General features: G+C 40.5%; 48 protein-coding genes, 1 other RNA gene and 1 pseudogene (2 of these 50 cut by a window edge). 33 read left to right on the top strand and 17 right to left on the bottom strand.

The features are described from left to right. The 4 genes from CWC11_RS12220 to map form a co-directional block, all read right to left on the bottom strand. A protein-coding gene (locus tag CWC11_RS12220) for a BCCT family transporter (RefSeq protein WP_138682909.1) crosses the window boundary here: on the bottom strand, positions 1-562 show its 5' portion. 1,469 nt of this gene lie to the left of the window's left edge; only the first 562 of its 2,031 coding nucleotides appear in the window; the start codon lies at positions 560-562; its stop codon lies off the left edge, out of view. Between the two features lie 484 nt (positions 563-1,046). Beyond that, positions 1,047-1,874 carry a 2,3,4,5-tetrahydropyridine-2,6-dicarboxylate N-succinyltransferase gene (gene dapD, locus CWC11_RS12215; protein WP_010557180.1) on the bottom strand — a complete coding sequence of 276 codons (828 nt, stop codon included), beginning with the start codon at positions 1,872-1,874 and terminating at the stop codon, positions 1,047-1,049. A 9-nt stretch (positions 1,875-1,883) separates the two neighbouring features. After that, entirely contained in the window at positions 1,884-4,502 is a 2,619-nt protein-coding gene (glnD, locus tag CWC11_RS12210; RefSeq protein WP_058548385.1) for a [protein-PII] uridylyltransferase, read from the bottom strand. Between the two features lie 66 nt (positions 4,503-4,568). Next, a complete protein-coding gene (gene map, locus CWC11_RS12205) occupies positions 4,569-5,387 on the bottom strand; it encodes a type I methionyl aminopeptidase (protein ID WP_283241009.1) in 819 nt (272 codons plus the stop codon). Between the two features lie 239 nt (positions 5,388-5,626). Between map and rpsB the strand changes: the two genes are divergently transcribed. The 14 genes from rpsB to CWC11_RS12130 all read left to right on the top strand — a co-directional run bounded on the left by rpsB (position 5,627) and on the right by CWC11_RS12130 (position 18,988). Continuing rightward, positions 5,627-6,355 carry a 30S ribosomal protein S2 gene (gene rpsB, locus CWC11_RS12200; protein WP_058548383.1) on the top strand — a complete coding sequence of 243 codons (729 nt, stop codon included), beginning with the start codon at positions 5,627-5,629 and terminating at the stop codon, positions 6,353-6,355. Between the two features lie 103 nt (positions 6,356-6,458). Then, positions 6,459-7,310: a translation elongation factor Ts gene (tsf, locus tag CWC11_RS12195; RefSeq protein ID WP_058548382.1), complete on the top strand. Its 852-nt coding sequence runs from the start codon at positions 6,459-6,461 to the stop codon at positions 7,308-7,310. A 158-nt stretch (positions 7,311-7,468) separates the two neighbouring features. Further along, complete coding sequence (gene pyrH / locus CWC11_RS12185) at positions 7,469-8,218, top strand: UMP kinase (RefSeq protein ID WP_058548381.1); 750 nt, start codon at positions 7,469-7,471, stop codon at positions 8,216-8,218. A 49-nt stretch (positions 8,219-8,267) separates the two neighbouring features. Continuing rightward, positions 8,268-8,789 carry a ribosome recycling factor gene (gene frr / locus CWC11_RS12180; RefSeq protein ID WP_247655286.1) on the top strand — a complete coding sequence of 174 codons (522 nt, stop codon included), beginning with the start codon at positions 8,268-8,270 and terminating at the stop codon, positions 8,787-8,789. 76 nt (positions 8,790-8,865) lie between these two features. Continuing rightward, a complete protein-coding gene (uppS, locus tag CWC11_RS12175; protein WP_058548379.1) occupies positions 8,866-9,627 on the top strand; it encodes an undecaprenyl pyrophosphate synthase in 762 nt (253 codons plus the stop codon). A 20-nt stretch (positions 9,628-9,647) separates the two neighbouring features. Next, a complete protein-coding gene (locus CWC11_RS12170) occupies positions 9,648-10,514 on the top strand; it encodes a phosphatidate cytidylyltransferase (RefSeq protein WP_058548378.1) in 867 nt (288 codons plus the stop codon). Further along, entirely contained in the window at positions 10,511-11,716 is a 1,206-nt protein-coding gene (ispC, locus tag CWC11_RS12165) for a 1-deoxy-D-xylulose-5-phosphate reductoisomerase (RefSeq protein WP_138682907.1), read from the top strand. Before CWC11_RS12170 ends, ispC begins: the two co-directional genes overlap by 4 nt. A gap of 1 nt (position 11,717) precedes the next feature. Then, complete coding sequence (gene rseP, locus CWC11_RS12160; protein WP_138682906.1) at positions 11,718-13,070, top strand: sigma E protease regulator RseP; 1,353 nt, start codon at positions 11,718-11,720, stop codon at positions 13,068-13,070. A 95-nt stretch (positions 13,071-13,165) separates the two neighbouring features. Then, positions 13,166-15,637, top strand: coding sequence for an outer membrane protein assembly factor BamA (gene bamA / locus CWC11_RS12155; RefSeq protein ID WP_138682905.1), 2,472 nt, complete (start codon positions 13,166-13,168; stop codon positions 15,635-15,637). A gap of 11 nt (positions 15,638-15,648) precedes the next feature. Beyond that, positions 15,649-16,167, top strand: coding sequence for an OmpH/Skp family outer membrane protein (locus CWC11_RS12150; protein ID WP_138682904.1), 519 nt, complete (start codon positions 15,649-15,651; stop codon positions 16,165-16,167). A 7-nt stretch (positions 16,168-16,174) separates the two neighbouring features. Beyond that, entirely contained in the window at positions 16,175-17,197 is a 1,023-nt protein-coding gene (gene lpxD, locus CWC11_RS12145; RefSeq protein WP_138682903.1) for a UDP-3-O-(3-hydroxymyristoyl)glucosamine N-acyltransferase, read from the top strand. Between the two features lie 26 nt (positions 17,198-17,223). Then, positions 17,224-17,676 carry a 3-hydroxyacyl-ACP dehydratase FabZ gene (gene fabZ, locus CWC11_RS12140; RefSeq protein WP_058548373.1) on the top strand — a complete coding sequence of 151 codons (453 nt, stop codon included), beginning with the start codon at positions 17,224-17,226 and terminating at the stop codon, positions 17,674-17,676. Between the two features lie 2 nt (positions 17,677-17,678). Then, the gene (lpxA, locus tag CWC11_RS12135; RefSeq protein ID WP_058548372.1) at positions 17,679-18,449 is read left to right on the top strand and encodes an acyl-ACP--UDP-N-acetylglucosamine O-acyltransferase; all 771 of its coding nucleotides are present in this window, start codon (positions 17,679-17,681) and stop codon (positions 18,447-18,449) included. Between the two features lie 146 nt (positions 18,450-18,595). Next, positions 18,596-18,988, top strand: a complete 393-nt coding sequence (locus tag CWC11_RS12130; protein ID WP_104643012.1) for a septal ring lytic transglycosylase RlpA family protein — start codon at positions 18,596-18,598, stop codon at positions 18,986-18,988. Here the strand turns inward: CWC11_RS12130 and cydC are convergent. Genes cydC through CWC11_RS12105 form a run of 5 tightly spaced genes read right to left on the bottom strand, consistent with a single transcriptional unit; the run spans position 18,971 to position 25,361 of the window. Continuing rightward, on the bottom strand, positions 18,971-20,710 hold the full coding sequence (gene cydC / locus CWC11_RS12125) for a thiol reductant ABC exporter subunit CydC (RefSeq protein WP_138682902.1): 1,740 nt from the start codon (positions 20,708-20,710) through the stop codon (positions 18,971-18,973). The two genes, CWC11_RS12130 and cydC, sit on opposite strands and share 18 nt — an antisense overlap. Then, entirely contained in the window at positions 20,703-22,475 is a 1,773-nt protein-coding gene (gene cydD, locus CWC11_RS12120) for a thiol reductant ABC exporter subunit CydD (protein WP_138682901.1), read from the bottom strand. Before cydD ends, cydC begins: the two co-directional genes overlap by 8 nt. Then, positions 22,465-22,629 (bottom strand): cytochrome bd-I oxidase subunit CydX, encoded by a 165-nt coding sequence (gene cydX / locus CWC11_RS12115; RefSeq protein ID WP_058548368.1) that lies wholly within the window; start codon positions 22,627-22,629, stop codon positions 22,465-22,467. The genes cydD and cydX overlap by 11 nt, the downstream gene beginning before the upstream one ends. A 12-nt stretch (positions 22,630-22,641) precedes the next feature. After that, positions 22,642-23,781 (bottom strand): cytochrome d ubiquinol oxidase subunit II, encoded by a 1,140-nt coding sequence (gene cydB, locus CWC11_RS12110; protein ID WP_138682900.1) that lies wholly within the window; start codon positions 23,779-23,781, stop codon positions 22,642-22,644. Then, positions 23,778-25,361 carry a cytochrome ubiquinol oxidase subunit I gene (locus tag CWC11_RS12105; RefSeq protein WP_138682899.1) on the bottom strand — a complete coding sequence of 528 codons (1,584 nt, stop codon included), beginning with the start codon at positions 25,359-25,361 and terminating at the stop codon, positions 23,778-23,780. The genes cydB and CWC11_RS12105 overlap by 4 nt, the downstream gene beginning before the upstream one ends. A gap of 300 nt (positions 25,362-25,661) precedes the next feature. Between CWC11_RS12105 and lpxB the strand changes: the two genes are divergently transcribed. The 6 genes from lpxB (at position 25,662) to CWC11_RS12075 (ending at position 33,618) form a co-directional block, all read left to right on the top strand. Beyond that, positions 25,662-26,819 (top strand): lipid-A-disaccharide synthase, encoded by a 1,158-nt coding sequence (gene lpxB, locus CWC11_RS12100; RefSeq protein ID WP_138682898.1) that lies wholly within the window; start codon positions 25,662-25,664, stop codon positions 26,817-26,819. Next, entirely contained in the window at positions 26,809-27,411 is a 603-nt protein-coding gene (gene rnhB / locus CWC11_RS12095; protein ID WP_138682897.1) for a ribonuclease HII, read from the top strand. The genes lpxB and rnhB overlap by 11 nt, the downstream gene beginning before the upstream one ends. A 3-nt stretch (positions 27,412-27,414) precedes the next feature. Next, complete coding sequence (gene dnaE / locus CWC11_RS12090) at positions 27,415-30,906, top strand: DNA polymerase III subunit alpha (protein ID WP_138682896.1); 3,492 nt, start codon at positions 27,415-27,417, stop codon at positions 30,904-30,906. 16 nt (positions 30,907-30,922) lie between these two features. Beyond that, positions 30,923-31,879 (top strand): acetyl-CoA carboxylase carboxyl transferase subunit alpha, encoded by a 957-nt coding sequence (accA, locus tag CWC11_RS12085; protein ID WP_058548362.1) that lies wholly within the window; start codon positions 30,923-30,925, stop codon positions 31,877-31,879. 92 nt (positions 31,880-31,971) lie between these two features. Next, positions 31,972-33,276, top strand: a complete 1,305-nt coding sequence (gene tilS, locus CWC11_RS12080) for a tRNA lysidine(34) synthetase TilS (RefSeq protein ID WP_138682895.1) — start codon at positions 31,972-31,974, stop codon at positions 33,274-33,276. Further along, positions 33,277-33,618 carry a hypothetical protein gene (locus CWC11_RS12075; protein ID WP_138682894.1) on the top strand — a complete coding sequence of 114 codons (342 nt, stop codon included), beginning with the start codon at positions 33,277-33,279 and terminating at the stop codon, positions 33,616-33,618. Positions 33,619-33,691: 73 nt separating this feature from the next. Here CWC11_RS12075 and CWC11_RS12070 read toward each other — a convergent pair whose 3' ends face one another. Further along, positions 33,692-34,588, bottom strand: coding sequence for a GGDEF domain-containing protein (locus tag CWC11_RS12070; protein ID WP_138682893.1), 897 nt, complete (start codon positions 34,586-34,588; stop codon positions 33,692-33,694). Between the two features lie 131 nt (positions 34,589-34,719). Here CWC11_RS12070 and CWC11_RS12065 point away from each other — a divergent pair, with 131 nt between their 5' ends. Next, on the top strand, positions 34,720-36,693 hold the full coding sequence (locus CWC11_RS12065; protein ID WP_138682892.1) for a monovalent cation:proton antiporter family protein: 1,974 nt from the start codon (positions 34,720-34,722) through the stop codon (positions 36,691-36,693). A 15-nt stretch (positions 36,694-36,708) separates the two neighbouring features. On the opposite strand, the gene CWC11_RS12060 is transcribed toward CWC11_RS12065, so the two are convergent. Beyond that, the gene (locus CWC11_RS12060) at positions 36,709-37,854 is read right to left on the bottom strand and encodes a patatin-like phospholipase family protein (protein ID WP_058548357.1); all 1,146 of its coding nucleotides are present in this window, start codon (positions 37,852-37,854) and stop codon (positions 36,709-36,711) included. Positions 37,855-38,068: 214 nt separating this feature from the next. Here CWC11_RS12060 and CWC11_RS12055 point away from each other — a divergent pair, with 214 nt between their 5' ends. From CWC11_RS12055 to scpC, 10 genes and pseudogenes are all read left to right on the top strand, one after another. Next, positions 38,069-38,944 (top strand): DUF3014 domain-containing protein, encoded by an 876-nt coding sequence (locus tag CWC11_RS12055; protein ID WP_138682891.1) that lies wholly within the window; start codon positions 38,069-38,071, stop codon positions 38,942-38,944. 139 nt (positions 38,945-39,083) lie between these two features. Then, positions 39,084-39,180: signal recognition particle sRNA small type (ffs, locus tag CWC11_RS12050), an RNA gene on the top strand. A 101-nt stretch (positions 39,181-39,281) separates the two neighbouring features. Next, the gene (locus CWC11_RS23570; RefSeq protein WP_349304430.1) at positions 39,282-39,644 is read left to right on the top strand and encodes a TnsA endonuclease N-terminal domain-containing protein; all 363 of its coding nucleotides are present in this window, start codon (positions 39,282-39,284) and stop codon (positions 39,642-39,644) included. A 14-nt stretch (positions 39,645-39,658) separates the two neighbouring features. After that, positions 39,659-40,891: pseudogene (locus CWC11_RS23615) on the top strand (RHS repeat domain-containing protein); the annotation flags it as partial. Between the two features lie 346 nt (positions 40,892-41,237). Then, positions 41,238-41,759 (top strand): polymorphic toxin-type HINT domain-containing protein, encoded by a 522-nt coding sequence (locus CWC11_RS12035; RefSeq protein WP_171038422.1) that lies wholly within the window; start codon positions 41,238-41,240, stop codon positions 41,757-41,759. A 20-nt stretch (positions 41,760-41,779) separates the two neighbouring features. Then, positions 41,780-42,298, top strand: a complete 519-nt coding sequence (locus CWC11_RS12030) for a hypothetical protein (protein WP_138682888.1) — start codon at positions 41,780-41,782, stop codon at positions 42,296-42,298. Between the two features lie 101 nt (positions 42,299-42,399). Next, positions 42,400-43,368, top strand: a complete 969-nt coding sequence (locus CWC11_RS22990; RefSeq protein ID WP_212748088.1) for an RHS repeat-associated core domain-containing protein — start codon at positions 42,400-42,402, stop codon at positions 43,366-43,368. Position 43,369: 1 nt separating this feature from the next. Further along, a complete protein-coding gene (locus CWC11_RS12020) occupies positions 43,370-43,831 on the top strand; it encodes an ankyrin repeat domain-containing protein (RefSeq protein ID WP_138682886.1) in 462 nt (153 codons plus the stop codon). Positions 43,832-44,646: 815 nt separating this feature from the next. After that, on the top strand, positions 44,647-47,400 hold the full coding sequence (locus tag CWC11_RS12010; protein ID WP_138682884.1) for a response regulator: 2,754 nt from the start codon (positions 44,647-44,649) through the stop codon (positions 47,398-47,400). 290 nt (positions 47,401-47,690) lie between these two features. Further along, entirely contained in the window at positions 47,691-49,217 is a 1,527-nt protein-coding gene (gene scpC / locus CWC11_RS12005) for a succinyl-CoA:acetate CoA-transferase ScpC (protein ID WP_138682883.1), read from the top strand. A gap of 81 nt (positions 49,218-49,298) precedes the next feature. Here scpC and CWC11_RS12000 read toward each other — a convergent pair whose 3' ends face one another. Both CWC11_RS12000 and zigA read right to left on the bottom strand, forming a co-directional pair. Next, the gene (locus CWC11_RS12000; RefSeq protein WP_138682882.1) at positions 49,299-49,988 is read right to left on the bottom strand and encodes a DUF1826 domain-containing protein; all 690 of its coding nucleotides are present in this window, start codon (positions 49,986-49,988) and stop codon (positions 49,299-49,301) included. Further along, on the bottom strand, positions 49,988-51,187 hold the full coding sequence (gene zigA, locus CWC11_RS11995; protein WP_138682881.1) for a zinc metallochaperone GTPase ZigA: 1,200 nt from the start codon (positions 51,185-51,187) through the stop codon (positions 49,988-49,990). Before zigA ends, CWC11_RS12000 begins: the two co-directional genes overlap by 1 nt. Before the next feature lie 223 nt (positions 51,188-51,410). Here zigA and CWC11_RS11990 point away from each other — a divergent pair, with 223 nt between their 5' ends. Further along, a complete protein-coding gene (locus CWC11_RS11990; RefSeq protein ID WP_138682880.1) occupies positions 51,411-53,546 on the top strand; it encodes a TonB-dependent siderophore receptor in 2,136 nt (711 codons plus the stop codon). 51 nt (positions 53,547-53,597) lie between these two features. Here the strand turns inward: CWC11_RS11990 and CWC11_RS11985 are convergent, their stop codons facing one another. From CWC11_RS11985 to CWC11_RS11970, 4 genes are all read right to left on the bottom strand, one after another. Then, complete coding sequence (locus CWC11_RS11985; protein ID WP_138682879.1) at positions 53,598-54,674, bottom strand: mechanosensitive ion channel family protein; 1,077 nt, start codon at positions 54,672-54,674, stop codon at positions 53,598-53,600. 153 nt (positions 54,675-54,827) lie between these two features. Continuing rightward, positions 54,828-55,229: a DUF6691 family protein gene (locus CWC11_RS11980; RefSeq protein WP_138682878.1), complete on the bottom strand. Its 402-nt coding sequence runs from the start codon at positions 55,227-55,229 to the stop codon at positions 54,828-54,830. A gap of 4 nt (positions 55,230-55,233) precedes the next feature. Continuing rightward, positions 55,234-55,647: a YeeE/YedE family protein gene (locus CWC11_RS11975; protein ID WP_138682877.1), complete on the bottom strand. Its 414-nt coding sequence runs from the start codon at positions 55,645-55,647 to the stop codon at positions 55,234-55,236. Between the two features lie 131 nt (positions 55,648-55,778). Next, positions 55,779-57,203 carry a sugar porter family MFS transporter gene (locus CWC11_RS11970; RefSeq protein WP_138682876.1) on the bottom strand — a complete coding sequence of 475 codons (1,425 nt, stop codon included), beginning with the start codon at positions 57,201-57,203 and terminating at the stop codon, positions 55,779-55,781. A 413-nt stretch (positions 57,204-57,616) separates the two neighbouring features. Here CWC11_RS11970 and CWC11_RS11965 point away from each other — a divergent pair, with 413 nt between their 5' ends. After that, positions 57,617-57,671, top strand: the beginning of a protein-coding gene (locus tag CWC11_RS11965) for a hypothetical protein (RefSeq protein ID WP_138682875.1). 992 nt of this gene lie beyond the right edge of the window; the window shows 55 of its 1,047 coding nt (coding positions 1-55); it begins with the start codon at positions 57,617-57,619; its stop codon lies beyond the right edge, outside the window.

Genomic DNA, 57,671 nt, shown 5'->3' with positions numbered 1-57,671 from the left:
CAATAGGGCCATATATTTTATCACCAATAAGTGGATACAACGCTGAGCGAATCGACAGTGGAAGGCCATGGCGAAATGCAAAATAAGCAAGGACTAAACCGACAATTCCATAGATTGCCCATATGTGAAAACCCCAATGAAAAAATGCAATTTGCATAGCTTGCTTGGCGGCGTCGACGGTTTCTGCTGCGCCTGCGGGCGGAGATGCATAATGGAGCACGGGCTCTGCTACACCAAAATAAAGTAATGCGACTCCGTAACCGGCTGAAAATAGCATGGCAAACCATTCAGCGAAACTGTATTGCGGCTGCGCATGATCAGGACCCAGCTTGATATTGCCCCAGCTAGAGGTTGCAACACAAACGATGAAAACTAAGAAAATAGCGACTGATAACATATAAAACCAACCAAAGGTTTCTGTTATCCACTTCAGGGTTACACTGAATGCTTGCCCTGCCAGTTCAGGGTTGCTACTTGTACCAATTACCAAGAGCAGAATAATAAACACTGCAGGTAAAAATACCGGTAGCAAAATAGTTGAGCGTAAAGCAGTTTTTGTCATATTAATCCTTAATATTAATTGCTAACTTTCAATTATGCTTTACTACCTTATTATATCTTGGGTGTGTTGGCTAATTCAGTATCTTGTGTTGTATATGCCTGTTGTTTTAAAACAAGTGTTTTTTATTATTTTGATTAAACACTCAATATTATTTTATTTTATTTTATTAAGTTATGTTTTCGATGATATTTTAAATTTTATAATGATCTGTGCATGAATCTTAATGGAAAAAATAATGAAGGTGAGAATTCAGGTTTTACAGGTTCAGCTAATATATTACTTATTAAGACAAATATAATGCTGTTTGATTAATAGTTCACTGCTGTAAACAAAAAAGCTCTAAACCAAAGGTTTAGAGCTTTTAATATACAATCAAACTTTTGCTAAAACACTAAACTTTAATGTGCCGTTGGTTTTACTCAACCCAACGTACGATTAAAATCAATCTTCTTAGGGCTTACAGCTAAAAGCTTATCGCTTCTTTTTAATCATCAATCGAGCGAAGTAGGGCGTTGATGCCTACTTTTTCACGTGTTTGTTGATCAACTTTTTTAACGATGATTGCAGCGTATAGGCTGTGGGTGCCATCTTTTGATGGTAGTGCGCCTGGTACAACTACTGCGCCTGCTGGTACGCGGCCGTAGTGAATTTCGCCAGTTTCACGGTCGTAAATACGGGTGCTTTGGCTGATGTAAACGCCCATTGAAATTACAGCGCCTTCTTCTACTACTACGCCTTCAACAATTTCAGAACGTGCGCCAATAAAACAATTGTCTTCAATGATGGTTGGGTTAGCTTGTAGTGGCTCTAAAACGCCGCCTATGCCAACGCCGCCAGATAAATGTACGTTCTTACCAATTTGTGCACATGAGCCTACAGTTGCCCATGTATCAACCATAGTGCCTTCGTCTACATATGCGCCAATGTTTACGTACGATGGCATAAGTACGACGTTTTTACCTACAAAGCTGCCTTTACGGGCTACCGCATTTGGTACTACGCGCATGCCGCCTTGCTGAAATTGCTCTGGCGTGTAGTCGCTAAATTTAAGCGGTACTTTGTCATAAAATTGGTTTACGCCGTCGTTCATTGGTTGATTGTCGCGAATACGAAACGACAGTAATACGGCTTTTTTAAGCCATTGGTGTACAACCCATTCGCCTGATATTTTTTCTGCAACGCGGGCAGCGCCGCTATCAAGTAACTCTAGTGCGTCGATAATAGCTTGTTTAACATCGCTAGATACGGTGCTTGGGCTAATGCTGTCGCGGTTGTCCCACGCGTTTTCTATCATGGTTTTTAAATCTGACATGGTGTGTCCTTATTCTGTTTCGGCGTTGAATTTTTTACGTAATGCCTGATGAATTTTAACTTGCTCTTCATCAGTCAGCGCTTGATATTCGTTATTTGATACGACAAAGAAATCCTCAGCACGTTCACCTACCGTTGTAATGCGGGCAGCATGAATGTGTAATAAATGGGCTTGGAAAACTTCGGCAATTTTGGTTAATAAGCCAGGTATATCTACGGCCTGTATTTCTATTAAACTGCGGTCTTTGCGTGCATGAGGGCGCAGCACAATTTTCGGTTTAATATTAAAGTCTTTAAATCGTTGTGAGCGATTCTTTTTAAATCGAATCTTTTTACGTGGATCGCTAAGTGCTTGTTCAAGGCCGCGTTTAATAGATTGCGCGCGGCTGCTTGCGATAGGCTCACCATTTACTTCAAGTATTACAAAGTTAAATAGTACGTAACCGTCTTTGGTGGTAAGTACTTGAGCATGTTGTATTTGTGCTTTTTTAGTACCAATTACACTCACTAAGCGAGCAAACAATGGCCCAGAGTAGGGGCTGTATACGAAGACTTGTGTTCCACCGTGCATGGCTTTATCTGATACAACTACACTTGGCTGGCTTAAATCGGTGCATTTAAGCAGATGTTCACTGTGCCACGATATTTGTTGCTCACTAAAGGCGGTAAAGTAATTTGCTTTAAAACGGCTCCAAATTAAGTCTATTTGTTCTTCAAAATGACCTAAATTAAGTAAGCGCTGTTTAGCTTGGTGCTTTTTATCGCGAATTTGGTCGCGTTGATCCATTGGGTTTTCAAGCCCTAGGCGTAGCGCACGTTGAGTATGTAAGTAGAGTTCGCGCAGTAACGTGTTTTTCCAGTCGTTCCATAAGTTGTCGTTGGTTGCGCGAATATCGGCAACGGTTAAACAATATAGGTAGTCGAGCTGGCGTTCTGTTTTTACGCGTGATGCAAAGTCTTTAATTACACCTGGGTCGTTTATATCTTTACGCTGTGCGGTTACCGACATTAGTAAGTGGTTACCAACAAGCCAAGATATCAGCTTGCCGTCTGACGATGGGAAGCCATGTAATTTAGAAAAAGCAATGGCATCCACTGAGCCAAGCTCTGAATGATCTCCACCACGGCCTTTAGCAATATCATGAAATATTCCGGCTAAATAAAGTAGCTCGGGCTTATCCATACGGGTCACTATTTCACTACAAATAGGAAACTCACTGATACCGGTTTTATCAAAAAATTGGTAAATATTTTTAATAAGCTTATGGGTATGCTCATCTACTGTGTAGGCATGAAATAAATCAAACTGCATTTGCCCAAATATATTACGCCACTGTGGTAAATATGCGGCTAACATGCCGTGTTTATGCATAAGGGTAAACGCGCGGCCCATGCCATTAGGGTGTTTTACCAGGCGTAAGAATGCTTCGCGACACGCAGCGTAATCTTGTAAATCGCCCAATAGGCGCCTACGAACTTGGCGAATTGTGCGTATGGTGCTTGGGTAAATATGAGTGATTTCAGGGTTGTCGGCTATGTGTTCAAATAAAACAAACAGCTGGTCGCGCCTAAAAAATACAGATGGATTTTTTACTCTTATTTGATGGCCAACGCGTTCAAAATTTCTATCAAGTTCTACAACTGGCGCTTCTATGGTTTCTGGAATAATGCTTTGTTCAAAGTACGAAAGTAGCATTTGATTAAGCTCGCGCACGCGGCTCATTATTCTAAACAAACGCTTCATCATGCGCTCAACCGACGATTTACCATCACTACCAAAACCTAAAATTTCTGCAGCATTGGGTTGGTGATCAAACAATAATCGGTTTTCTGAGCGACCTGCAGCTAAATGCAGCGCAAAGCGAATATTCCATAAGTTCTCTAAACACTCTGAAAGCTCCTGAAACTCTTCATGAGTTAAATAGCCGTGGCTTATTAGCTCTTGCAGTGTTTCGGCTCTAAAGTGCTTTTTAGCAACCCAAATTATAGTTTGTAAGTCGCGCAGGCCACCTGGGTTTTCTTTTATATTGGGCTCTAGGTTATACGCTGTGCCGTGGCATTTTTTGTGGCGAAGATTTTGCTCTTGCACTTTAGCAACAAAAAACTCACCTGAGCGCCAAACTGGGGTTTCGATAATATGTGTTTTGAGTTTTTCAAACTCAATGTGGTTACCAAAAATTAGGCGGCTTTCAAGCAAGCTGGTGGCAAATGTAACGTCTTCACGTTTTTGCTCAATGGCTTGCTCAATGGTGCGCACACTGTGGCCTATCTCTAAATTGAGATCCCAAAGCATGGTAACAAATTGGCCAATTTTTTCGCATATTTCTTCGCTAGGTTGTTGAGTTACTAGCAATAAAAAGTCGATGTCGGAGTAGGGGTGTAATTCACCACGGCCGTACCCGCCCACAGCAATAAGCGCTAAATCAGGTTCGCGCGCTAAATCGTAAACATGAAATAACTTTATTAGTAGGCGGTCAATAAACTCAGCCCGGGCATTAATTAAATTACCAACCGGTTGTTTAGAAAATTCGTTATGTAACCATTTATAAAAATAGCTAGAACAATCGCGATAATCACTAAGTTGCTCAGCATCGCTAAGCAACTTTTTTACTTTGTTGGGTAATGCCACGTGGGCTGGCTCCTTGTTGAACCTTTCACACGGATAAGGTTTTTCTTATCAAGTGTTTCGGTTTTATTAGTGTTCTATGATCCGCTCGATAGTATCATCTGATCGAAGCGTTAAAATTTCAACTCCATTTTCAGTCACTAATAATGTGTGTTCCCACTGCGCAGACAAGCTACGGTCACGTGTAACAACAGTCCAGTCATCTTTAAGCAGTTTACATTGGCGCTTACCCGCATTAACCATTGGCTCAATAGTTAAACACATACCTGCTTTTAGCGTTTCACCCGTACCTGCTTTACCGTAATGCATCACTTGTGGCTCTTCGTGAAATTCGCTACCGATACCATGGCCGCAGTATTCGCGAACAATTGAGTAGTTGAAGCTTTCTGCATATTTTTGAATAGCTTCGCCAATATCACCTAAACGTACACCTGGTTTTACCATTTTAATAGCAAGGTATAAGCTTTCTTGTGTTACTTCTGCAAGGCGCTTTCCTTGAATATTTGGTGTACCTACGTGAAACATTTTTGAGGTGTCGCCGTGGTAACCATCTTTGATAACGGTAACGTCAATATTTACGCTGTCGCCATCTTTTAAAGCTTTGTCGTTTGGAATTCCGTGGCAAATTACGTGATTTACAGAGGTACAAACCGACTTAGGGAAACCATGGTAATTTAGCGGAGCAGGAATCGCTTTTTGCACATTTACAATATAATCATGACAAATTGTATTTAACTCATCAGTAGTTACACCTGGCACTACATGTGGTCCAATCATTTCTAGCACGTCTGCCGCTAAACGCCCGGCTATACGCATTTTTTCAATTTCTTCAGGGGTCTTGATCACAGCGCTCATTGAGGCTCCAAAGTTGCGTTTTTTAACATTTATCGTCGCACAAATTTTGCACGCGACGTTGAGTATTTAATTTTAATATGGTATAAAGCGCGCCGTCTTTTTACAAATAAATTCTTAAATGATTTTTTGTATTTAAGGCAAACACAATTTTATTTTAACACACACACGTATCGTCACATACACTTGGGTGCATTTGAAGTTTAAATACTTCGGTGTTGGTGCTATGGGATATGTGGAGGCCTAACCCTAAACAACTATAGAGGATCTATAAAATGGCAAACGTTTCAATGCGCGATATGCTTCAAGCTGGTGTTCACTTTGGTCACCAAGCACGTTACTGGAACCCTAAGATGAAGCCTTTCATCTTCGGCGCACGTAACCGTGTACATATCATCAACCTTGAGCAAACAGTACCAATGTTCAACGACGCACTTAAGTTTTTATCAAGTGCTGCTGCAAACAAAGGTAAAGTTCTTTTCGTTGGTACTAAGCGCGCAGCAAGCGACGCAGTTAAAGAAGCCGCTTTACAAAGCGACCAGTTCTTCGTAAATCACCGTTGGTTAGGTGGTATGTTGACTAACTGGAAAACTGTACGTCAATCAATCAAGCGTCTTAAAGACCTTGAAGTACAAAGCCAAGACGGTACTTTCGAGAAATTAACTAAGAAAGAAACGTTAATGCTTAACCGCGAAATGGAAAAGCTTGAAAAGAGCCTTGGTGGTATCAAAAACATGGGCGGTCTTCCAGACGCGCTTTTCGTTATCGATGCTGACCACGAGCACATTGCTATCCGTGAAGCAAACAACCTAGGTATTCCAGTTGTTGCAATCGTTGATACTAACTCTAACCCAGACGGTGTTGATTACATCGTACCTGGTAACGATGATGCTATCCGTGCAATCAACCTTTACACAAGTGCTGTAGCTACTGCTATCACTGAAGGTCGTGAGAACAACATTGTTGCTCAAGCTGAGAAAGACGACTTCGTAGAAGCTGAGTAATTAGCTGTCATCAAGTCTTCATCTTTTTAAGGTGAAGACTTGCTATTCTTGTCGAGCGGGTAACCCGCTTATCTAACCTGATTTCAGATTTGAGGATTTACTAATGGCTGTAACTACTGCCCTAGTTAAAGAATTACGCGAGCGTACTGGCGCTGGCATGATGGATTGTAAAAAAGCGTTAACTGAAACTGATGGCGACATCGAGTTAGCGATTGAAAACATGCGTAAAAGTGGCGCTGCTAAAGCTGCTAAAAAAGCAGGTAACATTGCTGCTGAAGGTACTATCATCATCAAGCAAAACGCTGGTGTTGCTGTACTTGTTGAAGTTAACTGTCAAACAGACTTCGTTGCAAAAGACGTAAGCTTCTTAGCATTTGCTAACAAAGTTGCTGACGCTGCAATCGCAGAAACAATCTCTATCGAAGACTTACAAGCTAAGTTTGAAGAAGACCGTGTTGAGCTAGTTACTAAGATTGGCGAAAACATCAACGTACGTCGCCTGCAGTACATCGCTGGTGAAAACCTAGTTGAGTACCGTCACGGTGAGCGTATTGGTGTTGTTGTTGCTGGTGTTGCTGACGAAGAAACACTTAAGCACGTTGCAATGCACGTTGCTGCTTCAAGCCCTGAGTACTTAACGCCTGCTGATGTTCCTGCAGACGTTGTAGAAAAAGAAAAGCAAGTTCAAATCGACATCGCGATGAACGAAGGCAAGCCTGCTGAAATCGCTGAGAAGATGGTTGTTGGACGCATGAAAAAATTCACTGGTGAGGTTTCTCTTACTGGTCAAGCTTTCATCATGGAACCTAAAAAATCTGTTGGCGAAGTTCTTAACGAGAAAAACGCAACAGTTACTGGCTTTGTACGTGTAGAAGTTGGTGAAGGTATCGAGAAGAAAGAAGAAGATTTTGCTGCTGAAGTTGCTGCTCAAATTGCAGCCGCTAAAGGTCAGTAAGATTAACTATTTGTGATGCATAAGGAAATTAGATGCAATTAAAGTACTATTTGGTTTTGCGTCACGCATAGAAATTCTTTAAAATAACCGCGCTTTTATGTTTATCATAAGCGCGGTTATTTTTTACCCATATTTTAATAAAAGTTGGCCCCAATACTATGACTATCAATCGTAAACCTATTTTTAGACGTGTTCTTCTCAAATTAAGTGGTGAAGCTTTAATGGGAGACGAAGGCTTCGGCATCGACCCAAAAGTATTAGATCGTATGGCTCAAGAGATTAAAGAGCTGGTAGAACTCGACGTAGAAGTGGGTTTGGTTATCGGCGGCGGTAACTTTTTACGAGGCGGATCGCTTGCTGAAGCAGGTATGAACCGCGTAGTAGGCGATCACATGGGCATGCTTGCAACCGTTATGAATGGCCTTGCAATGCGTGATGCGCTGCACCGTGCATTTGTAAACTGTCGTTTAATGTCGGCAATCCCACTAAACGGTGTATGTGACGCTTACAACTGGGCTGAAGCAATTAGTTTATTAAAATCTGGCCGTGTTGTTATTTTTGCAGCCGGTACAGGTAACCCTTTCTTTACTACCGATTCTGCAGCGTGTTTACGCGGTATCGAAATTGAAGCTGACACAGTAATTAAAGCAACAAAAGTTGATGGCGTTTACAGTGATGATCCTGTTAAAAACCCAGAAGCGACGCTTTACCGTCACTTAAGCTACAATGAAATCATTGATAAAGAATTAAAAGTTATGGATTTAGCGGCGTTTACATTAGCCCGCGATCATAATATGCCATTGAGCGTATTTAACATGAATAAATCAGGCGCGTTAAAACGCGTAATTATGGGTGAAGAAGAAGGAACACTTATCTCTTCACAAGCCTCAGATGAAGTAATCAAATAATTAGGATTAAACCGTGATTAACGATATTCAAAAAGATGCGCAAGAGCGCATGCAAAAGAGTGTAGCAGCACTAGGTAGCCAATTATCTAAAATCCGTACTGGTCGTGCTCACCCTGCAATTTTAGACGGCATCATGGTGTCGTACTACGGTGCAGATACTCCACTTAACCAAGTAGCTAACGTGACGATTGAAGATTCACGTACACTTGCCATTGGCGTATTCGATAAATCTTTAGCGCAAGCTGTTGAAAAAGCAATTATGGCGTCTGACTTAGGCTTAAACCCTATGTCAGCAGGTACTGTTATTCGTGTACCTCTTCCTCCGCTTACGGAAGAACGTCGTAAAGATTTAATTAAAATTGTACGCGGTGAAGTAGAAGGCGGCCGTGTTGCTGTTCGTAACATTCGTCGTGATGCAAATGGTGATGTTAAATCTCTGCTTAAAGAAAAAGATATTTCTGAAGATGAAGCTCGTCAAGCAGAAGATGCAATTCAAAAGCTTACAGATAAGTTTATCAAAGAAATGGATGCTCAATTAGCAGCCAAAGAAACAGAATTGATGGAAATCTAAACAGCTAATTTTATTAGTTTTGAAACGCCGTCTGGGGTATACTAGGCGGCGTTTTTTTATGGAATAGTCAATATTTATGGTTCTAGACGCTGACACAATTTCACAGCAAAGTTTACCTAAGCATGTTGCCATCATCATGGATGGGAATGGACGTTGGGCTCAAGCTAGAAATAGACCTCGTGTGTTCGGGCATAAAAAAGGCGTGGACGCTGTTCGTCAATCAGTTCAGTTTTGTACTAAATTAGGGATACAGTCGTTAACCTTATTTGCTTTTAGTAGTGAGAACTGGCGCCGCCCAGAAGACGAAGTAAACACTTTAATGGAGCTTTTCTTATTTGTTTTAACAAAAGAAGTAAAAAAGCTTCATAAAAATAATGTAAAACTGACCATTATTGGAGATTTATCACGGTTTTCAGAAAGCTTGCGTAGCAAAGTAGACGCTGCACATAAGTTAACTGAAAATAACACCGGGCTGTGTTTAAATGTTGCAGCAAACTATGGTGGTCGTTGGGATATGGCTAATGCGGCTAAACAGCTTGCTTTGCAAGTGGCGCAGGGCACACTCAACGCAGAAGATATTACAGAAGAGCGCTTAGCGCAGCATATGAGCATGGCAGATCAGGCAGAACCTGATTTACTCATTCGCACAGGTGGCGATGTTCGTATTAGTAACTTTTTACTATGGCAAGCTGCTTATGCAGAGCTTTACTTTACCGAGACACTTTGGCCTGATTTTAATGAAGCAGCATTTGCTGAGGCCATTGCGTGTTACGTTGCCAGAGAGCGACGTTTTGGTTGTACGGGCGAACAAATAAAACAATTACTCGCTCAAACCTAAATAGAATAAGGGTCACAATTTTGTTAAAACAACGCATTTTAACCTCTCTAGTGCTAGCACCATCTGCACTGGCGCTGGTTTTTTACACACCACTTACGTTATTTAGCTACTTTGCAGGTGCAATTGTTATGCTGGGTGCGTGGGAGTGGTCAGCATTTATGGGCTTATGTGGAAAGCTTAAACGTGGCGCTTTTGTGGTATTGATAGCGGCTTTGCTTGGCTTACTTAATTTACATTGGCCAATCGAATCGTTATGGGTAAATGGCAAGTTAGCCGGGGATGCAAATTACTTATTTACACTGTCCTTTGCATGGTGGATTGTAGCCAGTTACTTAATTTGGCGTTATCCAGCCATGGCTAAAGCGTGGAACGAAGGGTTAGTTATGCGTGGTATTGCCGGGCTCCTAACGCTTGTACCGTTATGGCTTGCGCTTAATACCCTACGTAGTGCGCAATATGCTGAATCGACCCACTTTGGCTCTGTACTAATTTTAGTGGTGCTAGGCATAGTGTGGAGTGCTGACGTAGGCGCTTACTTTTCAGGTAAAAGCTTTGGTAAACACAAACTAATGCCAAAGGTGAGCCCTAATAAAACCATTGAAGGGCTAGCCGGTGGTGTTGTTGCTTCAATTGTTTTTGTTTTAGCTTTTTGCCACTTTACCGATGTTGATTTAGTTGTTTGGCCTATTTACGCTGTGATGACTGCATTTATTGCCTTATTTTCTGCTGTTGGCGATTTACTTGAAAGTATGTTTAAGCGCGAAGCCGGTTTAAAGGATAGCGGTAGTTGTTTACCAGGGCATGGTGGTATTTTAGACAGAATTGATAGCTTAACTGCAGCAGCGCCAATGTTTGTTATGTGTTACGCATGGACCTTGAGTTTATGAACCAAAAGCAACAGCTGGTTATTTTAGGCGCTACGGGGTCTATTGGTTTAAGTACATTGGATGTAGTAGCACGAAATAAAGAATTATTTGATGTATTTGCATTAACAGCCGGCCAAAATGCTAAAAAAATGGCTGAACTGTGTATCGAACACGAGCCACTTTATGCTGTTATGGCCACTCAGGTAGCCGCAGAGGAACTTAGTTCACATTTAAATAATACGCCTTGCCAAACTCTAGTTATGCACTCAGTGCAAGCTATGAGCGATTTATGTGCTCATCCTGATGTAGACACTGTGATGTCGGCTATTGTGGGGGCTGCCGGTTTACTACCTACGCTTAGCGCTGTAGAAGCCGGTAAAAAAGTATTGCTTGCCAATAAAGAATCGTTAGTAATGTCAGGTCAGTTGTTTATTGATAAAGTAAAACAGCACAAAGCGACCTTATTGCCGATTGATAGTGAACACAACGCTATTTTTCAATGCCTACCTCATTCATTACAAAATGCACAAAGCGATAAAAACCTGCAAGATAACGGTGTAAGTAAAATTCTTCTTACCGGATCTGGCGGACCATTTTTAACGCGTGATATAAATACCTTAAAAGATGTAACAGTTAGCGAAGCCGTAGCGCATCCTAATTGGTCTATGGGGCAAAAAATATCGGTCGACTCTGCAACAATGATGAACAAAGGCCTTGAGTTTATTGAAGCTAAATGGCTATTTAATTGCGATACCAGCGACATTGACGTTGTTATCCATCCGCAAAGTATTATTCACTCAATGGTGCAATACCATGATGGGTCTATTTTAGCGCAAATGGGTAACCCTGATATGCGCACGCCTATTGCACATGCACTCGCTTATCCAGATCGAATTAACGCGGGTGTTAAACCATTAAATTTCTCGGATATATGCGATTTTTCGTTTACTAAGCCTGATTTTGCTCGCTACCCTAACTTACAGCTAGCTATAGATGCGTGTAGTGCAGGGCAAGGCGCTACAACAACGGTTAATGCAGCAAATGAAATTGCTGTTGCAGCATTTTTAAAAGGCCAGATTGGCTTTACTGATATTTATAAAATTAATGCACAAATACTTGAAGCCGCAACATTTAGCAATGTTAAAAGCCTAGAAGAAATACTTGAGTGCGATAAATTAGCGCGAATTAGCGCTTCGCAATTTATAACAAAAGTGACTCACTAATATGTTTGATTTTTTTTGGAATCTTGGCTCGTTTATTTTAGCACTAGGGATTTTAGTCGCTATACATGAATACGGTCACTTTTGGGTTGCCCGAAAGATGGGTGTTAAAGTGCTGCGTTTTTCAATTGGCTTTGGTAAGCCGCTTTTAAAGTGGCACGATAAATACAAAACCGAATACGTAATTGCTGCGATTCCGCTTGGTGGTTATGTAAAAATGCTCGATGAGCGTGTTGATGAAGTACCTGCAAACGAGCGTCACTTATCGTTTAATGCTAAATCAGTTCAAGCACGCATTGCCATTGTAGCTGCAGGACCAATGGCAAACTTTTTGTTTGCAATTGTAGCGCTCGCAGCAATGTACATGGTGGGTGTGCAGTCGGTTAAGCCTGTGGTTGGCAGTATTACTGAGGGCAGCCGAGCCGAGCAAGCTGGTATTATGCCATCACAACATATTATAAAAATTGGCGATGACGATATTGCTACATGGCAAGATGCTACATTTTCACTTATGTCTAGTTTAGGTGAGCAAAGTGTTGATGTTATTGTACGTGATGAAAATCTTCAGACGCGTGTTAAAACGCTTAATTTAGATGGCTGGAAGCTTGATCAGCAAGATATCCCACCGCTTAGCTCTCTTGGTATCGTGCCATTTAGGCCTCAAGCTACACTCACAATCGCAGCGGTGACTAAAAATTCAGCAGCAGAACAGGCAGATTTACAAGCTAAAGACATTATATTGGCTGTAAACGGTGAAACTATAAGCAATTGGCAGCAATTAGTTAATCTTATTACGCAATCGGCTAACAAATCTTTACAATTTAGTGTAAAAAGACAGGATAGTATAAAAACCATTACAGTGACCCCGAAAGGGCGCGTTGATAATAATGGTATTGAGCAAGGCTTTTTAGGTGTTGCCCCTGTTGTACAACAGTGGCCAGATGGCTACGTTGAGACTAGACATTACGGCCCGCTCGATAGTATCGTGCGAGGCACAAAAGAAACATGGCGCTTAATTACCCTAAGTTTTGACATGATTGGTAATTTAATTACAGGCCAGGTTTCGGTTAAAAATTTAAGTGGTCCGGTTGGCATTGCAGTCGGCGCTGGAACTAGCGTAAGCTATGGCTTAGTGGCCTTTTTAAGCTTTTTAGCCTTAATAAGCGTGAACTTGGGTGTATTTAATTTATTACCCTTACCAGTGCTTGATGGCGGACACTTAATGTATTACATAATTGAACTTTTTCGTAAAAAGCCGGTCTCTGAAAAGACACAAGAGTTTGGTTTTAAAGTGGGCGCCTTGCTGCTCATTTTTCTAACATGTTTCGCTTTGTTCAATGATGTATCGCGTTTGTAGTTACAGCGTGACAATTACTAATTAGAACACGATTGTAAAGCATCATTAAATTGATGCTATGCGGTAATACAGTTGTAAAGGATAAAGATAATAAAATGGCTATAAAAAAACATTTGGCAGTAACAAGTTTATTGGGTGCAAGTTTTGCAGCCCTAGGCCAAAACTCCTTTATTGTTGAAGACCTTAAAGTTGAAGGTTTGCAGCGTGTAGCACTTGGTGCAGCGCTTACGCATATTCCTATTAACGTAGGCGATAACGTAGATGACTACACGATTTCAAAAACAATAAAGTCACTTTATCGTTCTGGGCACTTTGACAACATAAAAGCGCTTCGCGATGGCAATAACGTTATTTTTAAAGTAACTGAACGTCCTACCATTAGCTTTATTGAGTTTGAAGGCAATAAAGATATTAAAGACGAGCAGCTTAATGAATCTCTAGATCAGCAAGATATTCGCCAAGGTGAGCCACTTGATAAAACCGTTATCGATAATATCGAAAAGGGCCTAGTTGAGTTTTTCCACAGTATTGGTAAATACAACGCTAAAGTAGATATCAGCGTAACTAAGTTGCCTCGTAACCGCGTTAAACTTAAATTAGAGTTTGATGAAGGTGATGCCGCGTCAATTCGTCAAATTAACTTAGTAGGTAATGAGCTTTTTTCTAATGAAGAGCTTTTAAAGCTTGCTGAATCGCAACAAGATTTACCTTGGTGGCAATTTATGGGTAGCGATCGCTACCAAAAGCAAACCATTGAAGGCGATTTAGAAAAAATCCGTAGCTACTATTTAGACCGTGGTTACTTGCGCTTTAATATCGACTCTACTCAAGTATCTGTAAGCCCTGAGCGTGAATCTGTTTACGTTACCGCTAACTTAACTGAAGGCGTTAAATATACCGTTAAAGGCTTTGACTTTATTGGTGATTTACTTGGCCGCGAAGACTTAATTAAAAGTGTTATTCCACTTCGTGCTGGCGAGTTATATAACGGTTCAGTAGTAACTTCTTCTGAAGAATTTATTAAAAGCTACTTAGCACGTTTTGGTTATGCAAATGCTGAAGTACGTACAATTCCTGAAATTGACGATGAAAAGCAAGAAGTTCAGTTAACGCTTTCGGTAAATCCGGGTAAACGTGTATACGTTCGTCGTATTATTGTTGGTGGTAACCAAAACACCGCTGATGAAGTACTTCGCCGTGAAATGACACAACTTGAAGGTGCATGGTTATCTAATCAAAACCTTGAACGTTCAAAGCTACAAATACAGCGTTTAGCATACATGGAAAGCGTTGATTTTAACGTAGTACCAGTTCCGGGTGTTGATGACCAAGTAGATGTAGATTTTACTGTTAAAGAACAATCAGCAGGTAGCTTTAATGCAGGTCTTGCATATGGCTCTTACCTTGGTTTGCAGTTTAATATTGGTGTTACCGAATCTAACTTTTTAGGTACGGGTAATCAAATTGGTTTAAATCTAAATACTTCAACAGGTTCTGAAAGCATTAGCTTATCTTACACCGACCCTTATTTCACGCCAGATGGTGTATCGCAAGGTAGCAGTATTTTTTACACTAACTATGATGCAAGTAAGTTTAGCTTAGTAGATTACAAATCGAAAAGTTATGGTTTAGGCACTAATATTGGCTTCCCAATTGATGCTGTAAATCGTGTTAACTTTGGTGTTCGTTGGATAAAAGAAGAGCTTTCAGATATTGCCGAGTACGAACAAACTCGTGTACTTCGTGAGACTTTCTTAGATCCAGAAAATCCAGATGCTGGCTTTGACTTTACCAAGTATGAGCTAAGTGTAGGTTGGTCGCGTATTACCGTTAACCGTGGTTTATTCCCAACAGCGGGTTCGCGTCAAACATTAAATTTAACAGCAACTACGCCTAACTCAGACCTTCAGTACTTTAAACTGAACTATGATTCGCGTTTTTACTGGCCAATATCAAACGATCACCGTTGGGTGTTCTCAACGCGTGCAGCGCTTGGTTACGGTAATGGTTATGGGTCAACAAATGGTTATGAGCAAACATTACCATTCCAAGAGTTCTTCCGTATAACGGAAATGGAACTACGCGGCTTTGACCGTAATACAATATTACCTCGTGCTGTATCACGTATACCGCAGTCTATTCCAGGTACACCTGGTGCTGATGGTACAACTACAGGTAGTATTGGTGGGGCTGATCAGTTTGATATATTGATTCCACAAGGCCGTATTGGTGGTAACGCTAAAGCGGTTGCGGGTATGGAGCTAATTGTTCCTACACCGTTCTTAGATGAAGAAAATACCAGTTCTGTGCGTACTAGCTTCTTTGTAGATGCTGCGAACGTATGGGATACTGAATTTAGCGTAGACCGCTATCAAAACTTAGCGCCAGATGAGCGCGCTAAATTAGATGACTATTCAGACCCAATGCGCTTTAGGGTTTCAACCGGTCTTTCATTACAATGGATCTCTCCGATGGGTCCAATGTTGATTAGTTTTGCGTATCCATTGCAAAAAGAAGAAGATGACGATACGAAAACGATCAGCTTTAACATTAGTAACACTTTCTAAAGGAGTTTTTTGTGAAAAAATTATTTAAATCAACAGCAGTAGCAGTTTTAGCAACATTAATGATGGGTACTTCAGCGAGTGCATTTGCACACAAAGTAGGTATCGTTGATATGCAAGAAATCTACAAGCAAATTCCTCAAATGGCTAAAATTGAACAATCGCTACAGACTGAGTTTGCAGAGCGCCGCCAAGAACTTGAAAAGTTACAAGGCGATATTCGCTTTGAAGCAGAAAAATTTAAGCGCGAAAGCACAACGATGAGCCAAGCTCAAAAAGATGCACTACGTGACAAAATTCAGGGCATGCAAAAAAATCTTGCTGAACAAGGTCGTCCTTTAGAGCAAGAAATTAAAGCACGCCAGAACCAAGAGCTTGCTAAAGTTCAAGGTGTGATCATCAAAACAATTGAAGAAATTGCTAAAGATGGCGACTTCGATGAAGTTAAAGTTAAAGACACAACTATCTACTTTAACCCTAAAGAAGTAACGGATCTTTCATCTAAAGTTGTAGCAGCTGTTAGCAAGAAATAATCTATCTATGCAAAATTATACGCTTTCGCAAATTGCGGAACTTCTAGGCGCCGAGCTTCAAGGTGATGGCGCTTTAGAAATAAAAAAAATAGCTACACTTGCAAATGCCCGTTCTGGGCATATTGCATTTTTAGCGAACTCAAAATATCGTACGCAGCTTGAAACCACTCAAGCCAGTGCTGTAATAGTTAGCCAAGCTGATGCTGAGTTTTTTAAAGGCAGTAAAGTTATAGTTGGCAATCCATATGTGAGTTACGCAAAACTAGCGCAATTTATGGATACTACGCCTCGTTCTGCCTCTACGGGCATTCATCCAAGTGCAACTATTCATCCATCAGCTATTGTTAGCGACAGTGCCGCTGTAGGCGCTAATGCAGTAATTGAAGCTGATGCAGTGATTGGTGATAACGCGCAAATTGGTCCGAACAGTTTTATCGGAGAACGTGTTAAAATAGGCTCTGGCACTAAGCTTTGGCCTAGTGTGACTATTTATCACGATGTTGAGATTGGCGCAGATTGTTTGTTTCAAGCAAATAGTGTTGTAGGAAGTGATGGGTTTGGCTATGCCAATGAGCGCGGGCAGTGGGTGAAAATACCGCAACTTGGCTCAGTGATCATAGGCGACAAGGTAGAAATAGGGGCAAGTACCACTATTGACCGCGGCGCACTAGATAACACGATTATTCATAGCAATGTTATTATTGATAACCAGTGTCAAATAGCACACAACGTTGAAGTTAACTCGGGCACAGCAATTGCTGGCTGCACCGTACTTGCAGGAAGCGTTACCATTGGCAAGAACTGTCAAATTGGCGGCATGACTGCAATTAATGGTCACATGTCTGTATGTGATGGTGTTATAATTACCGGTATGAGTATGGTGACTAAATCAATCACCGAACCGGGTATTTACTCATCAGGTATGCCCCATACAACTAACAAAGAATGGCGTAAATCAATTGCTCACTTGCGTAACCTTTCGGACATGAAATCTCGTCTTAAAGCGCTTGAAGCATTGGCTAAGTCATAACGTTGAACACTAATAAGGATGCTATTTTGGCAAACGAATTAAATAGCCTTGATATTCAAGAGATTTTAAGTTTATTACCGCACCGTTACCCGATGCTACTAATTGATCGTGTTATTGACTTTACACCTGGCGAGTCTTTACATGCTATTAAAAATGTTTCTATAAATGAACCTATTTTCACTGGTCATTTCCCAAATCAGCCAATTTTTCCTGGTGTGCTAATATTAGAAGCCATGGCGCAAGCAACGGGTTTGCTAGGTTTTAAAACAGTAGAGAATCGCAGCGAGAACGAATTATATTTGTTTGCAGCGGTTGATAATGCTCGTTTTAAGCAGCCGGTAATTCCTGGCGATACTATGCACCTTCATGTAGAGTTTTTAAAAGAACGCCGCAATATATGGAAATTTGCTGCTGAAGCAAGAGTCGATGGCAAAGTAGTATGTAGTGCCGAAATTATGTGTGCGAGAAGAGAGTTTTAATAGTGATCCATTCTACAGCAATAATCGAACCTGGCGCTAAACTAGGCAACAATGTCTCAGTTGGTCCGTATAGTTATATTGGCAATGATGTTGTGATCGGTGATGACTGTATTATTGAGTCTCACGTTGTTGTTAAAGGGCCGTCTACCATTGGCTCTGGAAATCATATTTTCCAATTTGCGTCTGTAGGTGAAGCCTGCCAAGACAAAAAATACAACAACGAGCCTACTACGCTAATTATGGGCGATAACAACGTTATTCGTGAGTGTGCAACCATTCACCGCGGTACTATTCAGGACCAAGGTGTTACTAAAATTGGTAGCAATAACTTATTTATGGCTTATACCCACGTGGCTCACGATGCAGTAATTGGCGATAACGTTATTTTTGCTAACAACGCAAGTGTAGCGGGGCATGTGCACGTAGGTGACTGGGTTATCTTAGGTGGTAACTCAGGTGTGCATCAATTTTGTAAAATTGGTGATCACGCATTTATTGGCATGTACTCGGGTGTTAATAAAGACGTACCTCCGTTTGTTACTACTATTGGTATGCCTGCAGGCCCTGCAGCAATCAATAAAGAAGGTATGAAACGCCGTGGCTTTGAAAGCGATGAAATAATGGCAGTACGTCGTGCTTATAAAGCATTTTATCGTAAGAGCTTAGGTGTTGATGAAGCGATTTCATCACTAAGTGAAGACGCTGCAAAGTATCCTGCAGTGCAAACCATGATAGATTTTGTTAAAGGCTCTGAGCGCGGCATTGTAAGATAATTACAAACTTTGCTTTGAGCATTAAAAACCACCCTAGATGATAAATCGAAGGTGGTTTTTTATTGCCCAGAGTTTAAAGCCAATTCAGTTAATACTCAGGGTACTCAAGTTAGTATGCGCTTAATTTTTATAATAAAAGCCATTCTATGCGTTTACCTAAGTTAGTTGTCACTCTTTTTATTACTTCAGTATTAGCCGCTTGTAGTAGTCAGCCACTCATTAAGTCATCTACAGGAGAAATAACTCAAGTAGGAAAAGCATCTTTTTATGCTGATAAATACCACGGAAGAACAACTGCTAATGGAGAGCGCTTTAGCCAGCAAGCTGCAACAGCTGCTCATTTAGAATTCGATTTTGGTACTAAGGTGGTTGTTACTAACCTCGCTAATAATAAATCAGTGATAGTAAGGATAAATGACAGAGGCCCTTATGTACGTGGCCGTATTATCGATTTATCAAAAAGCATGTTTAAAAAGATAGCCGACCCTAAAGTCGGCGTTATTGACGTGTCTGTAAAGGTATTAAAACCGGGTAGTTAGTGCCACATAATCTGGATAAGCGCTACTGAGCTCTTTATGAGAGCCTTGTGCAACCACTTTACCGTCTTCTAACCATATAACATTATTCATTTGAGTAAGAAGAGCAGGGTCGTGGGTAATTGTAAGTACGCTTGCGTTACTCATTACTTGCATAATGGCGTTCATTACGGTTTGCTTAGATTGGTTATCTAGCCCTTCGGTAGGCTCATCAAGTACTAAAATAGCCGGGTTTTGTAATAAAGCCTGAGCAATGGCTATACGCCTTGATTGCCCTTGGGATACGCTTCTGCCACCGGTACCTAAACGTGTTTTTAAACCCTCTTGTAAATCATTAAACCAAGGCTCTAGCTGCGCAAGTTTAATGGCTTCAAGCATTTCTTCTTTTGTAGCACTTGGTGCAGCATAGCGTAAATTTTCACTCAGGGTGCCATCAAAAATATGGTGCTGCTGCGCTAATATATCTATAACGCTTGCGCGGGTGTCATTGCTTAGTGAGTGTAGTTCTTGCGAGTTATTTTGATCACTCAACGTAATGCTGCCTTGTTGAAGTGGCCATAGCCCAGTTAGCAAATTTACAAGCGTGGTTTTACCGCTGCCGCTTCTACCTACAATGGCTACTTTTTGTTGCGCTTTTAGCATAAAGCTTACATCAGTTAATGCATTATGCTCATCGTATTTATAGCTAATGTTATTAAGTGTTAGTGCGGTATTATTTTTATCAAACTTAGTATCAATTAAAGCGCTGTGATTGTTCTGAACAGATACTTTATCTTGAAGTGTAAATAGTCGCTCTGCGGCTTTTAGCACATTAGGTAGCTCTATAAAAGCATTAGGGAGGAGCAATACACTTTCAAAGCTTGCCAATACAAATAGGCTTAGCATAGCAAGCTCTACATTTACCATGGCCCCGCTGTAAACCAATGGCACAATGGTAACAATGGCGCCTAACATGGCTAATTGCACTACCAGCAAGCTTAAGCCATCACTGTTTGCCAGTGCTTTATGGCGACTATAAAGTTGCTGGTTGTACTGTTCATTCAAATCATCACATTTTGAAATTTGATTGCCACCGGCTTGATAAATACTAAGCTCTCTAAGGCCTGTTAACGTGTCAGAAAGTTCGGCTCTAAGTTGAGCGCTTAGTTGTGTTTCTTTATGGCTATTTTTGTTTAATTTAGCACTTAATAGCGCTGGTAAAACAACACCAATTAATAAAATGCCAGTAAAACAAATAAGTGCAACGTTTGCATTATAGGCCGCCATAAACACCATAATAATAGGTATGCTTAATAGCGCTACTAGCATAGGCAGTAATATGTTTAAGTAAAATTTATCTAGGGCATCAACATCGTTCTGTAGGCGGTTTACTAAATCGGCGCTGCGGCTCATTGCTAAATCTACATTGTTTAGCTTACTTAGTGTTGCAAACATATTTACGCGAATTTCACTAAGCAATAAAAACGTCGCGTTATGCGTTACTAAACGCTCACCATAGCGTGATGCGGTTCGAACAATCGCTAAAAATCGAATAGTCCCTGCGGGTGTAAAGTAGTTCATTTGCACGCCAGCAATACCTGCAACTGCCATTGAAGCTAAAAACCAACCCGATATAGCGAGTAAGCCTACGTTTGCAAGTACAGTTAAAGTGGCTAAAAAAGTACCCAGCAACATAGCTTTATAGTGCGGGCGGCAAAGCTTTAATAGCCTAATGAAATTAGTCATCATCAGCTCCTTGCACTTGAGTGCTTAGCAGTGTTTTAAACGCACCATTTTGCTTAGCAAGGTGTGAGTATGTGCCGTGCTGTGCTACCTCACCATTTTGCATAACAATAATATTGTTGGCATTTTTTACTGTATTAAGTCTATGAGCTATAACCAGTACCAAATGTGTTTTTGCATAATCGTTTATTGCACGCTGAATAAGCTGCTCTGTTTGGCTATCAAGATGTGCCGTTGGTTCATCGAGTACTAAAATAGGCGCTTGTTTTAAAAATGCACGAGCAAGGGCAATACGTTGCTTTTGTCCGCCAGAAAGCCCTTCGCCTTGCTCGCCTATCAATGTATTAAAGCCATTAGGCAACGTGTTTATAAAATCTAAAGCGCCGGCTTGGTGCGCGGCTTGTTCAAGCTCTAATTGTGAAGCGTCTGGTTTTGCTATTTTGATGTTATCGCTAATGCTTTGATAAAATAGCGTTGGCGTTTGCGGGATCCAGGCAATTTTATTTTGTAGCGTATTAATATTAGTTGCATCTAGTGGCTTGTCATTAATACTGATTTGCCCAATCACCTGAGGGTGAAACCCTAATATGCAATCAAATAAAGTGCTTTTACCTGAGCCACTCGCCCCAACTACAGCTACTAAGCCTTTATTGGGTAGGGCTAAGTTTATATTTTTTATACCTTCATTACTGTTTGGGTATGTAAAATTTAAGTTGTTAATGCTTATTGTATTTATAGGCTCGCTAACGTGGGCGTTGTTTTGCTGTGATTGTTCAGGAAGCGGCGCATTTAAAATAGTTACCATGTCGGCTGCAGCGCTAATACCTTGCAAGCGAGCGTGGTAGTGGCTACCTAATTGGCGAAGTGGTAAATAAAATTCAGGTGCAAGTAGCAGCACTACAAAACCGGTTGCAAAATCTAGCGTGCCAAAAAATAGCCTAAAGCCAATTATTACCGCAACGAGTGCCACGCTAATAGTGGCTAAAAATTCCAGCGCAAATGACGATAAAAAAGCAATTTTTAATACATCAAGTGTGGCGTGTCTAAAATCATCAGAAATTTTAGCAATATGTTCAAGCTCAGTGCGGGTGGCATTAAATAGCTTAAGTTGCGTTAAACCTTGTATGCGGTCAAAAAAGTAGTTACCTAAAACGGCAAGTTGTTTCCAACGTTTTTGATTTAGATCTTCAGCTTTAGATCCAACTAAAATCATAAAAAAGGGAATAAGCGGAGCGGTTAGTAAAAATATTAAACCCGCTTTATAGTCGGTTGGAAAAATTACCACCAAAATTACTATAGGAATAAGGGCACTGTAAGCAACACCAGGCAAGTATTTAGCGTAATAGTCGTGCAATGCTTCAACGCCATCGTGCAAGGTGTTAAGCGTTGCTCCTTGACCACGTTGTTCAATGTAGCTAGGCCCTAATTGGGTTAATTTGGTTAATAAGGTTTGGCGCATAGCCGATTTGATTTCAAGTGCAGCAAAGGCACTTAGCCTTTCACTTAGTGCTAAAAAAAGGGCTCGTAGTAAAATAATGCCTGCAAGTGGCCAAAGTAAATGCGTTACTTGAGCAAGGCTTTCACCTTCAAACATTACATTATGAATAGTTTGGGCGAGTAAGTAAGCCCCTGCAATCATTAAAATAGCGTTAAAAGTACCCAGTGCAATGCTTAACTTTAACCACATTGCAGCGGGTTTACTTTGTAGCTTTAAAAAAGCGCGCAGAGACTGCTGCTGCGCGCGATCTAATCGAGGGTTAGTCGTCATTTTTAGCTGAGTTTTTCTCGTTTAATAAATCATGCATAGGTTGTTCATCATCAGCTATGCTGTTTTTATTTTGGTGAAACTCGTACCACATTACGTTTATTACACCTAAGGTACAGGCTAAAAGTACACCTAAAATCCAAGCAAAATACCACATAATTTAGTCTCCTTAGTAGCTACCGTGAGTGTTGTTTTCAATTTCATCTACCGTTACTCTGCGCCACATTTTTACGTAACACCACGTGGTGTAGGCCAGTATTAGCGGTATAAAAATAACTACGGCAACAAACATAATATTTAGCGTTTTATGACTAGATACGGCATCCCAAATAGTTAAGCTAATATCAGGATTATTAATTGAAGGCATAATGAATGGGAATAGAGATACGCCCGCCGTCATAATAATGCCTATTAACATGACACTTGTAGAAATAAGGCCAAGTGCAGGCTTATTAATTTTTGAGAAAAACAATGCGCTCAGTGCCATTACAAACCCTAAAATAGGGAAGGTCATTGTCCATGGTCGTTCACTGTAGTTATTAAGCCAAGCACCTTTTGCTGTAGTTACCACTTTAGCTAAAGGGTCGGCATGGCTTTGCGTGTCTGGCATAGAGATAATTTGATAGCCATTGATATTAGCCACCCAAACACCAGCTCCAGCAAAAAGCACAATAAATACCATCAGTGCATAGCGGCCATACTGCCCTGAACGTTCAGCTACTGCATCAGCGGTACGAAGTTGTAACCACATACCAGCATGAGCAATTAACATAGCCACACTAATTAAACCTGCCAGCAATGCAAATGGGTTTAATAAACCAAAAAACGAGCCTTGATAACTTACACGCAGTAAGTTATCAATATTAAACGGCACGCCTAAAAATAAGTTACCAAACGCCACACCAAATACTAAAGCCGGAATTGCACTGCCTGCAAACAGACCCCAATCCCAGTTGTTGCGCCAGCGTTTAGAATCTATTTTAGAGCGGTAATCAAAACCAAGAGGTCTAAAAAATAATGCAAATAGCACCAGCATCATAGCAAAATAAAAACCCGAAAATGCGGCTGCATACACCATAGGCCACGCTGCAAATAAAGCACCGCCAGCGGTAATAAACCACACTTGGTTACCATCCCAGTGTGCGCCAATGGTATTAATTACTGTGCGACGTTCTGAGTCTGTTTTACCTACTAGGCGTAGCAGCATAGCCACGCCCATATCCATACCATCGGTAATAGCAAAGCCAATAAGCAACACACCAATGAGCAACCACCACAGCATTTTTAATGTTTCATAATCAAAAATCATAATTGCTCTCCTGCATCTTTATCTGCTTTGTTTGGTAACTCAAAGTGGTATTTACCAGTATGTAATGAGCTTGGCCCTTGTTTAATAAAGCGAACCATCAACCAACCTTCAACAATAGCCAAGCCAGTGTAAAAAATAATGAATCCAGTTAAGCTAATTAAAATATCGTTTACCGTTAGTGACGAGGTCGCTAAAAAGGTTGGTAAAATTTCAGATATTGCCCAAGGCTGGCGACCATATTCAGCAACTATCCAACCAAATTCAATGGCAATCCAAGGGAGTGGAATACTCAATACCGCAGCCCACAGTAACCAACGTTTTAGCTCAATAATACGGTGTGCATTGTAGTAAAACGCTAATATAAATACACCAAGCATAGCTACGCCACAGGCAACCATTATCCTAAACGACCAAAACATAGGGCCTACTTTAGGGAAGGAGTCTTTAACGGCTTTTTGAATGTGCTCTTCTGTCGCATCTACCACATTAGGTGTGTAGCGCTTAAGTAATAAGCCATAGCCTAAATCGGCTTTTAAGGTGTCAAATTTAGCAATGTTTTGTGGGGTATCGTCGCCGCTTCTTAGTTTTTCAAGGTACTCGTATGCAATCATGCCGTTACGAATACGCACTTCGTGTTTTTTCTCTAAATCAGAAATACCAATTACTTGCTCATCTAAAGAGCGCGTCGCAATTAAACCCAGTGCGTAAGGAATTTTTACCGCCGCGTGGGTTACTTGTTCGTCCGAATCAGGAAAACCAATAGCTGTAAATGCAGCCGGGGCCTCTTCTGTATGCCACTCAGCTTCTATTGTTGCTAGTTTTACTTTTTGAACTTCGCCTACCTCGTAGCCTGACTCGTCACCTAATAAAATTACACACAGTATTGAAGCCAAACCAAAGCCCGATGCCACCGAGAACGAGCGCTTAGCAAAGGCTAAATCACGGCCTTTTAATATGTACCAGCTACTAATACCCAATACAAACATAGAGGCTGCTACATAACCTGCCGATACAGTATGAATAAACTTAACTTGTGCTACCGGGTTAAATACAAGCTCTGCAAAGCTAGTCATTTCCATACGCATAGTTTGATAGTTAAATTCTGCCCCTACCGGATTTTGCATCCAACCATTAGCAATCAAAATCCAAAGCGCCGACATATTTGTACCCAGCGCCATTAAAAATGTTGCGCCTAAGTGTTGGCGTTTAGTTAACCTGTCCCAGCCTAAAAAGAACATACCCACAAAGGTTGATTCTAAAAAGAATGCCATTAAGCCTTCAATAGCGAGCGGCGCACCAAAAACATCACCCACATAATGTGAGTAATAAGACCAGTTAGTACCAAACTCAAACTCCATGGTTAGGCCCGTTGCCACACCAATTGCAAAGTTAATACCAAACAACTTACCCCAAAATTTAGTCATATCGCGGTATATTTCGCGGCCAGTCATAACATAAACCGATTCCATAATAACTAAGATCCAGGTCATACCTATGGTTAAAGGTACGAATAAGAAATGGAAGAGTGCGGTAACAGCAAACTGTAATCGCGATAGATCTACAAAGGTTTCATCTATCATTTTTAGCTCCTTGAGGGTGACGGGTTAACAAGGCAATACAAAATTGGCAAAGTTAGATTTAATGAACTTTCAGTAATTACTGAAAGTTTGTAATATTATTTACGCTTGTACAATTTTTGTCAATATATATATTAGGAAAAGTTAATATATATTACACATGCTACATCAGTATTAAAAACAAACAATGTTTAGGTGTAATTTAAGCTATAAAAAGTGGTTAATTTAAAGCGTTTAACCAAACACTAAAACACGGTAAACTAACCCTTATGAACGCCTGGTTTACTTGTGAAATAAAATCAAATGAATAAAGAGAAAAAACAACTACGTATTGGTATTGTGGCAGGTGAACTGTCGGGCGATATTTTAGGTGAAGGCTTAATTAAAGCGCTTAAAGTACATTTCCCTGATGCTATTTTTGAAGGGATTGCTGGGCCAAAAATGCAGGCGCAGGGCTGTAAAACACTTTACGATATGGATGAGCTATCGGTAATGGGGCTTGTTGAAGTATTAGGACGCCTGCCTCGATTACTTAAAATACGCAAACAGCTCGTACAGCATTTTGTTGATAACCCACCCGATGTATTTATTGGAATAGATGCCCCCGATTTTAACCTACGCGTTGAAAAACCATTAAAAGATGCAGGCATTAAAACTATTCAATACGTAAGCCCATCTGTGTGGGCATGGCGTGAAAAACGCATTCATACAATAAGTGCTGCTACTAACTTAGTGCTTGCATTATTACCGTTTGAAAAAGAATTCTACGATAAGCACCAAGTACCTTGTACATTTGTAGGGCACACATTAGCTGACGATATAGCCCTTGAGCACGACGACAGCCAAGCACGTGCAGAACTAGGTTTAAGCCTTGATGACAAAGTACTTGCGTTACTACCAGGTAGCCGAGGCTCTGAAGTAGGCTTATTAAGCGAAACCTATATAAAAACAGCTGCGCAGTTACAAGCGCAAAACCCAAACCTTAAAATTGTGGTGCCACTGGTAAACGAAAAGCGCAAAGCCCAGTTTACTGATATTTTAAATGCCACAGCACCTAGCCTTAATATTAGTTTGCTAGATGGGCAATCAAAATTAGCGATGCAAGCGGCAGACGCTATATTACTTGCATCGGGCACCGCGACACTTGAAGGCATGCTCTATAAAAAGCCAATGGTAGTGGGTTATAAAATAAAGCCGATGAGTTATTGGATTTTTAAAACTTTATTTACCTTTAATATTAAGTATTTTTCACTGCCTAACTTATTGGCCGATGAAGAACTCGTGCCTGAATTTTTACAAAGCGAATGTAACGTAGCCAATTTAACAGGTGCACTTACGCCTATGCTAAATACCGATAACAAAGAATTAAAAGCACGCTTTTTAGCTATTCACGAAAAAATTAGATTAAATGCCAGCAAACAAGCAGCTAATGCTGTGGCGGAGTTAATAAATGCAAATTGAACGACCTAACGTAACCTTAATTGCCGGTGTAGATGAAGTAGGGCGCGGCCCGCTTGTAGGTGATGTTGTTACCGCTGCGGTAATACTCGACCCTACTAAACCCATTGCGGGTTTAGCTGACTCTAAAAAGCTAACAGACAAAAAGCGCCAAGCACTTGCTTTAGAGATAAAAGAAAAAGCACTGTGCTACGCATATGGCCGTTGTAGCCCAACTGAAATTGACGAGTTAAATATTTTACACGCCACCATGCTTGCTATGAGTCGCGCGGTTGAGGGGCTAAGTACACAGCCTGAATTTGTATTTATAGATGGTAATCGTTTACCTAAGTTAACTATGCCCGCGCAAGCGGTTGTTAAGGGCGATAGCCTAGTGGCCGAAATATCAGCGGCGTCTATTTTAGCTAAAGTAGCGCGTGATGATGAAATGATTGAACTCGATACACGCTACCCACAATATGGGTTTGCAGGGCATAAAGGTTACCCAACGAAAGCGCATTTTGCAGCACTTGAGCAATATGGCGCAATAGATGAGCACCGTAAGAGCTTTAAACCTGTGCAGCGCGTATTAATGCAAGCTAAGGGTGAGGCGTAAACCATGGCTGCACCAGAGTTTGTACATTTACGGGTTCACTCAGACTTTTCGATGGTAGATGGCCTGGCCAAAACCAAGCCAATAGTCGCCAAAGCGCAAGAGCTTGAAATGCCTGCGCTTGCTATTACCGACCAAATGAACTTTTGTGGTTTAGTGCGGTTTTATGGCGCCACGCACAATGCGGGTATAAAGCCGATTGTAGGCGCTGATTTTTGGCTGCGCAGCCCTGAATTTCCAGACGAGCCATGCCGTATAACTATTTTAGCTAAAGACAACGATGGTTATAAAAATATAACCTTATTGATATCTGAAGCTTACCAGCGCGGGCATGTATTTCATCGCCCTGTAATTGACCGTGAATGGCTAGTAAATCACAAAGAAGGGTTAATTATTCTCTCAGGCGCTAAAGATGGCGATTTAGGTAAAGCGCTTTTAAAAGGCAACCCGGGCGTTATTGAATCTGTTGTTAGCTTTTACAAGCAGCACTTTAGCGATCATTACTATTTAGAACTGGTACGAACTAATCGCCCGCTCGAAGAAGACTACCTGCATATGGCGGTAGAACTTGCCGCTAAAGAGCAGTTACCGGTTGTAGCCACTAACGAAGTGGTATTTTTAAAGCCTGAGAACTTTGAAGCGCACGAAATCCGAGTGGCCATTTTTGATGGCTACACCCTTGATGATAAACGCCGCCCTAAACGATTTTCACAAGAACAATACCTAAAAACGCCTGAGCAAATGGCTGAGCTTTTTAGCGATATTCCAGAGGCGCTACAAAATACCGTAGAAATAGCCAAGCGCTGTAATGTAACGGTGCAATTAGGGACTTACTTTTTACCAGATTACCCTACCGGTTCATTAAAAATTGAAGACTTTTTAGTTAAAGTTTCAGAAGACGGCCTTGAAGAGCGACTCCAGTTTTTATTCCCAGATGAAGAAGATAGAAAAGTAAAACGCGTTGAATACGACGAACGTTTAGCGATAGAGCTTGGCGTAATTAACCAAATGGGTTTTCCGGGTTACTTCTTAATCGTAATGGAGTTTATTCAGTGGAGTAAAGATAACAATATACCGGTAGGGCCCGGGCGTGGTTCTGGTGCGGGTTCATTAGTAGCATACGCACTTAAAATTACCGATCTCGACCCGCTTGAATTTGATTTACTCTTTGAGCGATTCTTAAACCCTGAACGTGTATCAATGCCCGATTTCGACGTCGATTTTTGTATGGACAGGCGTGATGAAGTAATTGATCACGTATCGGCATTGTATGGTCGTGATGCGGTATCGCAAATTATTACCTTTGGTACCATGGCGGCAAAAGCGGTAATACGCGATGTTGGGCGTGTACTTGGTCATCCTTATGGTTTTGTTGATCGCATTTCGAAGATGATCCCGGGCGATCCGGGTATGACCCTTGCCAAAGCGTTTGAAGTTGAGCCGCGCTTGCAAGAAGCATACGATGGCGACTCTGAGGTAAAAGATTTAATCGACATGTGTCGTATCCTCGAAGGGTGTACACGTAACGCCGGTAAACATGCGGGTGGCGTAGTAATATCGCCAACCACTATTACCGACTTTGCTGCACTTTATTGCGATGACGAAGGTAAATTTCCGGTTACCCAGTTTGATAAAAACGACGTAGAAACCGCAGGCCTTGTTAAGTTCGATTTCTTGGGTTTACGTACTTTGACCATTTTGCAGTGGGCTGTGGATATGACCAACGTGCGAATGCAGCGCGAAGGTAAGGACCCAGTTGATATAAATACCATCCCACTGGATGATAAAAAAAGTATAGAGCTATTACTGCGCGCCGAAACAACGGCAGTGTTTCAGCTAGAGTCGCGCGGCATGAAAGACTTAGTACGCCGCCTTAAGCCCGATTGTTTTGAAGATATGATTGCACTCGTGGCCTTGTTCCGTCCAGGTCCACTGCAATCAGGCATGGTAGATAACTTTATCGACCGAAAACTCGGCCGAGAAGAAATATCATACCCGGATGCGCAGTATCAGCACGAAAGCTTAAAACCAATACTCGATCCTACTTACGGCATTATTTTGTATCAAGAACAAGTAATGCAAATAGCGCAGGTACTCGCAGGCTATACGCTTGGTGGCGCCGATATGTTACGCCGTGCAATGGGTAAGAAAAAACCCGAAGAGATGGCAAAACAGCGTTCAACGTTTGAAGATGGCGCCCGAAATAACGGCATTGACGGCGAGCTAGCCATTAAAATCTTCGACTTGGTAGAAAAGTTCGCAGGTTATGGTTTTAATAAATCTCACTCAGCGGCATACGCATTAGTATCGTATCAAACGCTGTGGATGAAAACGCACCACCCAGCTGAGTTTATGGCTGCGGTAATGTCGGCTGATATGGATAACACCGACAAAATAGTAATTTTGGTAGATGAATGTGAAAACATGAAACTTACCTTATTACCGCCAGATGTAAACGCTGGTGAGTTTAAATTTACGGTAAACCTGCAAGGCGAAATTGTTTACGGTATAGGCGCAATTAAAGGCGTAGGTGAAGCGCCGGTAGATGCCATTTTAGAAGCACGTGCAAAAGGCGGCCCGTTTAAAGACTTATTTGATTTTTGTGCCCGTGTAGATTTAAAACGCTTAAATAAACGTGTTACCGAAAAATTAATTTATGCCGGTGCGCTTGATCAGCTCGGCCCAGAAAAAACCCAAGCAGGGCGTGCCACTTTACTGGCAAGTTTAAAAGATGCCATGCGCGCAGCCGATCAGCACAACAAGGCAGAGCAGCTTGGGCAAAGCGATTTATTTGGTTTATTAGCCACCGAGCCTGATGAAGTAGAACAAGCCTTTATAAAAGCCACGGGCCTTACAGATAACCAATGGCTTGAAGGTGAAAAGGATACGCTAGGCCTTTATTTAACAGGGCATCCGATAAATCAGTACCGAAAAGAACTTAGGTATTATACCAGCGGTAAGCTGGTGGATTTACAGCCAACTAATCGTGATGTACTCTCTACAGCGGCTGGTTTAGTTATTTCAGCGAGAACCTTAATTAATAAAAAAGGAAATCGTTGGGGGTTAATAACTTTAGATGACAAGAGCGCCCGTATTGATGTACGCTTGTTTCCAGAACAGTTCGAAATGTACCAAGAAATGCTTCAAGTTAACAATATCTTGGTAATATCTGGACAGGTCAGCTTTGATAACTTCTCCGGTGGCATTACAATGACCGCCAGAGAAATAAACACCATTGCTCAAGCGCGTGAAAAACGTATTAAAGCGATTAAAATGACGCTGAACATGGTGCAAATCGAGGCAGGTTTCTTCGATAAATTACAAAAAGTACTCGAACCTTATAAAATGGGAACGTGTCCGATCAAGGTTTATTACCAACGCCCCGATGCGTTGGCGCAATTAACCCTAGGGATCGAATGGTGTGTTACGCCGAGCGACGACTTAATTCATAAGTTATCACTCATGGCGGCACAAGATGTAGAACTAGAATTTAACTGATTAGGTAGTTTAGAGCATGAGCCTCAATTATCTTGATTTTGAGCTTCCGATTGCAGAATTAGAAGCAAAAATTGAAGAATTACAAAGTATAAGCCGCGCTGGCGAATTAGACCTTGAGTTAGAAGAGGAAGTCAGCAAATTAAAAGAAAAAAGTGCTAAGCAAAAAGAGGAAATATTCTCAAATTTAGGCGCTTGGCAAGTATCGCAGTTAGCGCGTCATCCGTTGCGTCCTTACACTCGAGATTATATCGAGCGCATTTTCACGGAATTTGACGAGTTTGCAGGCGATCGTACTTTTGCTAACGATCCGGCTATTTTAGGCGGTGTTGCTCGTTTAGATGGCGAACCAGTAATGGTTATTGGCCAACAAAAAGGTCGCGATACAGCTGAAAAAATTAAACGCAACTTTGGTATGCCAAAGCCAGAAGGTTACCGTAAAGCGTTACGCTTAATGGAAATGGCTGAGCGTTTTAAAATGCCAATTATGACCTTTATCGACACGCCAGGTGCTTACCCTGGAGTTGGCGCTGAAGAGCGTGGTCAGTCTGAAGCAATTGCTCGTAACCTAAAAGTAATGGCGGCGCTTAAAGTACCCACTATTTGTACGGTTATTGGTGAAGGCGGTTCAGGTGGTGCATTAGCTATTGGTGTTGGCGACAGAGTTAACATGTTGCAATACAGCACTTACTCGGTAATTTCGCCTGAGGGCTGTGCATCTATTTTATGGAAAAGCGCAGACAAAGCACCACTAGCAGCAGAAGCTATGGGTGTAACGGCAGAGCGTGTTAAAGAGCTTGATTTGATCAGCAACTTAGTTGATGAGCCTTTAGGTGGCGCACATCGTAATTACGATGCAATGGCGCGTAACTTAAAAACGCGTTTAAAACGTGATTTAGCAGACTTACAAGCGCTTTCGCTTGAAGACATGCTTGATCAACGTTACAAACGTTTAATGTCGTTTGGTTACTGCTAATAAAGTAGCTATTACATTAAATGTTAAAAAAAGCCGCTTATGCGGCTTTTTTGTTTTAAAATACTAGCAACACAAATTTTATAGCGTATTACATGCAATCATCAGCCATTTATCAACAAGTTAAACACGCACTTGCGCATTTTTTTAAGCAACAACAGTATAACTTTACTGTAGCGCTTTCGGGTGGGGTTGATTCTGTTGTATTGCTTCATGTGATGCACTTGCTAAAGCAAGAAATGCCAACGCTAAACGTAAGTGCTATTTATGTTAATCATGGTTTAAGTCAACACGCTCTAGACTGGCAACAATTTTGCCAAACATTGTGTGCTGATCTCAATGTGCCTTTTAATGCAGCTGCGGTGCACATAGAGCAAAAAACACGAACAAGCCTTGAAGCGCAAGCACGTGATGCGCGTTATAAAGCACTTGATGAGCTAAGCACATCTGAAAGTATTATTTTATTAGGTCAGCATTTAAACGATCAAATAGAAACGTTTTTACTGCGCTTAAAACGTGGCTCGGGCCTAAAAGGCTTAGGCGCTATGCAACAAACTCGCACTCTTAGCAGTGGGCGTATATGTTTTAGGCCGCTTATAAATGTAACGCGTAGTAATATTGAAGCCTTTGCCGCTGAGTTTAATATTAACCACATTACTGATGACTCAAATACGGATGAACGCTTTGATCGTAATTTTTTACGCGCAAGTGTAGTGCCCATACTTGCAGAGCGCTTTAATGGTTTTGAGCACTGTGCAGGGCGAAGTATAAGCTTATTGCAAAAGCAGCAAGCGCTTCTTGATGAATACACTCAAATTGATTTAAGCCAAAGTTTAAATGACCAGCAAGCATTGTGTATTAGCCAAATAATTCACTATAGCGAGGTGCGAATAGCAAATGTTGTTCGTGCTTGGCTTGAGTTATTTACTCAAATTATGCCCTCTCAAAAACAGTTGTCGCAAATAATAAACCAAGCTATTAATGCTCAAACCGATTCGCAAATGCAGATTGATTTAACTGATGGGCAAATACGTCGTCACCAAGGATATTTGTACTTTGTAATGCCGCGTAAACCATTAAGCAGTGAGCTTTTAATTGCAGATGAACTAACACTTAGTGATGGCCGTTTATTATTAAAACAAAGTGGTAAAGGTGTACGTGAGCCATTTGATAATGAGCAAGTAAGCGTACAATTTAATTGTAATAGTGCTCGTATAAAGCCTTTAAAAAAACCAGGTAGTAACACGCTAAAACATTGGTTTAAAGATGCAAAAGTAGCGCCTTGGATTCGACAAAGTGTGCCTTTAATATTTTATAACGATGAGTTAGTGCAAGTAGTTGGTTATTTTGTAAGTGAAAAACATAAAGATGAAAACGGTATTATTTGGGAGTGTAAATAAATGAGTGAACAGCCGCACGTAGGGTTGTCGTTAGTTAACAAAGCGCCAATGGGCATGTTAATAACAGCTTTAATTGCTGTTATAGCTAATGTATTGCTAGAGCTAAACATAATTACTTTAGGTTATGCTGTTGCCGGTGGTGTGATATCCGCGGCTTTATTGCTTGCGTATTGGTTAGGTAGAGGTGGGTTGTTCTTTATTTTAGGCGTAAGCTTACCACTGGTTTTAGTGCTATTTACTCCGCTTGCGAGTATTACCGCATTACTTAATTTAGTGAGCGGCTTCTTTTTTGGCTTTTGTGCTGCGTTGTTTATTTATAAATTGGTGAGAGCAAAGTTTTAAGATTGGAATTTTAGCAATAAAAAAGCCTAGCGGGGGAAGCTAGGCTTTTTTATTCAATGCAGTTAAGTAAATACTAATATGCTTTTGCGCAGTTACGTCCAGATGCTTTTGCTTTGTATAAACCTTTATCGGCTCTAGCAAATATTTCGTTTTCGCAATCTTGGCTGCTTGCCAAAGAAAAGCCAATACTGGTTGTTACTTTGTATTGAGACATTAAAGGCGACTTTCTTACTAGGCGCATAATACGCTCAGCAATTACTTTATTGGTCGTAAATTCAGGGTCTTCAATAAGTAATGCAAACTCATCACCACCAAATCTAAACACCGAATCAGTGCCTCTTATGCTGCTACATAATACTTTTGCGAATTCTTTTAGCGTATCGTCACCCACTTTGTGACCAAAGTTATCGTTAACCTGCTTAAAGTTATCTAAATCAAGTAGCATTAGGCTAAATGGGCGTTGGTAACGACGGCAGTTTTCAAGCTTTTGAAGCAAAAAGTCATTAAATTGACTGCGGTTATTTAAACCCGTTAATGCATCTTTTGTAGCAAGTTTTAATACGCGGCTATACATCATTGCGTTACGCAATGGGTAAACAAGTGCCGAGTGCAAAGTACGTAGCTTGCTTTCAATCGCTGCATTTAGCTTAAATTGGCTAAAGTAAATTAGCTGGCCTAAGTGGTCTTTACCAATAGATAAATCAAATATATAAGGCGTAGTATTGGTGTTGCTGTCTGAGGTTTGCGCAGTACCAAGTGTTGATTGAAACTGCAATCCAGAAAAATTAAGTAACTTTTTAGCAAATTTTGCATAAATAGCTAAAACATCTTCAATAACTAGGCTTGTTTGTAGCTCTGTAACAAGATCATGCGTTGCCGCAGACTCGTTTATTTGTGTATGTTCGGCCGAAAACGGCAAAAAGTCGCCGCGACCAGATACACGTTGTGTCAAAATATGGACGTTTTCCATTAAAATCTCCCCCGAGGGTGTTGCTTTGCAATAACTAAGCGATTTTTGTGCCATATTTTAAAATTGCTTGATAAACATATGGTTGCTATATTTACTTATAAGCTCCTCTTAATTTAAGCGCGAGGCTGTATTTGCAAAGTATAAATGCTCAAATTTTTGGCTTGTTGGTAGCGGCAGTACTCTTTGTGTGGTTTTTTAAGCGCATTGGGTTGCCACCTATTTTAGCGTACCTAGCAACAGGCGTTTTAGCGGGCAGTCATGGCATTGGTTGGCTTGCCCAATCGCATGAAATTGAATTTGTAGCAGAACTAGGCATTGTATTTTTACTCTTTAGCTTGGGATTAGAGTTTTCTATTTCGCGGCTAATGGCAATGCGCAACCTCGTATTTGGGCTTGGCTCCTTGCAAGTGGGTGTTACCAGCTTACTTTTCATCATTATTTTATATTGTTTAGACTTCTCCTTACTTACCAGTTTTACCATTGGCACAATAATGGCCCTTTCTTCAACGGCTGTAGTGGTAAAGCTATTAAAAGAAACCGGTGAATTAAACCAGCGCCGTGGGCAATTGGCCGTAGGTGTACTGCTATTTCAAGATATAGCTGTAGTCCCTTTACTTATTATTCTTCCGTTGTTTGCCTCAAGTGGCTCGCAAAGTATTGGTTGGGCATTAGCCTTTGCTTTAACTAAAGGGGCGTTTGTATGTGTTTTATTGTGGGCAATTGGTAAGTGGGTGTTACCTAAAGTATTTAACGAAATAGCCCAAGTACGTACCGATGAACTGTTTGTATTAACTACTATTTTGGTTGCACTGTTTGCTGGCTTATTAACTTATATGTTTGGCCTATCTATGGCCTTAGGGGCTTTTTTAGCGGGTATGATGTTAGGCGAGAGCCATTACAGGCACCAGCTCGAGGCCGATATAAGGCCGTTTCGCGATATTTTAATGGGGTTGTTTTTTGTAACCGTTGGTATGCAGCTCGACATTTTATTTGTACTTACCCACGGTTTACTCATTATTGGTGCCTTACTTGGCTTATTAATATTAAAAATTACCGTAGTGGCGCTTAGTGCACGGCTTATGCACGAGCGAAACCAAGACTCCTTAGCGTGTGGCATTATGCTTTGGCAAATGGGAGAGTTTGGCTTTGTGTTAATTGCCCTTGCTGGGCAGCACCAGTTATTAAACTCTGAACAGGCTTCGTTTTTAATTGCACTTGGAGTGTTATCTATGGCAATAACGCCATTTTTAATTGATAAAACGCCCTTTATTTTAAACAAATTAGGAATTTTAGAGCACCCAAGTATGACTTGGGAAAGTGAGCCGCAAATCAGTACGCTTTACAACGAGCATGTTGTTATTTGTGGTTTTTCTCGGGTTGGGCAAACTATAGCGCGGTTTTTAAAGCCCGAAGCCATAGATTATGTAGCAATAGAAAGTAACCCTATTTTGGTTCAAGAAGGTAAAGCCGCCGGTGAGCCTGTAATATTTGGCTATGTTAAGCAAAAAGATATTTTAAAGTGCGCAGGTGTAGAACGTGCGCGTTTAGTTATTATTACCTTTACAGAACTTGAGCACGCACAAGTGGTTATAGATGCCATAAAACAGCTCGCCCCCAATGTAAAAATACTGATAAGAACCCGTGACGACAGCCAGCTAGATTACTTAAAAGAGTTAGGTGTAACAGAAGTTGTACCTGAGTCACTAGAGGCGAGCTTAATGCTTGTCTCGCATGTTTTATCTATGTCGGGCGTACCCATGACACGCATTGTACGCCGAGTGAGTAAAGAGCGTAGAAACCGTTACCCGCTAATGCAAAGCTTTTACGCGGGCTACTTTAAAGACAGTGAAGAAACCTCAACTGACCGCTTAGAGTATTTACATGTGGTTGCACTACCGCCGCAAGCCTTTGCAGTTAATAAGGCAATAGAAGAGTTAAATTTAGCTAAACGCCGAGTAATAGTTAAAGCACTGCGCAGAGAAGGGCGAGAAATAGATACGCCCGATGAGCAAACAACGCTCTATGCTAACGATGTACTTGTACTACAAGGCAAACCTAGGAGGGTGGAGCGGGTAGAACACTACCTGCTCGATGGAATAGAGTAACGTGCCTGTTTGGGCTTAATCTAGTTCTAAAAACTTGCGTATCTCCGGTAATTTTTTCATACCGTCTTCAAAGCCTATTTGCATTAAATGCTGGGTGTAGCGTTTTTCAAATAATAGATAGCTGGTTAAACTCGATTGTGAATGCTTTTTAACACCGATTGTACGCAGTAGTACTTTAATAGCCCATGGCATGTCGTTGTAGTATTGCGCGGCAATAGCATTAAAGTTTTGCGATGGGTTAATTACAAACGTATCAATTTGCTTAAGCTCTTGATGTTTATCGCGAGCGGGTAGTAGCCCTAAAGTGCGATTAATACGGTCTAAACGCTCTAAATCCGATTGCATGGTGTCGGTAAAAACACTATCGAGTAAATGCCCAGCCACAGCCGAAAGGCCCGGGTAATGAGGAGAATACCCAGGAGGGTGAAGCTCTTTAGGTTGATCGACCCCAATAATAAATATTTTCTCTGCCCCTAAATGAATAGATGGGCTTAAAGGCGAAAGCTGATGTATTGAGCCATCACCAAAATAATGGTTATAAATATTCACACTAGGGAACACCATAGGAATGGCGCTTGAGGCCATTAAATGCTCTACATTAATACGCGTTGCTTGGCCTTCGCGCTTAGCACGCTGCCACGATGTTTGTGTGTTTGACTGAAAAAACGCCACAGAATCGCCGGTCGTGTAACTAGAGGCCGTAATCGACAATGCATCTAGGTAATTACGGTGTAAATTACGCTCAATTCGGTGTAAATCTAAAATTTCGTTTAACAGCCCCCGCAAAGGGCGATTATTTAATAAGCTCGCAGGAGGATGGTTTATATGCTCAGACTGAAAGCTGGTTAAAATATTACGTGCAATATGGCCAAATACACTTAAAAAGTCGCTTTTATACACCATAGAGGTCGAAAAGTTTTTCCAAACCGACTCAAGTTTACGCACAGCTAAATGCGCACAAGAGGCATAACACGCTAAAGCAGCTGAGTTAATTGCTCCAGCTGAGGTGCCATTTATTACCCTAAACGGCAAAGGAGCAGTACGTGGCATGCTGTGGGCAAGGGCTTTTAAAACACCCACTTGATAAGCGGCTCGTGCGCCACCCCCTGTTAATAACAGAGCAATTTTTGGTTTTTCTGGATCGACTTGCTTGATTTTCATATTGGTGTTTAAACTGTTCAACGTCTTTACTTTATTTATTAACTGTAAGTCTTTAAGCTAGAAGAATCAAAGGATAACTGAGTTACTACGTATAGTAAGCTTACATTTATATTTGTAAGCTAAAATAGTTACAGTAATAGTTTTTACTCATAATGAATTTTTTCCATTCAGAGCACTCTGAGTGATAATGCATTTTAATTTTTATGGAGTTTGTATGTCAGATAAACCAGAAGCGTCAGATGTTCAAAAACGTCCGCCTAATAACAACTTTTTATTCGCCGTTATTATTTTAATTATTGTGGTGTGTGCTGCCGCATTTGTACTTTTAAAACCAAGTGACGAGCCACAAAAACGCACAGAGGTAGAGCAAGCACCAAAAGAGCAACCAATGATGGAGCTTAAACCAGAAAACGACCCTGTTGTTGATGCACCATCGGTTATGCCAGAAAAACCAGAAAACTTAGAAGTGCCAGCACAGAGCCCAATTGAGCCAGAGCCTGAAGTAGAGCCACTACCAACGCTTGATGAAAGTGACGACGTAGTAGTAGCAAAAATCGACGAATACCTAAGTGATTCAGTAATGAGCCTAATGGTAACCGACGACGTAATTCGCCGTGGCGTTGTATTTATAGATAACATAGCCAAAGGTAAAATTGCTAAAAAGCACACACCAGTGGTTAAGCCAGAAGAAGAGTTTAGTGTAAACGAAGGTGACATTTTAACAATCGACCCTAATAGCTACGAGCGTTACACCCCTTATGTAAAAGTGTTTACAAGTATGAGTGCAGCACAAGCTGTGCGTATGTACGAAGAATATAAACCACTTATAAATAATGCTTACAGTGAAATTGGCTACGGTGATGGTGAGTTTAATCAAGCGCTGGAAGATGCTATCGATTTATTACTCGATACGCCAGAACCTGAAGGTGACTTGCCGTTACTACGTGACTCGGTTACTTATCAGTATGCATTTTCTGAATGGGAACAACTTCCTGCTGCTCAAAAGCAACTTTTACGCATGGGCCCAGAAAACATGAAAAAAGTAAAAGCAGCACTTCGTAATATAAAAGCGCAGTTAGAGAGCAATTAATACGCACTAAAACAGCTAAATATGCCGCGATTGTATATGAAATATGCAATCGCACTTTCTTTTTTGATTATCCCTTGAATAACACAGTAAAAGTAGAGATAATCCCTCCCGCGCCAACCAAGGCCCTCAATGGTAGTCTTATTGGTCCTCTCGCAACACTAGCAGGCGAACCTGGTCAGGCCCGGAAGGGAGCAGCCACAGTTTGTGACGTGTGTGCCGAGATGTGGCTGGTAAGACTGCCACCCAAATTTTAATTTGGGTGTTGCTTGAAGTATAAGTTGACATATTTGTACTAAAAGATGACATAAACCAGAAGCATAAAGTGACATAGTTTAGTATTAACCAAATTGTTAAATGGCTCACTCACATTTGCAAAATAAAACACGCCCGTATAAAAACCCTCATAAATTTATTCGAAACCTCTTTAGAGTTTGATGCATGTTTCCATTTTGAATTTTCACCATCAATAGCCGCATTTGAAGCACAACCACTAGGTTACGAATATGAGTTTGATAACCGTACTTGCGGTTACACACCTGACTTTTTACTTACCCACACAGACGGCACGCAAAAATTTATAGAAGTAAAACCGCAAAGCAAAATTGCCGACGAAGACTTTCGTGCACGTTTTATTGAAAAGCAAGCCATCGCTAAGCAGGATGGACGTGACTTAATACTGATTACTGATCTAGCTCTGTAGTTTACGACACAAAAGGACGCGTAAGCCAATTTAATCATACGGGTATCAATAACGCTAATTTCGTTTATAACTACGCAAATCAACTGAAATCGAAAACTGTTAGTAATAATAATTACCAGATTCAAATTCCAACTATTGGTGAGCAAGATTACGTCACGAACGATTTAAACCAATACACGAGTGTTGGTGGTAAAAGTTTAACCTATGATAATAACGGCAATTTAATAAGTTATGATGGTTGGAGCTATAACTATAATGCGCATAACCGCCTAAAATCAGCAATTAAACTTGGTAGCAGCCTAGCGCTTGGTTATGATGCAATAGGGCGTTTAAATTATACTACTTTAAATAGAGTTAAAACGACCTTCTTATATGATGCAAACGAACTGGTTGCGGAATACAACAGCAGCGGTAGTCTATTACGTCGCTATGTTCATGGTATAGGCGAAGATGACCCGCTAGTGTGGTACGAAGGTAGTGGCACAGGTAACAAGCGCTATTTACACGCAGATGAGCGCGGCTCAATTATTAGTGAAACGAATGGCTCAGGTTCAATAATAGCAACGCATAAGTATGGCCCATTTGGTGAGCCGATTAATACCAGCACATCGCGTTTTAGATATACAGGGCAAATCTTAATCCCTGGTACTAAGCTTTATTACTACAAAGCACGGGTTTACCACCCTGAATTAGGGCGTTTTATGCAGACCGACCCCATAGGCTACGAAGACGGCATGAACTGGTACGCGTATGTGGGAAATGATCCAGTCAATGCTACGGATCCGACGGGGAAAAACTCTTATAATCCGAAATCATTGATGATTACCCCTGAACAAAACAGAGCCTTAAGACAAGCAACAACTGTAAGTGCGGGACCTGCTATCGGAGCGAAGATTGGCATAAAAACACCCAATGCTAAAGCAACGTTTGGTGGCGAAGCTTCTATGACTGTTCAAAATGGGGACCACGGTCCTGAAAATGTTACAACAATTGAAGTGTTAGCCAATATAGATTCAAATGTTGCTAGTGCTAAAGCGCAGCTATTTAAGGTAGAAGAAAAATCCGATAGTCGTACAGGTGTGCCTAAAGTGACTTCTGTCACTAAAGAAGGACCTAAATTAACTGGGCAAATAAAATCAGGGAATGTATCCTTGAACAATGAAAATAAATTAAAAGTTGAAGTTACTTTAGGGTTTTTTAAAGTGGCGGCAGAAGTTAACTTGGATAAACTAAATGAAAAACACTAACTTTTCGGTGAAAAATGTCGGCTCACTATGGCGCAATTTTATAATTTTATTTGTTTTAGCAGTTTTAACGTTTCTAGTTACGGCGTCAGTGTTTGATGAGTCCTACAGAATACTACACTTGGCTGTATACGTAACGCAAATTGGGGCATTTATAGCTCTTTTGATTATGCCCTTAGTAGCTAGCGTTATTAGGAAAAAAAGCTTTTTTATAACAGTTTTAGTCTTAATTTTATTTAATGCTATAGGGAGTATTTTTCTGTATTTCTATTTTAGAAAAGAAATGAAGCAGTAGAACAATCAGGGTCAGTTTTTGCATTTCTTTGCCTGAAGTATTCTGCCAGTAAGTTTGGCTGCTGATACTTTTAAGGACTGGCATGAAGAAACTATTACATTTACAGTTGTAGATGAGAATGGCGTAGAAGAGCCTATTACCACAACAGCAGAACATCCATTTTATGTAGATAACCTAGGGTGGTTAGCGGCTGGTAATATTGAAGTTGGCACTATTGTTTCTGGACCAAAGTTTGAAAACGATATTACTATTGCGTCTATACAGGCTAACGAAGAACCACAATATGCTTATAATTTTACTGTAGACATTGATCACACATACTTTGTTGGTAAGACGAATATGTGGGTGCATAATGCTTGTAAAAAAGGCAAAGGTGATAGCAGTAAAAATGAGAAGCATGGTGATAGTGGCAGAGCGATGACAAAGGCTGAAAAGCAAATTGAGAAGCTTGAATCACAACTTGGTGGCGCTAATAAAAAAGAGAAAGCTAAAATCAACAAAAAAATTCAAAATATTAAAGAAGATGCTCAAAAGAAAGCAAAAGGCGAAGAGCATAGTCGAACCAAAAAACGTTAAATACCAAAAGGTAATTTGAATTGGAAATAATTCCCGGAGTTGGGGTAGGAAAAGTTAAATTCGGTATGAATAAGTCTGATGTCATTTTGATGTTAGGAGAGCCTGATCGCAGAGAAGAGATTGAGTATAATTCTGTGACACACGATCAGGCTTCAAGATTCTATTATTTCAACCTGAAATTATGCCTTTCATTTGAGTGTGATGATGACTACAGACTGGGCTGTGTAACGGTCTTGGGGTATGGTTACGAGTTATTTAATAGAGACCTCTACAATTTGCCAAAAAATACCGTTAGAAAATTAGTCGCAAAGTGTTCAGATGAAATAGCTAAAGATGAAGACTGGTCTACTGATGAAGATAGTTCTCTAGAGTGTTTGGACCACGATGGGTTGGGTATATTGTTTTGGTTTAAAAACGGGTATTTGGATAAATTAGAATGTAGTTATTTTTTTGAACCAGATGGTGAAACCGTAATTTGGCCTTATGAAAACAAAGAAGACACCCATCCTAAAAGAAAACAAAGAAGACACCCATCCTAAAAGAAAACAAAGAAGACACCCATCCTAATGTTTGTTGTATTTTTTATATTTTGCACTAACTTTTAATTAGTGCAAAATATAATCAGGGTGTCACATGGCAATTGCGCTATAACTACAATGCGCATAACCGATTAACGTCTGCGTCTAAGTCAGGTACCAGCTTAGCGCTTGGCTATGATGCGACGGGGCGATTAAATGACTCAACACTCAATGGCACTAAAACGACCTTCTTATACGATGCAAACGAACTGGTTGCGGAATACAACAGCAGCGGTAGTCTATTACGTCGTTATGTTCATGGTATTGGCGAAGATGACCCGCTGGTGTGGTATGAAGGCAGTAGCACAGGCAACAAGCGCTATTTACACGCAGATGAACGCGGTTCAATTATTAGTGAAACGAATGGCTCAGGTTCAATTGTCGCTACGCATAAATACGGCCCATTTGGAGAGCCGATTAACACCAGCTCATCGCGTTTCCGTTACACAGGGCAAATCTTAATCCCGGGCACTGAGCTGTACTACTACAAAGCACGGATTTATCATCCAAAGCTAGGGCGATTCCTGCAAACTGACCCTGTGGGTTATGAAGACCAGATGAATCTTTATGCTTATGTGCATAATGATCCTATAAACATGGTTGATCCGACTGGTGAAGTGAGTAGGCGAAGAGGCGAACCCGGCGAGGCAGCGGTAGCTTTCGCTGAAATGATCAAGGACATCATAGATAACCCAGATGATTGGACTCCAAAAAGAGTTTACGATGATAGTACTTACGATAAGCATGGTAAGGAAGATAAAGGGGATGTCAGTAAGGCACCAAAAGATGGCCAAAAAGCACTTGATAACTCGGTTCAAATAAAGGAAACATCCCCTCGTAGGGTAGGTGTTGACCAAGGTAATGGTGAAGTAGTAGTTTTAGATAAACATGAGACAAGTGGCAATAAAGAGACTTATCACGGTCATGTACAAAAGACTATAACAGATCAGAAAACAAGAAATGCGGCTTCAACGTTACCAAATGTTGTGGTGAACAAAAAAGGAAAATGGAAAGTTAAAAAGAGAAAGTAAAATGAATGAAAAGTTTGTAAGTACATTATCAATATTGCATACGACGGCATCTGTTATTGAGGCAACTAACTTTTTAAATGAAGGAGGAAATGCTGACATTAAAGCGCAAGGAGGAATTACACCGCTGCACTTTAATCAAAATTATGAAGTTTTGAGACTTATTATTGATAAAGGAGCAGATGTAAATGCTTCAAGAGATGATGGGCAGACTCCACTTCATATACAAAATGACTCTAAAATTGTTCAACTGTTGATCGACAATGGTGCGAATGTTAACTCGTTAAATATGTATGGTGATACCCCTTTGCATTTATCTGAAACTTTGGAGCAAGTGAAGCTTTTAGTATCAAATGGGGCTGATATTAACATTTTGAATGAAGATAATGAGCTACCTGACGATTGTTATGGTGAAGATATGGAAAGTCAAAATATGATTAACTTTCTGGTAAGTATACGAGGCTAATGTGTTCTTTGAATCCAAAGCTTCGCTAGTCGGGGCTAGGATTCAGTTGTCGAGGTCCTATTTATTTGCTCTCAACCCAAAGCCAGCGGAAGCTGGTTTTGTTTTTTTGAGTCAATGAAAATAATTGTTTGGTGCCAAATTCAATTGGGTGATCTGCTCAGGTGAAAATCCGTGCCGAAGGAGTTGGAAACCTCTCATTTGCACTTCGGTTTTTTTGCCTTTGCCAATAACTTGATAAAGGCTACCGCTAGCGGTTTTGATTAACTGATTGTTAGGTGATATTTCCACTATTCTCGATGAGCTAATGTAATCGTTTGGTGCGAATCGGTACGTCATGTCATCGACACAGATACCCCATAAAATTTTCCCGATCATTTCTTCACCATCAAAAATTGAAACTTAACGGTGTTTAAGTCTTAATGAGAACTATCTATTTCTACTAAATTAATCGGAATTTTTTAGCATTAAAAAACTGGCTTTGGTATCAGGAGCTTTTAGTTTTACTTGAGCTTTTTAATTTAAGAAAACCAGTCACTTTATGCCATTTCATAATTCAACTTTATGTCAACTTACACTTCACTTTTGTCGCTGTGGACCAATAAAACCGAGTTTGGTTATGCCAACTTATACTTCAAGCAACATTGGGTGTATATCTCTAACTCCTTAATATTTATGTTCTTTCACTAAATTAATCCATAATACCTAATAGTTTCCTGCTCCTTTTCTCGCTAGACAACTTCTAACTTGTACGCAATAATGTAGCAATTATATTAATTTAACACTGCGTGTTAACAAAGTACTCTAGGGTTGAAGTAATGCCTCAAAGAAGTAAGTGGACACTCGCTGTTTTATTAGGGTTGCTAGGTGGTTTAGTTAACCTCTCGCCGTTATATTTTTTCGACAGTTCTGAGTTTTTATTTGGGCAAGTATTTGTATTATGTAGCTTGGTGTTTATTGGGCTGCGTTATGCGTGTTTAAGCCTTGCGATTGTATCTGGCTTTTTGCTTTATAGGTGGGGGCATTGCTGGCCGAGTATTGTGTATTTACTCGAGCTTTTTTGGCTTTACACTTTTTGTTTACGCCGCTCTAAACCCATACTCCCTCTTGGTACTGTTTTTTGGCTGTTAGTTGGTTTACCTATAATTTGGGGAATAGGGCAGTTTCTTATTGGTCTGCCGTGGTTAACGCTAATTGTTGCAATATCAAAGTACCTCATAAATGCGTTAATTAGCTTAGCTTTAGTTGATTTATTTAGTGTATTTGTACCCCATGCCAGCCGTGCCTATCAGGGCAGGCCTCTTGCACGCATTCTTAGCTATGTTGTAAGCGTTATTATCATATTGGTTATACTGCTTACCAGTGTAATTTTAGTGAACGATCACCACTCTCGGTTAGAGTATGAGGTAGATGCTCAGCTTGAAGAAAAAGCCAAATATATAAGTACTCAATTAAGTGATTATTTAACGTTTCATAAAAATGCCATTGTAATGAGTAGCGACGCCATAAGCGCGGGCACAGATAGTGAGCAGCAGTTAAAAAGGCTAATGAATCTATTTCCTGGGTTTACTACAAGCTTGTATGCCAACCCTAGCGGTTTTGTTGAAATAACGTCGCCTAATAACCTTATAGCGGGATTAACTAAGGCGCAGCGTAATGTCACTGATCGCGAGTACTTTAATCAGGCTAAGCAGTATCCTCTTGGTTATAGCGGTGGTGTGTTTCAAGGGCGAGGGCTTGGCAATGAAGCCATTGTTGCGCTGTCTGCACCTATTTATCGTGATGGCGAGTTTTACGGCGTTGTAGAGGGGTCGTTAAAGCTTGGACGATTAGAGCAGTTTATTCCTAATTTATTTGAAAACACAGGTGAATTAGTTGTACTAGATGATAAACAAAAAGTGGTTTTTAGCTCGCTTGAGCAGTTTAAAATATTAACCGATTTTAACGAAGATGGTTTTAATGCACGTAATATGGGCGATAAAAATTTATTTCGTTCCAATAATAACGAGGTTTACCATAGTTCTAAATATGTTAATCCGCAGAGCAAATGGCAAGTAATCACTTTTTATAATCGTAAACATTTGAGTATGGCTGTAGCCAAAGCGTGGCTGCCAAGTATTTTGCTAGGCGCTATGCTAATTATTATGGTGGTGCTGTTTGTACGCCAACTTGCAAATTTATTAGTGCAGCCAATCAGTGGTTTAACTAATTTAATGCAAAGCTTTAATAAATCAAAAAAACATACTTTTAATACAGATTCAAGTTGGCAAGAAGTACTGCAACTACAGCAGCAGTTTGAAATGCTAGCCACTGCGCTGCAGCATTCAATAGAAAACCTGCAAGCGTCAAATATAAAAAACCAAGACCTAAACAAACAACTCAGTGAGTTTAACCAGCAGCTAGAAAAACAAGTTGCTGAGCAAACTAACAAGCTTAAACAAGCAGTAGAGCGTGCTAATTTAGCTAATGTGGCTAAATCGCAGTTTTTAGCAAATATGAGTCATGAACTACGCACCCCAATGAACGGTATTTTGGGCATGGGTGAGGTATTGCTGCGTGATAGTTCGTTAACCGACGAGCAAAGAGATCTTTTAGATACTCAACAAAAAAGTGCTCAAAACTTATTGAAAATCTTAAACGATATTTTAGATTTTTCTAAAATTGAGGCTAATGCAATGCAAATTAGCCCGCGTCCTACAAACTTAGCGCCGTTTATCGAAAATATTAAATCGTTGTTTTCACCCATTGTAAGCTCCGACAATGTGCAATTTATTGTCGAATGCAGTAACACTCTACCTGAATGTATTAATGTTGATGACTTACGATTAAATCAAGTTATCATTAATTTGTTATCTAATGCGTACAAGTTTACTGAGCGCGGGTTTGTGCGTTTATCGTTTGATTACAGTGGCCAGCAGTTATTTGTTAGTGTGTCTGATAGCGGCATAGGCATAGCAAAAGATCAGCAATCGTTATTGTTTAGTGAGTTTACACAAGCTGATGTAGGTGTTGCACGTAAATACGGTGGTACCGGGCTAGGTTTAGCCATTAGCAAAGGGTTAATTAAAAAAATGCAGGGTGAAGTATCTTTAAATAGTAAGCCCGGTAAAGGGAGCATGCTTAAGTTTTACATTAATGCGCCTAAAGCTGAGTTTATAAAGCCCACACCCGCAGTAAAGTCGCAATCAGTACCTGATCTTGGTAGCAAAAAATTACTCTTGGTGGAAGATAACCCTATAAATCGCCAAGTAATTGTAAAAATGTTAGAGCCAAGCAAAGCAGAACTAACAATGGCAAACGATGGGGTTAAGGCACTTAAAATATTAGAAAGCCAGTCGTTTGACTTAATTTTAATGGATTGCCAAATGCCGAATATGGATGGTTACGAATGTACACAAGTAATATGTGCCAACGAAGAGCAAAGTGGCGAACACGTACCAATTATTGCCATTACTGCAAACGCTTACGAAGACGATAAACAGCGCTGTTTAAGTGTAGGTATGGATGACTTTGTATCTAAACCTGTAAACACACAAGACTTGTACGCGGTGATCAGTAAGGTCTTGAACTAGTAATATGCAAAACATGGAGTTGCGGTTTACACCACGAGTTAAAAAATTAATCATGAATACCTAACTATTCAAAAAATTATTTATTTAAAAATAAAACACCATTATTTTAAAATTCAGCATGTACATGATGTTGCAAATGTTATTTTATTTGATTATTTTTGCAACTGTAGAGTAAACCCCTTTGTTTTTTTATTGTATTGTCATCCTAATGGCGTAAATGCGACTTAAGTCTAGATTGTGTAGTACGAAGTTAGGATTAGAATAATGCTAAATTTAGAAAGGGGCTCAAAATGAACTTGGAACGTATTCGCAATAGTAATCTGCACAATAAAGTTGTGTCTGCTGAGCAGGCAAGTCTGTTTATTAAGGATGGAATGACTGTAGGGATGAGTGGTTTTACTCGTGCCGGAGAAGCTAAAGCAGTACCCAGGGCATTAATTGAGCAAGTCAAAAAAAATCCAATCAAAATAAATTTAATGACGGGCGCTTCATTAGGAAATGATCTCGATAAGCTTCTAACCGAAGCGGGCATTTTAGCGCGTCGTATGCCTTTTCAGGTAGATAGCACTTTACGTAAAGCGATTAACAACGGTGAAGTAATGTTTATTGATCAGCATTTATCTGAAACGGTTGAGCATTTACGTAATCATCAATTAACTATGCCTGATGTAGCTGTTATTGAAGCCGTTGCCATTACCGAAGAAGGGCATATTGTGCCAACTACATCGGTTGGTAATTCAGCGAGTTTTGCTATTTTTGCAAAAGAAGTCATTGTTGAAATTAATATGCTGCATAACCCTAATCTTGAAGGTTTGCACGATATATACATTCCATCGTATCGTCCTACTCGCCAACCAATGCCGTTAGTTAAAGTAGACGACCGTATTGGTAGCACTGCTATTCCTATCGATCCTGCAAAAATTGTTGGTATTGTTTTTACTAACCAAAGCGATTCGTTTTCGACCGTTACCGACCCAGATGAAGACACAGCATCAATTGCGCGCCATTTAGTTAACTTCTTTAAAGAAGAAGTGGCTCAAAATAAATTACCAGCTAATTTAGGTCCATTACAAGCAGGCATTGGTAACATTGCTAATGCGGTGATGATGGGGCTACTCGACTCTGACTTTAAAGACTTAACAATGTATTCAGAGGTACTGCAAGATTCGACGTTTGACTTAATTGATGCAGGTAAGATGAGTTTTGCATCAGGCAGCTCAATTGTGTTGTCTGAGCGTTGTAATGCACAAGTATTTAATAACTTAGAAAAATACAAAGACAAGCTAGTCTTACGCCCTCAAGAAATTTCTAACCACCCTGAAATAGTGCGCCGTTTAGGAATTATTGCCATTAATACTGCACTTGAGTTTGATATGTATGGCAACGTAAATTCAACACATGTGTGTGGTACACGAATGATGAATGGTATTGGCGGCTCAGGTGATTTTGCTCGTAATGCTCATTTAGCAATATTTGTGACTAAGTCGATTGCTAAAAATGGTGCTATTTCAAGCGTTGTGCCTATGGCGAGCCATGTTGATCATAACGAGCACGATGTTGATATTTTAGTAACTGAGCAAGGCTTAGCTGATTTACGTGGTTTAGCACCACGTGAGCGTGCTGTACAAGTTATTAAGCATTGTGTGCACCCAGAGTATCGCGAAGCAATGTTAGACTATTACAATCGCGCTTGTGAGCGTGGCGGGCATACCCCGCATTTACTCGAAGAAGCGTTTAGCTGGCATATTCGCCTAGAGCAAGAAGGCAGTATGAAAAAAGCATCTGCAACAGATACCCCAATGCAGTTATCAGCTTAAGTCTGCTCTCGGTTAGTAAATGATACTTTTGATTAACGCTCCTTTATGGAGCGTTTTTTATGTAATGCAATACCTAGCGAATTAAATGAAATCAAGGGTGAGCAATAACCGTTGCTCGTTTGCAGCCACCGGTGGCGAGCGATGCACTAGCCCTGCACCTTCGATTTCATCCCAGTACTCGCCTTTAAGCAGGGCAACATCACCTTGCTTTAGCTGATTAATATTATTTAGGCTTTTAAATAAGCCAGACTCTTCTTCGGGTTTACCTAAATTACCAATACCTAGCTTTGAGCGGTTTACATCGCTGTGATTTAACCACTGCGTAGCAACACCTTGATAGGTAGTCACTAGCCGGCACGGAATTTTGTCTACATGAAAACGCGGGCACATGGGTTTATCTAATATTCTTAGCCTTAAACCGGCGCGTTTTAAATCAAACAGGCAGCAAAACATTTCAACAAGTAAGGCAATGTCTTCACAAAGAGCTTTAATTTCATCGCGGTTATTATCTTCTGGCTTAAGCGCCTTTATTAATTGATCAAACGCATCCTCGGGCGATACCGCAAGTTCTAGTGGCTTTAAAGCATTTGCGCTAATGAATGCATTAACTGCATTTGTTAATGTTTTCTCAAGGTCACTTTGCCAAATAACAATGTTAGTGTCTTGGTTATAAATTTGTGGCAATACATTGGCGTCACACTCTTTAGCTGCTTTTCGGTACAGCGGCTCCGCAGGCTTTATTTGCGCAGTCATTGGGGCTAGGGCATTCATTACTCTTCCTCCCAAATAGGAAACGGGTCGTTATAGGTTCTCCAAAAGTCTTTACCTTTAAGTACGGCATCTTCTGGGAGTAGGCAATCATCAAGCGCTTTAGTCATCGCTTGTTGATTCAAAGATTGACCAATAAACACAAGCTCTTGGCGCATGTCACCAAAGGGTTCTACCCATTTATTATTTATGTCAGCAAGCAGTTCGGGCTCTGTGGGCCAGTCTTTTTTAGGAATTGCTTTATAAAACATACCTGCAAATCCGTAATGAGCTATGCCGCCAGCTTGGCTCCACTGCGTGCAAAATAAAGGGCGTGTTGCTAACCAAAAATACCCTTTAGAACGAATGAGCTTGCCAAATTGCTCGGTATTGTGCAAAAAGTGATAAAACTTTTCTGGGTCAAATGGGCGGCGCGCAGTGTAATTAAAGCTGCTAATACCATACTCTTCGGTTTCGGGAATATGTTCACCACGCATTTCTTTAAGCCAACCCGGCGCTTGTTGGGCACGTTCAAAATTAAATAAATCCGTGTTTAGCACTTCGTTAATATTAATATGGCCGTTTGAAATAGGAATAATGTTAGCTTGGGTATTAAGCGTATTTAAAATGGCAGTGAGTCTATTTAATTCATCGTTTGTAATTAAATCAGTTTTACTAATTAAGATTACATCGGCAAATTCAACTTGATCAACAAGTAGGTCGGCTACGCTTCGCTCGTCGTCTTCTCCTAACGATTCGCCAGTATCTTGTATATCATTTGCTTGTTCGTAGTCGTTTAAAAAGTTAACGGCATCAACCACCGTTACCATAGTATCAAGGGTGGCAATATCACCCAGAGATACGCCATTTTCATCGGCAAATGTGAAGGTTTCGGCTACAGGTAATGGCTCAGAAATACCGGTTGATTCAATAACGAGGTAATCAAAACGACCCTCTTTGGCAAGTTTGCCCACTTCAACAAGTAAGTCTTCTCGCAGGGTACAGCAAATACAACCGTTGCTCATTTCAACGAGCTTTTCGTTACTGTGATTTAGCGATACATCGTTTTTAATAGTGGCTGCATCGATATTTATATCGCTCATATCGTTAACTATAACAGCCACTTTTTTACCTTGCCTGTTATTAAGAATATGGCTAAGTACTGTGGTTTTACCAGCCCCCAAAAAACCTGATAACACTGTGACGGGCAGTTTATTTATCATTTAATAATCTTACTAAATTACAATTTAAGGTATGTTATATTATATCAATTTCGTATTCCAGTAATGCTAATTAATTTTTTTAATGCTGAGCTGCAAATTTAGTGTGTTACTCAAAAACTCTGCATTCGAAAAATAAGGATGAATATGAAATTATTTACATTGCACATGTTAATGATAGTCGTTATCATTCGCGGCGTTTTATAAACCTCTTCTCTGGATCAACATGTTTAACCAAAAATATTTGGCGCTCAGTATTGCTGCGTCTTTTTCTGCTTTTTCTAATGTGGCATTTGCCGAGCAAAATAACGAGATTGAAAAAATAGAAGTAACTGGCCGCGCTCAGCAGTTTTACCTAGAAACCGAAAGTAAAATTGGTACTAAAACGGATTTAGATCTTATTAAATTACCGCAATCTGCGCAGGTATTAACCGAGCAACTTATTATTGACCAAGCCGCGCGCGACATTACCGATTTATACCGCTCAATAGCAGGGGTAAGTGAGTACAGTTATTCAGGCGTTACTTTTCGTGGTTTTAGAGACGATGCCAATGTATTTTACGATGGCGTACGCGGCGATCCGTACTCGGGCTTTGGTGTACCGCAGTTATTTAATGTAGCGCGTGTAGAAGTATTAAAAGGCCCAGCCTCTGCGTTATATGGTGGCGGTGAGCCAGGCGGCATGATCAACTACGTGACTAAAAAGCCTTCGTACACGCAAAGCAAAGAGCTAAAGCTAACGCTTGGCAATTACAACACGCATGGTGCATCACTTGATATGACCGGCGGTTTAACCGACACCATGGCGTATCGTGTAGGTGGCTATTACGAGGAGCAAGACAGCTTTCGTAATAATGCAGATTCAAAAAATACCGAGTTTACCGGTGGTTTATTATTTGATTTAACAGATTCAACCACACTAACCACAAGTGTTGACTACATCAAACAAGACTTAGGCGGTAACCGTTTACGTGGTGTACCGGTCGATGACAACGGTAACTTTTTAGTTGACCCAAGTTACAACGCAAATGAAGCGGTTGACTACCAAGACATGGAAGCGTTAGTGCTGCAAGCCGAGCTAAAGCATTACTTTAATGATGATTTTTCTGTAAGTAGCACACTACGTTACATGGATAACGAACGCGACCAAGCCTACCATGAGTCGCAAAGCTGGGTAGATGTAAACGGTGATGGTGAAGCAAACATTGATGACGAAACCATTAAACGCGAATACCGTAAGCAATATCGCGCTAACGAAGAAACAAGCTTAACCACCGACTTCATTTATAGTTTTGAGCAAGGCCAATTAACGCACCAGGTATTATTTGGTGGCGACTACCACACCGTTGATACCGAATACGATTATTTGCGAGCGCGTTATGAAGCCGATGGTGTTACTAATTTAAACATATTTGACTTAAATTACGGCGAGACAGACCCAAGCACTTATAACTTAACCGACCTAAACCGCGATGGAATACAAAGCGACCGTTTTGGCATTTACCTGCAAGATGTTTTAAGCATTAACGAGCAATGGACTGTTATTGCTGGCCTGCGTTACGATCATTTTAAAGAGCTAAATAAAGAAACGGGATTTAGTTATTCAGATAGCGATATAACCCCGCGCGTGGCTCTTACATACCAACCCGCTGATAACACCTCGGTATACATAAATTACTCAGAAAGCTTTAACCCTACCTCCTCAGAGGATCAAGAAGATATAGAGGGCGAGGGGAATTTAACGCCAGAAACCGGAAAACAAACCGAAATTGGCATGAAAAACCAATGGCTGAATGGCAAAATTATGAGCACCTTTGCTGTTTATCAAATTAATAAAGAAAACGTTGTACTAAGTAACCCTAATGACACGGGCGCGGGTGACGGAATTGCTGCACTTATTAATATAGGTGAAGTAGAAAGCCGTGGATTTGAAACAACGCTGGTGGGTGATTTAACAGAGAATTGGACTGTTACCGCTAATTACGCATACAACGACACAATTGTAATAGAAGGAGTCACCGGGGACTCAATTGGAGACACTTACGGTGACGGTACTCGTTTTGCTAATGCCCCACGTCATCAAGCTGGTTTATGGTCGCGTTTTGCGCTCGATAACATAGATTCGTCTATTGCATTTGGTGCAAATTACGTAAGTGAGCAAATAAGCCAAGACGGCCAAAAAGTTAAACCCTTTACCGTATTCGACATGAGTTGGACTACCCGCTTTGACGATGTGTTATTAAGTGTAAATATCAATAATCTATTCGATAAAGAATACGCAGTAAGTGGCTTTAGTGAGCGCAACGGTCACTTTCCTGGCAGTCCGCGTGAAATAGTAGGCCAAGTAACCTATAAATTTTAATACTTATTAGCGCGAGATTAATCTCGCGCTTTTTTAAGTATTACCTTATACCTATTTATCACTATTAAAATTAGCAGCTTCTTGTGCAGTGTTAATGGCCGTAATAGGGAAGGGGATCACAATACCTTCTTGGTTATAGCGTTTATGAAGCGCTTTAATAAATGCCGATTTAACCCAAAACCGATTAAAATACTCTTTTGCACGCAGCATTACGGTAAAATTAATGCTTGAGCTATCAAAGGTGTGATACACCACAAAGGTATTGTAATCATCAACGCCCCACTCATGATCAATCAGTACTTGGCGAGCAACTTCAAGCGTTACTTGCTCTACAAATTCTAAGTCTGAGCTGTAATGAACGCTTACATCAACAGGTACACTTAGCTCTTTTTCGGGATAAAAGTAATTAATAATACGCGATTTAGAAAGCTGACTATTAGGAATAATAATCATATTATTTGGCAGCATTTTAACCCACGTAGAGCGCCAACCAATTTTTTCTACAAAGCCTTGCTCCTTTGACTCAAGCTCAATAAAGTCCCCCACACGTATGGGTTTATCTATAACAAGCTGCACACCCGAAAAAAAGTTTTCAAGGGTAGGTTGTAAGGCAAGAGCCACAGCAAGCGAGGTAATACCCAATGAGGCAATAATAGGCGTAATAGAAATACCTAAAGTCCCCATTAAAACTAAAATCCCAACCGATAAAACGCTAACCCTAATAACGCCTTTAATAATACTTTGCGAATTAAAAATCACCGCCGACTCTTTGCTGTAATAATTAATTGTGCCAACAAAAAAGCGATCAAAAAATAAAATAATAGCCACTAAGCCCAGAATAATATTAATGGTCGAAAACGAAATAAAGTGCGCTATAGACTCATTTTTTATTAAAAGTCCTTGCTCTATAATGGTGAGAAGCACAATTATTGTGCAAAGGGTGAGCGGTTTAGAAATTGACTCTATAAATAAGCTGTCAAAAATAAACTTTGTATGAGAGGTCCACTTTTTGAGCCAGTACATTATAAAAAAGCGGATACAAAACAAGGCTATAGTTAACGTAACTAAGCAAATAGCAATAACAACCCAAGGCTGCTCTGTTAGGTTGTAAAACGTATTAACAGACATTACAGATCCCTTTTTTAAAAACTTAAAGGGTAAAGCAGCAAGTTATGTACCTAAACTAATAGTTAGGTTAAGCAAGTAAGGAGGGGTTAATTAAATGGGTTTAAACTGGCAAGCCTATACCTGCCAGTTTGAATGAAGGGTAAATAGTTAAGATTATACTTTTTTAGCTATCCACATACCGCCAAGTACGGCTGCAAAGAATAACCAAAACTCCATTTTAAGTGAGGTCAGTTGTACAAGCCCCGGACCTGGGCATATTCCGCTTAAACCCCAGCCTAAACCAAACAATACCGAGCCAGTTATTAGCCGAGGGCTAATATTTTTAACATCACTTAAAGTAAACGTTTCATCAAGTAGTGGTTTATCTTTTTTAGCAACCCAAAACCACGTAAGCATCATTATTCCCATAGCTACCGCCATTACAATAATTAAACTGCCATCCCATTGGTTTTGAAAATTTAAAAAGTTAAGTACTTTGTCAGGGTTTGTCATACCACTAATGATAAGCCCTAAACCAAATATAAACCCCAAAATAACATGAATTACTGCTGTCATTTTTTTACCCTACCAGATTTGCTGTAATTATAGCCACGGCCATAAATGTACATGTTGAAACCCAAGAACGGGTAGAAAAGCGCGACATACCACATACGCCATGGCCGCTTGTACAGCCGTTAGCTAAAGAGGTACCCATACCAACAAGTAACCCAGCTATAACAATAAGCACCGGTGATAAGCTCAGCTCACCTTCTAATAAAGATGGCGCAAATATACGCACAGCAATACCGGCTAATAATAGCCCTACAATAAAGTATAATTTCCAACGCGACTCAGACGTTTGCTTATTAAAAACAGATTTAACAATGCCAGAAATACCGGCTATTTTTCCGTATAAAACAAGTAATAGTGCGCAGGCTATACCTATTAAAGCACCACCTGTAGCTGCAGCTATTGGCGTAAACTCTGTAACCATTTTAAATTCTCCAAACAACAGACATACCTATGCCTGATTGCTCCATTTCAATTGATATTTGTTGGTTTGGCGCTAAGTAGTTAGCACCCGATACCTTTTTAGCTGGCAATTAATATCACCGCTTTTAAAACCTACATAGACTCAAGTGTTTTACCACGGGTTTCTGTAATGTATTTAGCCACAAAAAATATGCTAATAAGTGCCGATAACGCGTAAAAGCCATATGCACCTGCAAGGCCAATATTAGCCAGCATAATAGGGAAGGTCATGGTAATGGCAAAGTTAGCAATCCACTGTGCGCTTGCTGCAACAGCGAGCGCTGCGCCGCGAATACGGTTATTAAACATTTCGCCTAATAACACCCACACAACAGGGCCCCAGCTTAAACCAAAAAACACTACAAATAAGTTAGCCATTATAAGCGCAAACGTACCCATATTATCGCTAAGTGCGAGCTTGCCTGCTTCATCAAGGCCTGCGCTGCCAAATATATAAGTAAGCGCACTTAAGCTAATAAACATACCCACACTGCCTACAAGTAAAAGTGGTTTACGGCCAATTTTGTCAACAAGGGCAATAGCAATAAAGGTCGATACAATATTAGTAGTACCCGCTAATACATTTATAAATAGCGATTGCGACTCATCAAACCCAGCGGCTTGCCAAAGCTCAGAGCCGTAATAAAACACCACGTTAATACCCACAAATTGCTGAAATACACTCAGCGCAACACCCGCCCATACAATCGGGTGTACTTTTTTACTGCCATCAATAAATAAATCACGAATACTCGGCTTTTTATCGCTATGCAAAGACCTTTTAACATCGCTTATTTGCGCATCAACGTTGTCGTTCGAAATTTTACTAAATACCGTTTTTGCATCGGCTACTTTACCTTGCGCCACTAAATAACGAGGCGACTCAGGAATAAACAACACACCCACTAAAAACAGTATTGCAGGCACCAGCTCAGCCCAAAACATCCAGCGCCAAGCGGCTATATCAAGCATTAAAATATTTTGCGCGCTACCAGCTGCATCAGCAATTAAATAGTTACTTAAAAACGCAGCAAATAAACCCAAGACAATAGCGAGTTGTTGAAGTGTAGCTAAACGACCACGAAGGGCTGGTGGCGCAACCTCTGCAATATAAGCTGGCGCCAATACCGATGCTGCACCAATACCTAAACCACCAAATAAGCGGTAAAAAATAAATTCAGCCGAGCTTTCGCTAATGCCCGAACCAAAGGCGCTAATGGCAAAAATAATCGCGGTGATGATCATAATTGCACGCCGGCCAAACTTATCAGCCAGCGGCCCCGCTGCAAGTGCCCCCACGGCGCAGCCTAATAATACCGAGGCTACATTAAAGCCCGTAGCCACACTGCTTGAATTAAAAGCATTACCGAGTGCCGACACCGTGCCGTTAATAACGCCCGAGTCAAAACCAAATAAAAAGCCACCAATAGCAGCTACGGCAGAGATAAAAATTACGTAAATAAGAGAGGTGTTTTCAGCTGTGTTGGCTGAGTGGGAAGGCGGTGTGTGCGTTGTCATTATGTGCCCTGAAGTTAAATTAAATATAAAGGAGCATAATATCGTAAAGCGCTATGGCTGAATACATTTGTGCAGGTATAACGATTTAGCGGGGGTAAATTGAGCAGTGTTTTTAAAAGTTTTAATTTAAAGGCTTTAAAATTAAGTAACCGCCTTTTTAAATAACACAGACTGAATTTCAATAAACAATATGCTTTGTATGGTCAGAGCCTGTTTACCAATATTACTGTTCTCTACTATTTGGGTGTGTTTTTGCAATAACATAAACTGATTGGAAGTTAGGTAATTGTTTACAGGTTCTTATTTGATGGTTAAGGTAAATAGATTATAAAATAGGGACATTTGTAGGTTTATAAAGCGTCAAATGTCATTGACTAAGTTGTTAGCCTTCATACTAGATATCGGAGCCTTTATTGAAACGAGTTAAACGTAACCCTGAAAAATTTGAAGTCATAGACCTATTTACAG

Source organism: Pseudoalteromonas sp. S3178, assembly GCF_005886985.1.
Taxonomy (GTDB): domain Bacteria; phylum Pseudomonadota; class Gammaproteobacteria; order Enterobacterales; family Alteromonadaceae; genus Pseudoalteromonas; species Pseudoalteromonas carrageenovora.
Note: the sequence above shows the minus strand (reverse complement) of the source record. Positions and strands in the feature narration are given on the sequence as shown.

Excerpts from the sequence above, each read along its gene's own strand:
- dapD (WP_010557180.1), bottom strand. The coding sequence starts at position 1,874 with ATGTCAGATTTAAAAACCATGATAGAAAACGCGTGGGACAACCGCGAC.
- rpsB (WP_058548383.1), top strand. The coding sequence starts at position 5,627 with ATGGCAAACGTTTCAATGCGCGATATGCTTCAAGCTGGTGTTCACTTT.
- tsf (WP_058548382.1), top strand. The coding sequence starts at position 6,459 with ATGGCTGTAACTACTGCCCTAGTTAAAGAATTACGCGAGCGTACTGGC.
- pyrH (WP_058548381.1), top strand. The coding sequence starts at position 7,469 with ATGACTATCAATCGTAAACCTATTTTTAGACGTGTTCTTCTCAAATTA.
- frr (WP_247655286.1), top strand. The coding sequence starts at position 8,268 with ATGCAAAAGAGTGTAGCAGCACTAGGTAGCCAATTATCTAAAATCCGT.
- uppS (WP_058548379.1), top strand. The coding sequence starts at position 8,866 with ATGGTTCTAGACGCTGACACAATTTCACAGCAAAGTTTACCTAAGCAT.
- ispC (WP_138682907.1), top strand. The coding sequence starts at position 10,511 with ATGAACCAAAAGCAACAGCTGGTTATTTTAGGCGCTACGGGGTCTATT.
- rseP (WP_138682906.1), top strand. The coding sequence starts at position 11,718 with ATGTTTGATTTTTTTTGGAATCTTGGCTCGTTTATTTTAGCACTAGGG.
- bamA (WP_138682905.1), top strand. The coding sequence starts at position 13,166 with ATGGCTATAAAAAAACATTTGGCAGTAACAAGTTTATTGGGTGCAAGT.
- lpxD (WP_138682903.1), top strand. The coding sequence starts at position 16,175 with ATGCAAAATTATACGCTTTCGCAAATTGCGGAACTTCTAGGCGCCGAG.
- CWC11_RS12130 (WP_104643012.1), top strand. The coding sequence starts at position 18,596 with ATGCGTTTACCTAAGTTAGTTGTCACTCTTTTTATTACTTCAGTATTA.
- cydC (WP_138682902.1), bottom strand. The coding sequence starts at position 20,710 with ATGACTAATTTCATTAGGCTATTAAAGCTTTGCCGCCCGCACTATAAA.
- cydD (WP_138682901.1), bottom strand. The coding sequence starts at position 22,475 with ATGACGACTAACCCTCGATTAGATCGCGCGCAGCAGCAGTCTCTGCGC.
- cydX (WP_058548368.1), bottom strand. The coding sequence starts at position 22,629 with ATGTGGTATTTTGCTTGGATTTTAGGTGTACTTTTAGCCTGTACCTTA.
- cydB (WP_138682900.1), bottom strand. The coding sequence starts at position 23,781 with ATGATTTTTGATTATGAAACATTAAAAATGCTGTGGTGGTTGCTCATT.
- CWC11_RS12105 (WP_138682899.1), bottom strand. The coding sequence starts at position 25,361 with ATGATAGATGAAACCTTTGTAGATCTATCGCGATTACAGTTTGCTGTT.
- lpxB (WP_138682898.1), top strand. The coding sequence starts at position 25,662 with ATGAATAAAGAGAAAAAACAACTACGTATTGGTATTGTGGCAGGTGAA.
- rnhB (WP_138682897.1), top strand. The coding sequence starts at position 26,809 with ATGCAAATTGAACGACCTAACGTAACCTTAATTGCCGGTGTAGATGAA.
- dnaE (WP_138682896.1), top strand. The coding sequence starts at position 27,415 with ATGGCTGCACCAGAGTTTGTACATTTACGGGTTCACTCAGACTTTTCG.
- accA (WP_058548362.1), top strand. The coding sequence starts at position 30,923 with ATGAGCCTCAATTATCTTGATTTTGAGCTTCCGATTGCAGAATTAGAA.
- tilS (WP_138682895.1), top strand. The coding sequence starts at position 31,972 with ATGCAATCATCAGCCATTTATCAACAAGTTAAACACGCACTTGCGCAT.
- CWC11_RS12075 (WP_138682894.1), top strand. The coding sequence starts at position 33,277 with ATGAGTGAACAGCCGCACGTAGGGTTGTCGTTAGTTAACAAAGCGCCA.
- CWC11_RS12070 (WP_138682893.1), bottom strand. The coding sequence starts at position 34,588 with ATGGAAAACGTCCATATTTTGACACAACGTGTATCTGGTCGCGGCGAC.
- CWC11_RS12060 (WP_058548357.1), bottom strand. The coding sequence starts at position 37,854 with ATGAAAATCAAGCAAGTCGATCCAGAAAAACCAAAAATTGCTCTGTTA.
- CWC11_RS12055 (WP_138682891.1), top strand. The coding sequence starts at position 38,069 with ATGTCAGATAAACCAGAAGCGTCAGATGTTCAAAAACGTCCGCCTAAT.
- CWC11_RS12020 (WP_138682886.1), top strand. The coding sequence starts at position 43,370 with ATGAATGAAAAGTTTGTAAGTACATTATCAATATTGCATACGACGGCA.
- CWC11_RS12010 (WP_138682884.1), top strand. The coding sequence starts at position 44,647 with ATGCCTCAAAGAAGTAAGTGGACACTCGCTGTTTTATTAGGGTTGCTA.
- scpC (WP_138682883.1), top strand. The coding sequence starts at position 47,691 with ATGAACTTGGAACGTATTCGCAATAGTAATCTGCACAATAAAGTTGTG.
- CWC11_RS12000 (WP_138682882.1), bottom strand. The coding sequence starts at position 49,988 with ATGAATGCCCTAGCCCCAATGACTGCGCAAATAAAGCCTGCGGAGCCG.
- zigA (WP_138682881.1), bottom strand. The coding sequence starts at position 51,187 with ATGATAAATAAACTGCCCGTCACAGTGTTATCAGGTTTTTTGGGGGCT.
- CWC11_RS11990 (WP_138682880.1), top strand. The coding sequence starts at position 51,411 with ATGTTTAACCAAAAATATTTGGCGCTCAGTATTGCTGCGTCTTTTTCT.
- CWC11_RS11985 (WP_138682879.1), bottom strand. The coding sequence starts at position 54,674 with ATGTCTGTTAATACGTTTTACAACCTAACAGAGCAGCCTTGGGTTGTT.
- CWC11_RS11980 (WP_138682878.1), bottom strand. The coding sequence starts at position 55,229 with ATGACAGCAGTAATTCATGTTATTTTGGGGTTTATATTTGGTTTAGGG.
- CWC11_RS11975 (WP_138682877.1), bottom strand. The coding sequence starts at position 55,647 with ATGGTTACAGAGTTTACGCCAATAGCTGCAGCTACAGGTGGTGCTTTA.
- CWC11_RS11970 (WP_138682876.1), bottom strand. The coding sequence starts at position 57,203 with ATGACAACGCACACACCGCCTTCCCACTCAGCCAACACAGCTGAAAAC.